This is a genomic window from Collinsella sp. OM06-18AC (genome assembly GCF_003438785.1).
Classification (GTDB): domain Bacteria; phylum Actinomycetota; class Coriobacteriia; order Coriobacteriales; family Coriobacteriaceae; genus Collinsella.
In genome coordinates this window covers 56,389-113,198 of record NZ_QSTX01000003.1, presented here as the reverse complement: position 1 = coordinate 113,198, position 56,810 = coordinate 56,389, and the positions used below count along the sequence as shown (strand labels likewise).

The window sequence follows — 56,810 nt, the reverse complement described above, 5'->3', positions numbered from 1 at the left end:
CGAGCTCAACTTTGAGGATCACGGCTATGCGCTCGTGCTTGTTAAGGTCGGCGCCGACCACGTGGCCGCCACCGACGACTACGCCGCCGTTCCGCGCGAGATGCAGGACGTCGCCGCCGAGTTTGGCAAGGCACGCCTGTGCGAGGTCGACGTTGCCGACTTTGACGCTAAACTCCCCGAGCTGCGCGCCAAGCTGGGCGACCGCGCCTGCCTGCGCGCCGTTCACTACTGGTACGAGAACGGCCTGGTCGACAAGCGCTGGGCAGCGCTCAACGCCGGCGACATTGACCAGTTCCTGGTCCTGACGCGCGAGTCCGGCGCCAGCTCTGCCATGTACCTGCAGAATGTTGTTGCCAAGCTGGGTTCCGAGCAGCCTTCCATGTATGCCCTGGCGCTGGCCGAGCACGTGCTCGACGGCCGCGGCGCCGTCCGTATCCACGGTGGCGGCTTTGGTGGCACCATCCAGGTCTTCGTGCCGCTCGATCTGGTCGACACCTTCATTGCCAAGATGAACGGCTGGCTGGGCGAGGGCTCTGCCCGTCACTACGCCATCTCTGACAAGGGGGCTTACGCGGCATGGCTGTAATGACTGACGTGAGCGAAGCCGCGCAGAACCTGATCGAGTACGCCATTCATCGATCGATGATCGGCCAGGACGATCGCATCTGGGCATACAACACCATTCTGGAGTGCATCGGCGTTACGGGTCCCGCGCTCGATATGGCCTGGGCGCTCCAGGTTGAGAAACTCTCGCTCTTGCACCCCAATACCCTGCCCGACTTTGATCTTGAAGGCACGCTTGCCGCGCTTTCCGAGGCCGCCGTTACCAACGGTGCCGCCGAGGACACGGCGTCAGGCCGCGACCGCATCGCCATGCGCATCATGGGTGCGCTCATGCCGAGGCCTTCGGTTATAACCGAAGAGTTCAACGGACGTATGGGCGTCAACGAGCCCCGCGCCGCGACCGACTGGTTCTACGGCCTGTGCTGCGACGCCGGCTACGTGCGCCGCGCCGCCATCGCGCGCAACATCAAATGGAGCACCCCCACCAACTGGGGCGATCTTGAGATCACCATCAACCTCTCCAAGCCTGAGAAGGACCCACGCGATATCGCCGCGGCTGGTGCCGCAAAGAACACGGGCGAGAAGTATCCCGCCTGCCAGCTCTGCATCGAAAACGAGGGCTATCCCGGACGCTCCGCCGCAGCCGACGGCGGCGCTCACCCCGCTCGCCAGAACCTGCGCATTATCCCCATCCAGCTCAACGGCGAGCGCTGGGGTTTCCAGTACAGCCCGTACGCGTACTTTAACGAGCATTGCATTGCCATGAGCTCCGAGCATCGTCCGATGCACGTCGACCGCAAGGGCCTGACCTGCCTGCTCGACTTTGTGGACCTGTTCCCGCATTACTTCATCGGCTCCAACGCCGACCTGCCTATCGTGGGCGGCTCGATCTTGTCGCACGACCACTTCCAGGGCGGCGCGCACGAGTTCCCCATGATGCATGCCGCCGAGGTCTCGCAGTTTAGCGTGCCCGGTTTTGACCAGGTCACCGGCACTGTGCTGCAGTGGCCGCTCTCGGTGCTGCGCCTGCGCTCGCATGACCGCGCTCAGCTGCTCGACGCTGCCGAGAAGATTATCCTCGCCTGGCGCGAGTGGACCGACGAGTCTGTGGGCGTTATCGCGCACACGGCCGACGGCGTAGCGCACAACACCGTGACGCCCGTCATCCGCCGCGTCGACTCCCGCGGCAACGCCGGCGGCGAGATTTACGAGGCCTACCTGGCGCTTCGCTGCAACATCACGACCGACGAGCATCCGCTGGGCGTTTTCCACCCGCATGCCGAGTACCATCACATTAAGAAGGAGAACATCGGCCTGATCGAGGTCATGGGCCTGGCCATTCTGCCGCCGCGCTTGGTTCCCGAGCTCGGCGCTGTCCGCGAGCACCTGCTAGCGGCCAAGGCCGATGCCAGCTACGATCTCGCCGGTGCGCTCGAGGGCGATGATCTTTGCCGCAGCCACGCTGCATGGGCCGAGGACGTTTTTGCCCGCCGCGCCGACGAGCTTACGGCCGACAACGCCATCGATATCCTGCACGAGGAGGTCGGCGTGGTGTTTGGCCACGTACTCGACAACGCCGGCGTCTTTAAGTGGGACGAAGCCGGCCGCGCCGCCCAGCAGCGCTTTATCGACTCGCTGTAGCATACGAGTTCGAGCCTCATCAGCGGCCACGACACAACCGCCCACACGACAACGGCGCCCGCCGGCAACATCGCCGACGGGCGCCGTTTTATTGGCTAATCATTGGGGACGTTCTTAAACGACTAGTCAAACAAGAACGTCCCCAATGACTACTTGCGACCAAGACATCGGCGTTGCCTTGGCATTGTCAGCGAAAACGCCCCTAAGCGAGCAAGGTGACGTGAAAGAGGAGGGCATTGACCTTCTGGTCATGCCCGACGATTGAACGTCAGATTGCCGCTTAGGGGCGTTTGCAGCGTCGAGCCGTTACGGTGTTTGGTAAAACGCCGTAACTCTACAGTTCAGTCACGACAACGTTGTTGTAGATCTCGTCCCAGCGGTCCATGACCAGGTGGCCGGTCTTGGGGTCCATGGCGTTGAGCTTGCCGCAGGTATTGGCAGTCTTGAGCACCGTGACGTCGTCGACACCAGCAGCAATGGCATGCGCAAAGCCGGCGATGGTCGAGTCGCCGGAACCCGTCGCGTTCACAGCCGCAATCGCGGGCGTCTTGGCGCGGAACGCGCGACCCTCATGGAAGCCCACCGAACCGGCGGCACCCATCGAAACGACAACCCAGGGAATACCGGCAAAGCGGCCATCGGAGGCAAGCGCCTCGCGCAGGGCATCGACATCATCGGTCGTAAAGGACGTACCCAGCAGGCCGTTAATCTCGGTCAGGTTGGGCTTTACGAGCTCAGGCTTAGCGTCGGACTCCAGCGCGGCCTCCAGCGATGCACCCGAGGTGTCGAGCAGCACCTTGGCGCCCGCCTCCTCGGCGATCTTGACGAGCTCAGCATAGTAGCCGGCATCGACGCCACGAGGCAGCGAGCCCGAAAGCGTCACAACGTCCGCCTTCGCTGCAAGCTCGGCGAACTTGGCCGTAAAGGCCTCGAGCTCGGCCGGGGCGATCTGCGGGCCGCTCTCCAGCAGCTCGGTCTGATTACCCTCGTGCAGGATATTCAGGCAAATGCGGGTCTCGCCGGCGATGGGCACAAAGTCGTTCTTGACGCCGTCGGCATCCATAAGCTCGGCCATATAGGCACCCATGTGGCCGCCGAGCAGGCCGGTCGCGAGCACGTCGTCGCCCAGCTGCAGCAGCACGCGGCTCACGTTGAGGCCCTTGCCGCCAGCGGTCTTTTCGGGCGTCACGCGGTTCACGTCGTCGATAATCAGCTTGTCGAGTTGATAGCGCGTATCAATCGACGGGTTCATGGTAACGGTCAGAATCATGTTGAACTCCTGTTCCGGGGCGGCATGACCCACCCCAAACATACGATAGCTCGTTAAAGGATCTCGATCTCAAAGCCGCGGGTGACGGTCTCCCCCGGCTTGGCCACCAGGCAGCCACGCTTGTGCTCCAGAATATCGTCCTCGTCGAAGCAGGTGGACAGACCACCCCACGGTTCCACGGCCACAAAGTCGCCCTCGGGCTTGCTCCACACAATCAGGTACGGCATATCGGGGAACGTCAGGCGCACGCCCTTGTCCTCGGTTTTCTTGGTCAGCGTAACCACGCGGCTCTCGAGCACGTCAAAGATAGTCTCCGCGAAGTCGAAGAGTTCGTGGGTCAGCGGCAGGCTCTGGTCGATCATAGGGTTCTTGCTGCGATGCTCAACATCAATCAAGCCCGTCGAGGGAACGGCAGTACAGAGCTCGGTGGCCTCACGCTGCTCAAAACGGAGCTCATAATCGTCATAGGACTCGCCCTCGTCGAGCGGGCACTTAAAGCCGGGGTGACCACCCACAAAGAATGGCATATCCTCGGTGCCCTCATTGGTCACCTCGTACGACACGGCCACCTTTTCCGAATCGATCGTGTAGCGAGCAACGATCTTAAACGGATACGGGTACTGCTCAAGCAACTCGGCATGGTCGGCAGAGCTTAGGCTCAGCGCAACCATGTTGTCGCTCTGTTCCTCGAGCTTCCACTCCTGCTTGCGGGCAAAGCCGTGGCGGGCAAGCTTGACCTCGCGGCCACCCATGGTCATCGCGCGGCCATCACGAAGGCCGCCGCAAATCGGAAAGCAAATGGGTGCCTGGCCCGACCACACCGCCGGATCGCCCTGCCACAGATACTCACGACCGTTGGCCGCAATAGAAGTGAACGATCCGCCAGCCGTGCTCAGTGCCACACGAATAGAACCGTTATCAAGAACAAACTCCATAGGAGCCTTCCCTTTCGTACGCCAGCCCGCCGAGTCAGTGGGGCTGATAGAAAACCGGCCCGCGCCCCCTCACAGAAACGCGAGCCGTCAATTGAAAAGCTACAGAATGCCGGATACCGCCAAAACGAAGCACTCAAGCCAAGCAAGCAAACGTGTTATCGGAGCAGCTTACCGAACCAGAAAGCTTCGCAACAACAGCGGTAACCCCACAGGTCACTCAGACATCAGCGAGAAGCCAGCTGGCGAGGCAAGGTGCCGTGAAGCGAGACGGCATTGACCTTCTGGTCATGCCGTCGAAGCTGAGCGGCAGATTGCCCGCCAGATGGCTTCGCAGCGTCGACCGGTCCGGCGTTTGTTAAAACGCCGGAACCCCCTTAGTCGTGGTATTCGCCGCGGTCCCACTTCTCGAGGAACTCGTCAAAGAAGTGCGGGTCAGCCTGAGCCTCGGCGTCGGCCTTGTTGCAGGCGTCGATCTTGGCAATCAGGGCATCGTGCTCGGGAGTCTTGTCGTAGGGCTCCTCCAGGAAAGCAAGCGTGATGTCGGCCATCAGGAACTCGCCGGTGATCTTGCCGCCAAAGCCCACGATGTTGGCGTTGAGCTCACGACGAGCATACAGGGCAGAGGTCATGTCGCGAACCAGGGCGCAGCGGGCGCCGGGAACCTTGTTGACAGCGTTGGTGATACCGATGCCGGTGCCGCACAGGGCCACGCCAAAGTCGGCCTTGCCGCTGGCAACGGCCTCGCCCACGGCCTTGCCGTAGATGGGGTAATGCGTACGGGTGTGGCTGTAGGTGCCGCAGTCGAGCACCTTGTAGCCAGCCTGCTCCAGGCGGTCGGCCAGATAGATCTTCTCGTCCGTAACGATATGGTCGCAACCGATTGCGATGGTCTTCTTCATCAGAACGTCCTTTCGTCTGAATTCACAAGTTGAGGTAGAAGTTCGAGTTCTCGGTGGCTCTCGTTAGGCCATCTTGTTGAGCATGTCGACACGGATCTGGTGACGGCCGCCGGCGTACTGGGCGCGCAGGAACTCGCGGGCGATCTTCTTGGCGACCTCGGTGCCCACAACGCCCGGGCCCATGGTGACCATGCGCGAGCCGTTGTGCTCGCGGGTCATGTAAGCGGAACGCTCGTCGGAAATGTTGGCGACGACCATGCCCTTGATCTTGACGGCGGCCATATAGGATCCGACGCCGTACTTATCGAATGCGAAGCCCTGGGAATCCTTGTGCTCCAGCAGGTCCTTGGCAACGGCGGTCGCGGAATCGACAAAGTCCGCGGCAGGGATCTCGGAATAGTCGACGACCTCGTGACCGTCGGCGATGAGCATCTCCTTGATGGACTCCTTCATCGACATACCGTCGGCATCGGAAGCGATTACAACCCTCATGACATCCTCCTTGAGAGATACGCAGGTGCGTAGTTTCTGTTTGGAAGTGTTGAATCGCGCTCAGGTCCGGGCATCTGAATGTGCGGTTCTTCACTGTTCATGTTAATTTGAACACATTCGAACATCGAGTGCAACCATTATTTGTTTAACTTTGTTCTTTTTTGAACAAATACCGTTCACTGTTGATTGCAGACCGTTTGGGCTCGGCGCAGACGTAGCGACCATGTGTTCAACAGACAAAAGGGCGGCCGAGAACGTGTCTCGGCCGCCCTTCTTACGGTTGATCTTCCAAAGATCGCTTTGCCGCCTACTCAGACTGCCCACTCTTCTTGGCATGTTTGGACGGAGCGCTCAAGAAACGATCCGTCAGATAGTTCGCGGGACCGGAGACATCGATCCCCAGCAGCACGTGTCCTAGCCATAGGAACGCCACGAGCACCAGTAGAGGAATCACACACGAGGTCACGATCATCACAATGACGCCTTCGATGAGGTCGGTCACCTGCTGCACGATCTTGTCGGTCATCTGCTTGGCACCGCTGGTCACCGACGTGACCAGGCTCGAGGCCCCGTCAGTCAACTGCTCGAGCACGTTTTTGGACTCTGTAGACTCGGTCTTTTTCTTGCTTGCTTTGGAGCTGTCGCTATCTGCCGCACTCGCAGCGTCGGCCGCCTTTTGCTCGGCCTGTTCAATGCTGACGCGATATGTCTCGTCGACCTTTTGCGATACCCACACGCTTGCAGGCACCAACGCCATGCCGATCATGGCGACTACCAGCACGCGGGTCGCCACGCGACGCAGGACGGCACTCGTGCTCCAGCGTCCGTGAATGCCAAGCGAGACCGCAAAGAGCACCAACGCAAACGGGATTAAGATGCCCAAGCCAACCGACCACAAAATCGTGAGCAAGTATTTCTCTAGGTATAGCACGGCAAGCACGATACCGAGGTTGCCTGAAAGCTGTGCGAGCTGCTCGGCAACCGGCGTTCCCGTATCTCCAGGCAGCGCCGTGATGCCCGCAGACAGGGCAACGCACGAGGTCGTGAGCGCCAAAACGTTGCCCTTCTTTTGATCGATAACCTCGATGGTGGAGTCCCAAGTCTTGGTATCGGCAAAATGCGGGCGCGCGACAAAGCCCGACAGGAGCGCCATAACCACAAGGGCGACGATGATGCCAATCTGCAGTTTTTTGTTTGCGCACACGACATCGGACAGGCTAGGCTGCAGCTCGGTTACTGTCGTGTGCTCGGTTATCTGGACAGAACGCCCATGAGCTACCTCGTGCGCGCCTCTCTTTTGAATCAATCCGTTGTCCGGCATTTGGATACCTCCTCATTCCGGCCTGTAATGCGGTGGAAAGTATACCCACCCATCGAAAAACCGAACGGGAGGGCGTGCAGAAGCTCCATAACGCTGCTAGTCGAATAGTGCCATTTCAAAACTATGCCGGTTTACTACGATAAAACCGATAGGACCGACCACATTTGCTATTAGTAGAAAATGACAAGCGTTCTACCTGCGGCTTTGATAACGCTGTTCTTTCCATAGTTGAAAGAATGCGATTCATCGTAGTAAACCGGCATAGTTTTGTAACCGACAGGCCGATTCGGCATCGCAGCAAACCTAATGACCCGTTTTCTTCCATCCTCAAAGGATCAAATGCATGGCAGGATCGTCCCTAACTGCCGGCAGATAAGGAACGTCCCCAAGTGCCGGGTAAAAAGAAAAAGCCCTGTCGCGGGTTTGCGGCAGAGCTTTTGGAAGGGGACTTGATTGTGAGGATTCGTTAGGCAAGCTTAGCCTCGAGTGCGGCGATGCGCTTATAGGCATCGATGGTAAAGCGGGTCTGCTTCTCCAGGATCATGGTGGTCATGAGAGTATCCTGAGCGTGAGCCATGATGAAGGTCATCTCCATCTCACCGCCGCCGGCCTCCTGCGAAAGCAGCTTGGTCTGCGTGTCGTGGGCGCCGATAAGTGCATCGCTGGCATCCTTGTGCAGCTGCTCGGCCTTCTCAAAATCACCCTCACGAGCAGCATCGAGCGCTGCAAGCAGATCGGTCTGGGCGTCGCCCGCGTATGCGACAATCTCGAATCCAACCATCGAGATTTCTTCTTTGGTTGCCATATTGCGTTCCTTTCACACATGAACCAACGGAGAGCATCGCGTCCGGGCATACGCGCTGCGCTGTGTATGGCAGGAACATTAACATTCAAACAAAAAAGAACAGCGCAAAACGTAATTTCGAGCTATGAACGGTTGCTTTTCACCCGTGAGCGGTTTTTAAACCAATCTGAACATTCTCGAACACAATTAGCGGCTACCCAAACAGGTCCGCACCCTAACGCACATCGCGCACCGTATCGCCCTCGACGAGCACACCCGGAAACAGCATGTGCTCCACACCGGGTGCAGCGCCCTCGGCGCCGGCAATCTTGTCGACCGCCCACATGCCGACGCGCTTGTTGTCAAAGCGCACCGTAGCCAGGCGACGATCGGGCACGATATCGCCCAAACTATCGTCAACACCCACCACGCTTACATCCTGGGGCACGTGCTTCCCGCGCGACTCGAGCCCGCGAATGCAGCCGTAGGCCATGGCATCGTTGGAAGCATAAATGGCTGTGCAGTTCGGATCGTCCGCAAGCACCTGGCCGGCGGCATATCCGCTCTGTGCCGTCCAATCGCCACGGACGAGTCGCGGCGGCTCAATACCATGCGCGCGCAATGTCTCGCGCCAGCCCTCCTCGCGACGCATGCCCGAAAGCGAGCGCTCGGGACACGAGATAAAGTGCACGGTCTTGTGCCCCTGCTCCAGCAAGTACTCGACCACCTGGCGCGAGCAATCGAACTGGTCGTTATCGACTGTTGAACAGAGCGGGTGCTCCAGCATGGTAACGAGCACCGTCTGCATACCGGGCAGCGGCTCGAAGGTGCCAAAGTCCGCCGGCATGCGATTCATGATCACAACCATGCCATCCACCGGCAGCGCGCTCATGCGCGACGATGCGCTCTCGAGGGTATACGGATGCCCGTCTACTTTAGTGAGGGTGATGGCATAGCCATGTTTGTCGGCCGCGGCGGCAAAGCCCTCCATACGGTCGAGGTTGCCGGTGCCGGTAATGTTGAACATGGCGACGCCGACAGTCTTAAACTTGCCGCGGCGCAGCGATCGACCGGCAAAATTGGGGCGATACCCCAGCTCGCGCATGGCGGCACGCACGCGCTCCTTGGTCTCGGGGCGCACGCTGGGCGAATCGTGCACCGTACGCGAGACTGTCTGCTCCGAGACGCCCGCGAGACGCGCCACGTCCTTAACGGAAACCGATTTTTTAACAGCGGCCATAGGTCGATCTTTCTATGTCAACGATGCCATTGGCGGCACCCTACGCAGTCAAATGAAACGTCTTTAAGTATATCTAACGCCTCCTCCGCCATACGCTCACCACCCAAAACCTACCGTTCACCGACATTTTTGCTTCCCCGAACGGCTTTTGTAGTCCAAATGTTAACGTTGCCATTGTGCAAACACAGAGCCACCGGGCGGCTCAAACGTTTACGCATAAGGAATCGACGGTTCGCAGGCACAGGAACCATCAGTTCGCGTCTTTTTTTGTGTCGCAAAATGGCAACGTCAACATTTTGGCAACCGAACGCCAAAAGTTACCATCGTTGCTAACCCACCGACTCTTAGGAGCATTGCATGGAGCAACTCATCGCCATCATCGAAAAGGGCCAACCCTTTTTCAACGCGATCGCCCGCAACAAGTACCTCAAGGCGATCCGCGACGGCTTTATCTCCGTCATCCCCATCATCATCTTCTCGTCCATCTTCTGCCTGGTAGCCTCGGTCCCCAACATCTGGGGTTTCTACTGGCCCGATGACATCAACAACGCCCTGTGGAAGTGTTACAACTACTCCATGGGCATCCTGGCCATCGCCTGCGCCGCCACCACGGCCAAGCACTTCGCCGACGCCCAGAACCGTGATCTGCCCAAGAACAACCAGATCAACTTTATCTCGTGCATGTGCGCGGCCATCATCGGCTTCTTGCTCCTTTCGAGCGACACGATCGCCACGGACGCCGCCAGCGGCTTCAACACCACCTACCTTGGTTCCAAGGGCTTGCTGACCGCCTTCATCGCTGCGTTTGTGACCGGCATCATCTACAAGTTCTTCATTAAGCGCAACATCACCGTCAAGATGCCCGAGCAGGTTCCGCCCAACATTTCGCAGACCTTTAAGGACATCATCCCCTTCTCCGTCTGCATCACCGCCTTTTGGGTCTTTGACATCGTCTTCCGCGCCGCCTTTGGCTTCTGCTTTGCCCAGGGCGTCATCCAGGTGTTCCAGCCCCTGTTCACCGCTGCCGACGGCTACATCGGCCTCGCTGTAATCTACGGCGCCATGAGCCTCTTCTGGTTCGTGGGCGTCCACGGCCCCTCGATCGTCGAGCCCGCCATCGCCGCCGCCCTCGTTGCCAACATGACCGACAACCTGGCTGCGTTCCAGGCCGGTCAGCACGCTTCCGCTGTCCTGACCCAGGGTGCCCAGTACTTCGTCGTCTGCATGGGCGGCACCGGTGCCACGCTCGTCCTGGTCTTCATGTTCTGCTTCCTGGCCAAGTCTCAGGAGATGCGCGCCGTCGGTAAGGCCGCCATCGTCCCGGTCTGCTTTGCTGTCAACGAGCCGCTGCTGTTCGCCGCACCCATCGTGCTCAACCCCGTCTTCTTTGTCCCGTTTGTCTTTGCCCCGATCGCCAACATCTGGATCCTCAAGATCTTTATCGACTTCTTGGGCATGAACGGCTTTATGTACACCCTGCCTTGGACTGTCCCCGGCCCCATCGGCACCATCATGGGCTTGGGCTTCCAGCCGCTCGCCTTTGTGATGCTCGCCCTCATCTTGGTCGTCGACTTTGTCCTGTACTATCCGTTCTTCCGTGCCTATGACGCCCAGAAGTGCGCCGAGGAGGCCGAGATCTCCCAGGAGGAGCTCGCCGCCAAGAACGCCGAGAAGGCCGCCAAGCTCAACGACGCCTTCCAGGGCAAGGCCGATGCCAAGAGCGTTGCCGCCGGCGCTGCCGCCGAGACCGTGAAGGCTGACGCCCCCGCCGCTTCCGCAGCACCCGCTGCCGAGGCTACGACCGCCAGCGACCTCAACGGCAAGCGCGTGCTCGTGCTCTGCCAGGGTGGCGGAACCTCGGGCCTGCTCGCCAACGCGCTGGCCAAGGCTGCCAAGGAGCGCGGCATCAATCTGGAGACCGCTGCCGAGGCCTATGGCAACCACGTGGATATGCTCCCCGACTTTGACCTGGTCGTCCTGGCCCCGCAGGCCGCAAGCTACCTGGCAGACCTGCAGAAGGACTGCGAGCGCGTGGGCAACAAGTGCGTCGCCTGCCGCGGTAAGCAATACATCGAGCTCTCCCAGAACGGCGACAAGTCTCTCGCCTTCGTCTCCGAGCAGCTTTCGAAGTAAGTAACGCCTAGGGCCAGCCGACCATCCAAGACCGGCTGGCCCTTCGATTTAGACGATTGGATCATCATGTCCGTTAACCCTGCTAGCGTCACCAACCCGCCTGCGCAGTTTCCCGAGGACTTTGTCTTTGGCGGCGCCACTGCTGCCTACCAGGTAGAGGGCGAGACCCGCACTCACGGTAAGGGCAAGGTTGCCTGGGACGACTTTCTGGAAGCCCAAGGCCGTTTCTCCCCCGATCCCGCTTCGGACTTCTACAACCAGTACCCTGTCGACTTGGAGCTGTGCGAGGAGTTCGGTATCAACGGCATTCGCCTCTCCATTGCCTGGAGCCGCATCTTCCCCAACGGCACCGGCGAAATCAACCCCGAGGGCGTCCAGTTCTACCACGATCTCTTCGCCGAGTGCCATAAGCACCATGTTGAGCCGTTCGTCACGCTGCATCACTTTGACACGCCGCTTCCCCTCTTTGAGAAGGGCGACTTCCTCAACCGCGAGACCATCGATGCCTTTGTGGACTTTGCCACCTTCTGCTTTAAGGAGTACGCCGACCAGGTGACCTACTGGTTCACCTTTAACGAGATCTGGGCCGACGCCTCCAACACCTACATCGAGGGCACCTTCCCCGGCGGCGTCAAAGCTCATCTGGCCGAGGCCTTCCAGTGCGAGCACAACATGATGCTCGCCCACGCCAAGGCCGTGCTGGCCTTCCACAACGGCGGTTTTAAGGGCAAGATCGGCGTCATTCAATCGCTGGAGTTTAAGTATCCGCTCAACGAGAACGACCCCGCCGACATCAAGGCCGCCAACAACGAGCACGTGCTGCAGAACCAGTTTTTGCTCGACGCCACCTTCCGCGGCGACTATGCCCCCGACACCCTCGAGTGCGCCGACCGCCTGGCCGCCATCTCGGGCGGCACCATCGAGATCATGGACAAGGACCTCGAGATTATGCGCGAGGCCGCGCTCTACAACGACTACCTGGGTGTCAACAACTACCAGTGCCGTTTCCTCAAGGCTTACGACGGCGAGAACGACCTGCACCACAACGGTACGGGCGAGAAGGGCACCGGCCGCTGGCGCGTTAAGGGTATTGGTGAGCATGTGAACAAGCCCGGCATCCCCACCACCGACTGGGACTGGATCATCTATCCCGAGGGTCTGTTCGATCTGCTCGTCTACATTAAGCAGCGCTACCCCAACTACAAGCAGATTTTCATTACCGAAAACGGTATGGGCTACAAGGACCCCTACAAGAACGGCTTTGTGGACGACCAGCCGCGCATCGACTACATCGAGCAGCACCTGCGCTGGCTGCTTAAGGCCATGGAGGTGGGCGTCAACGTGGGCGGCTACTTCCTGTGGAGCCTGCAGGATCAGTTCTCCTGGACCAATGGCTACAACAAGCGCTACGGCTTCTTCTACGTAGACTTTGAAACCCAGAAGCGCACGCCCAAGGCAAGCGCCTACTGGTACAAGCACGTGGCGCAGACCCGTCGTCTGGACTAGTGGCTTGCAGTTGGCGTAATTGCCCTGCTCACATAACTTGTCCCCATTTCTCAGCCGGGGGCGGCACGTCACACGGCGCGCCGCCCCCGGCCTTTTTGTTTTTGAGCGGGTCGGGGTCCGTTTGTCTCAATCTGTAACATCTAGCCGAGTTTTTCGGTCCCACCTGTCACAGATTGAGACAAACGTGGAGGCCGGGCCGAAATATCTAAATCTGTAACACTTAACCCGGTTTTGGACGTCTAGTTGTTACAGATTTAGATAAACGTGCGAGCCAATCCCTTCAATCTAAATCTGTAACAACTAGCTTGTGTTTTCGCCCCTAGCTGTTACAGATCGAGACAAATAAAATAGACCGGGCTGACAATCTCAGCCGCATGCCCCCCTTTTTGGCCGCATTCCACCGATCAGATAAAGATCGTCATATACAGAGGTAGATATATCCTATGCCCTTCAGCCCTGAGCTGTTTTGGGTGAAGAACTATCTCTTCTCCGACTCGTCGTTCGAATCGTCTGCCGAAATCGTCAAGCGAGATTGTTGAATACGATTTGGAAGATTTAACTTCAACAGGAGTGACCCGCGGTTTTCCAGCCGCGTCTTCAAAGCCGCGCGAAACAAGAAAATCAATTTCACGCGTTCTGGGCCGACTCCCCTCTGTTTTGGAAGGCTCCTGCCAGCTGTAATAAAAAAGCGAATGCCCCAGACTCTTAAGCTGCTGCGCCACGATGTTCTCGATTAGCATTCCTTTATTAATTGAAATTCTTCCAAATTGAATGTCTCTATGAACATCCATAAGGTCCGGACCATCATCAAACGCCAAGCTCACGAGCAATCCCGTGTCCGCCATATAGCATTTAAGCGAAGACGCGTCCTCGTGCAGGCGGTAACCCACGCTCGGATCACTGCATAAATAGCAACGGTTAATCAGTCGCGCATCCTCAAGCCAGATTAACGCCGACTCATATGTCTCAAAACGGGACCCCTTCTCCAAGCTGTCAAATTTGAACCGTTTATTTGCCGCAGATAATTGACCCGGAATATCGTCATAAACCGCCCGCGCACGTCTAGCGTCCGAACCTCCAAACTTGGCAATGTCCTCCCTGTACAGTGCGATAATCTGCCGTTTAACCCTGTCGCATCCTCTAAAATCATTCTCTGCCACAAAGGAGTCGACCGACTGAGGCATACCACCGACAAGCATATACTCATCAAATAATCTCATGCACGTCGCATGAACGCCGTCCGGAAGCGCGGTCCGAGATTCGCGCGCTTTACGGATCTCTTCTGCATAAAGATCTTTTCCGGTCGCCCAAAGATACTCCTCAAAATCGAGGGGCTCGAGAGGGATTCTTTCTTCCTCTGACGGTATGACAATGCTATCGACATTCTTTTTGATGGAGACAAGAGAGCCTGTCTCGATGTAATCAAATCTGCCGTCTTCTACAAGATGCTTTATGTATTCGCGCGCGATGGGAAACCGCTGCACTTCATCAAAAATGACCAGCGACTCTCTCGGTTCGAGGGCCTTACCATACTGCAGCTGAAGCATGCGTAAAAAAAGATCGACATCTTCACGATGGTTCAGAAATATATCGAGCGTGGCTTTGCTAGCAGCCGAAAAGTCAATGTACAGATAATCCTTGTATTCATTTTGCGCGAAGCACTTGACGAGCGTCGTTTTGCCAACGCGTCTTGCACCCTCAATAAGCACCGCAGTGCGCCCTTGCGAGCGTTCTTTCCACTCCTGCAGACGATCATATGCCTTCCGTTTAAACATAATCTCACCTCAGCATAATTTACGTGCTAGTTTACAAAAATACCGACCTTCAGATACATCTAATAATACAAAAATACCGAGCTTTAAATGAGCTTATAGCTACAAAAATACCGACCATTGCAATGGCCGAAACACACAATATCTCCCGCGGCATCAGCTAGCAGATGACCTGCGTGTGCTCCTCGATGGCGGCTCGATCTCCATCAGCAATACCCGGCTCGCACACCACGGCGTCCAAATTGTCCAGGCGACAGAAGGTATAGAAATCGCGCTTGCCGATCTTGCTGGAGTCGGCGATCAGATAGCGCGAGTCGGCCTTGCTAAAGGCGAGCTGCTGGATACGGCCCTCATCCATATTGGACGTAGACACGTCGCCATCCAGAATGCCGTTGGCGCCGATAAACGCTGCATCGATACCCAGCGCACGCAAGGTGTCCTCGGCCGTGGGGCCCACAAAGGCGGCAGTGCGGCGGCGGTACACGCCGCCCACGAGACACAGCTCGCAGTCCTCGCGTGCCTCGAGCAGGTTAAACACCGAAAGCGAATTGGTCACGATACGCAGGCGAAACGCCGGCAGCATCGAGGCCATCTGTTCAGCCGTGGTGCCCGTACCCAAAAAGATGGTCGAGCCTTCCTCGATAAGCTCCACAGCACGGCGTGCGATCTGCAGCTTTTCCTCGGCATGCTTTGTACGCTTTTCGCTGTGCGAATACTCATGGCGCAACATAGCGTGGGGACGATTCTGCGCACTGCGGGCTCCGCCGTGAACGCGCTCGATCTCGCCAAGGCTCGCAAGCTCCTCAAGGTCGCGGCGGATTGTCATGTCAGATACGCCCAGCGCATCCGAAATCTCCTTAACCGAGACCGTGCCCTGCTCCTCGAGCAGCTGACGAACCTTATCCTGTCGCTCTGCCTTAATCACGATGAATCCTCGCCGTTCTTTGCGCGCATATCATTCAAACAGTAACGAACAAATTGTATCAGACTCGTACGCGTCAAAAATGAACGCCCGCACAGCTCCAATCATCACTTTTTTGAGAAAAATACCCCCAGCTTTAGTGGGGTGTAGTGATAATCTCGCCTGTTCGCGCTACAGTTTGTCAGAAATACCTCGATGTTAGGAACCAAATGATCACTTCCGAGCTTTTCGGCACCGCGCCGTGCGGTACCCCCGTTCATCGTTACACCCTCGACGGGCCCGAGATCTGCGTTCGCATTATGGACTATGGCGCCACCGTGCTGGCCATCGATGTGCCCGACATTCCCGGCAACGTGCGCGATGTGGTGCTGGGCTTCGATAAGCTCGAGGATTACTTTGACAACCCCGCCTGCTTTGGCTCGACCATCGGCCCCGTGGCAAACCGCACCGCGGGCGCCACGATCACCATCGACGGCACGGACTGGCATATGCCTGCCAACGAGGGCACCAACAACCTGCACAGCGATCTTGAGCACGGCCTGCATAAACGCGTGTGGGATGTTGAGCTCGACGAGGTCCATAACACCGTGCGCATGACCACCTCGCTTAAGGATGGCGAGCTGGGCCTGCCCGGCAACCGAACCTTTACAGCCGTGTTTACCGTTACGCGCACCGGCGTCTTCCGCATCGAGTACGGTTGCGAGAGCGACCGCGCCACCTACGTGTCCATGACCAACCACACGTACTTTAACCTTGCCGGTCATAACGCCGGCATGGACTGTGAGCACTTCTTTGTTGCTAACGCTGCTCACTACCTGCCCATTAACGAGCAGAACATCCCCACCGGCGAGATTGCTCCAGTCGAGGGAACACCGTTTGACTTCCGCGAGCTGCGCCCCGTCGCACCCGGCATGGAGGCCGACGACCCGCAGATCAAGCAAGCCCGTGGCTACGATCACTGCCTGTGCATCGATGGCTATCAGTACGGGCGCAACCTGCGTCGCGCCCTTCATGTCGAGGAGATGTGGACTGGCCGCGAGCTTGACTACTACACCACTGCCCCGGGCGTGCAGCTCTACACCGGCAACTGGCTGGGCGACGAGCACGCCAAGGACGACGCCAACTATGGCTGGGGCGCCGGCTTTGCCCTCGAGGCAGAGATGTACCCCGACACGCCGCACCAGCCGCTGTTCCCGCAGGGCATTGTGGGCCCGGGTCACCCCTACAGCAATGTGATCGAATACCACTTTATGAGACACTAAGCCCATAACGCTGCATATCGCACACCAGCGCCCGCCGGCACCACCGCCAGCGAGCGCTTTTTCATCTTTTAGGCTCGTTTTTTCTGTGACTGTATGAGTGACATATCAAAACTATGCCCATTTACTACGTTTAGCCCGGGATGCTCGACCATGCACCGGTTTTTGTTACATTTGTGAGCCGTCTACCTGCGGTTTTGTTTTTCTCAAATTCGACATGCTCGGCGATAGCCGACCAAACGCAGTAAATGGGCATAGTTTTTGACAGGCGGCATCGCGCGCATCCCTCGCAAGGGCAAAATGATCCGTTTTCCTCCGTCCCCAAGGGATCAGTTGAACAGATTGCCAATGGGGTCGGGGGCGGAACTGGGGAGATAACGGATTTCTAGCTCTATGCCGTGTTCTTGCAGCTCTTTGAAGGCGGCGACGTCTGTGTCGTCTACGGCAACTGTGGGCGTCACGGGACGCTTGCCCTCCCCTGCTTGCATGTGACCGATACTGATCTTGGTAATGGGCACACCGCCCTTGACCAGCGCGAGCGTATCCGCGGGCGACGCCACCATGATGAGAATCCATTGGCGCGGCGTTGCGGTATGAATGATGTCGATGGTCCTTTGCACCGAGAAAAACCGCGTCCACACGCCCTCGGGCGCCGCGACCCTCATAGGCGCCCACTTGCGCGAATCCGCCGCAATCTCGTCGTTGACGATTAGGACGAGGTTGGAACCCATAGCCTCGTTCCACAGCTCAACGTCTTGCCCGTAAATAAACCGGTCATCGATACGCGTGAGAAGGATCTTGGGTTGAGCCATGGCAGTCCCATTCTGTTTGAGACTCGTAAGAGCGAGACATCACGTCTCCAATATTAGTGCATTTAAAGTGAGAAAAGCCGTCAGAACACTTGCGCGGATGTGTGATGTCCCGTATCATAGACAGCCGTTGACGCCTCAGTTGCGTCATCACATGGCCGCCAGCGTAGCTCAGTTGGTAGAGCACCGCTCTCGTAAAGCGGGGGTCACCGGTTCGAGCCCGGTCGCTGGCTCCATTGCACAAGATAGCCGCCTTCGGGCGGCTTTTTTGTTGCCGATTTTGAGTGCGCGTGTGCCAATCCAAGCATCGCCACGTCAACAGCGGCCCACTCGGTGGACTTCGGGTTTAATGCTTAGGGGCGGGGATTTACCAAAGTGAAATCTTAATGAAAAGAAACCCAGCTGCAACAATTGCCATGGTGAGGGCTCGAATTGGCCATATAGATCTAAAATAGTCACAATATACAAATGTCGAGAGACGTTGGGGATAGAGATGAAAAGAACTAAGGGTTTTCTTTTGTTGGTAATGATGCTGCTCGGACTGTTCTGCCTGAGTGGCCCTTCTTGGGCCGAGGCTGCCTGTCCTGAAGGTGAGCCTCAGCAGTCTTATACGGGCAGCCTGCTGATAACTGCTAAGGAGGGCGATGCCGACTCTCAGTCTGGGGTAAATCCCCTTGCCACTTTTGAGGGGGACGGCGGAACGGTCAAGCTTGACCATATTGGTAGCGGGATTTTGAGGTGGCAAGTTCTTCCGGACAAAATTGCGAACGATCCCTTCTCTTTTGCTGGAACGATATATCTATACAAGGTTGTGAGCGGAAAACAAAAATACGTCGATTGCTATCCGACAAACGGGTCTGGAATTGCATTCACCGGCATTTCGGGGCAGATTGATACACATGTACGAAAGGGAACCTATGTGGTGCGTTGGGTTGGAGCTGCTGCAGGCCCGATATGGATTGCGGTCTTGCGCCCCGATGTCCAAATAGGTTTCTCTCTCTAGACGGGAAGTTGCTCATGGACGCCATATATGACGGGGATGACTGGGTCGATCATTATACTTGGCGCCTGGTCGGCTCGAACGACAATGGGGATGTGGTGTTTGATGGACTATGTCCAAAGCATCTCCATCCTTTTGTCTCGTCGTTAATTGAGAGTTCCGCTCGTGTTGCCCCCTACAGCTCGGCATCGCTTCATGATACGGACGTTTTGAAGACCATAAGGGAGTCAATTGACGAGGGCACGATGAGCGGCCCGCTGTTTTCTCGGCTTGTGGGGCTAGATGAGATTGGCTCGAAACGACTGCTTGCGGGCGAAAAAGTGGAACTCACTTATCGGTCGATGATTTCAATCCTGCGGCTAGCCGATGTTCTTCGCAAATAAATGAGGCTTCCCTATTCAAAAACCGAAACCCCGCCAAACGTGATTCCCCTAGGGAAAGCACGTTTGGCGGGGTCCTAGCGTGATTTCCCTAGGGGAATCACGCCATCAGACGAACAGTTCAGCCGAGCAGCTCGCTACTCCTCCCAGTAAGCATCTGCAAGCAGCTTAAAGCAGATCTTCTTGACCGGCTGCGCGCCATCGCCCGGGAACTCGAGCGTGGGCATGTGAGGCTCGCCGGCAACGAACAGCGCAAACTTGTCGTCAGCAAGATCGCCGGCGATCGAAGCGTCGGAGTCAACCAGATCGTAGTCGTCCTTCTCGTCAAACTCCTGAACCAGCGTCAGGCTGCCCGTGGCGACCTTAAAGGCCTCGCGACCCTCGACATCGATCTGCAGGTCGTGATAGCGCTGATGCGTCTCATAGTGAGCCTCGGCCTCGGGACGCGTCGTGGGAGCCATGACGTTCGCAAAGACCTTCTCACCCAGAATCGGATGGCTGCCGACCTCGAGCTGTGCCGGGTCGTTCTCCTCGAGCCAGTCGATCAGCACGTCGAGGCCCTTGAGCATTCCGCGGTACTCCTCGATATCGCCCAATGCACCGTAAATCATCTAAATCCCCTCTCGGATCGCTTCTTTGGCGGCTACTCGGCAAACGCGTTACCGACGCTGTTGCCACCCACATACGCCTCGACCAGGGTAAGGTCGGGATTGAACACGACAAACTCGGCGTCGCGCCCCAGCATAATGCTACCGCACTTGTCGTCGACATGAGCTAGCAAGCAATGCCGGGGCCGACGCCCAGGCTTTTACAGCTCGGTCACGACAACGCCGTTGTAGACCTCGTCCCAACGGTCCATGACCAGATGGCCGGTCATGGGATCCATGGCATTGAGCTTGCCGCAGGTGTTGGCGGTACGCAGCACCGTCTCGTCGTCCGCGCCAGCAGCAATGGCATGCGCGAAGCCAGCGATAGTGGAGTCACCAGAGCCCGTGGCGTTAACGGCAGGGATATCGGGCGTCTTTGCGCGGAACGCACGGCCATTGTGGAAGCCAACGGAGCCGGCAGCGCCCATGGACACGACGACCCAGGGGATATCGGAGAAGCGGGCATCAGAGGCGAGCGCGGCGCGGAGCTCGTCCACATCGTCGGTGGTAAAGTTCGTACCCAAAAGGCCGTTGATCTCGGTCAGGTTAGGCTTGACCAGCTCGGGCTTAATTTCGGACTTAAGGGCGGCCTCGAGCGAAGCACCCGAGGTATCGAGCAACACCTTGGCACCGGCGTTCTCGGCAATGCCCGTGATCTTGGCATAGTAGTCTGCCTCGACACCGCGGGGCAGCGAACCCGAGATGGTGACGACGTCGGCCTTGCTCGCAAGCTCGGTAAACTTGGCGGTAAAGGCATCGAGCTCCTCGGGGGCAATTGTCGGGCCGCTCTCGAGCAGCTCGGTCTGGTTGCCGGCATGAAGGATATTGAGGCAGATGCGGGTCTCGCCCTTGATGGGCACAAAGTCGTTGTTAATACCGTTGGCGTCCATGAGCTCAGCCATGTAAGCACCCATGTGGCCGCCGAGCAGACCGGTTGCCACGACGTCGTCGCCCAGCTGACCCAGCACACGGGCCACGTTGAGGCCCTTGCCGCCGGCGGTCTTTTCGGGCGTCACACGGTTGACGTCGTCGATAACGAGCTCATCGAGCTGATAGCGCGTATCGACAGACGGGTTCATCGTAACGGTGAGGATCATTTTTAGCTCCTTATCTCGCAGGCTCCTAGTGCCTCGCGATACGAGTCGACAAAACGGAATTACAGAATTTCAATCGTGAACGAGCGAACGACGGTCTCCTTGGGCTTGGCGACAAGGCAGCCGCGCTTATGCTCAAGCACGTCATCCTCATCGGAGCAGGTCGAAAGGCCGCCCCAGGGCTCAACTGCCACAAAATCGCCCTCGGGCTTACTCCACACGATGAGGTACGGAAAGCCCTCGAAGCTCAGGCGAACGCCCTTGTCCTCGCCCTTTTTGGAAAGCGTGACCTGACGACTCTCGAGTACGTCAAAGATGGTCTCCGCAAAATCGAAGAGCTCGTGCGACAGGGGCAACGTCTTCCCCACCATGGGGTTCTTGGAGCGGTTTGCCACATCAATCAAGCCAGTCGAAGGAACGGCGGTGCAGAGCTCCGCAGCCTCGTCCTTCTCAAAGCGCAGCTCGTAGTCCGTATAGGCCTCGCCCTCGTCGAGCGGGCACCTAAAGCCGGGGTGTCCACCGATAAAGAACGGCATGTCCTCGGTGCCCTCGTTGGTCACCTCATAGGAGACGCGCACGGTATCCCCCTCAAGCGCATAACGAGCGACAAGCTTAAACGGGTACGGATAATCGCTCAGCAGCGCGGCGTTATCCTCCGAAGCCAGGCACATCGCCAGCTCGTTCTCGCTCTGGCTCAGCAGCTTCCACTCCTGTTTGCGCGCAAACCCGTGGCGAGCGAGCTTCACATGATGCCCGGCAAACGTCATGGCGCTACCATCACGCAGGCCTCCGCAAATCGGGAAGCAAATCGGTGCCTGGCCGGACCACACGGCGGGATCACCCTGCCACAGGTACTCGCGACCTCCAGCCTCAATCGAGGTAAACGAGCCGCCGGCCGTGGAGACCTTGATAGAAATCGAATCGTTGGAGAGAGCGTATTCCATTGTCCATCCTTTCGAACAACTGCTTTTTGCTCGCAAGAACCCGTCTCGGCCCTGACCAAAGGACAAACCCGCACGTTCATCGATGCGTCCGGTATCCCAGCCATGCAACGGGGTACCATACAGACATTGATGCAATTACAGCTGAAAGGCCTTCTTATGCGAACCATCATCCTTTATGCCTCACGCCACCACGGCAATACGAAAAAGCTCGTGGACGCCATCGTCGAGGCGCACCCCGAAATCGATACCCTCGACGTCAAGGCGCTCGGCAAAAACGAGTATCCCAACCTGCACGAATATCATCTGATCGGTGTCGCCACGGGCATCTATTACTCCGAGATCGACAAGGACATGGCACGCGTGCTCACGAACGTGCTGCAGCCGCAGGACAAGGTGTTTGGCCTTATGACCTACGGTGGCAAAAACAAGTGGTACGGCAAGGATATCGATGGCATCTGCCGCATGAGGCAGGCCATCTTTATGGGCGTCTACGGCTGCCCCGGCTTTGATACGTGGGGGCCGTTCAAACTCACCGGCGGTGTCCAAAAGGGGCACCCGAACGCTGAGGAAATTAAGGGCGCCGTCGACTTCTTCGACAAGATCGAAGACGAGTATGGCGACATCATCGTCGAAGAGTATGCCAAGCGCGAGAAGCGTCTAGCCTACGAAAAGGAGCATCCTGCAGGAGGCCTGGTGGCCGGCGTTAAGCGCACGGCAAAGAAGATCGCCAACAAGCTGTAACTGTAAAGGTGCTTTTGAGCGTTTAACCCATACGGCGGGTCCGAGCAGATTCGGGCCCGCCGTCTTTTTCTATCGTTACTCGGTAAAGGCGTTACCGACGCTCTGACCGCCAACATACGTCTCGACGAGGGTGAGCTCGTGGTCGAACACGACAAAGTCGGCGTCGCGACCCGGCATGATGCTGCCGCACTTATCCTCGATGTGCGCGGAGCGTGCCGGCACCTCGGTTGCCATGCGAATGGCGATATCGGCGCTGGCGATGCCCCAGTCGACGATGTTCTTGACACCCTGGGCAAGCGTGAGCACCGAGCCGGCAATGCTCTTGCCGTCGGCGAGCCAGCACAGGTTGTCTTTCATGATGACGTCCATGCCACCACTGGTGTAGCTGCCCTCGGGCATGCCGCCGCAACCCAGGCAGTCGGTGATAAGCACCGTGTGCTGCCAGCCCTTTGCCTGCAGCAGTGCCTTGATGGCGGCAGGGTTTACGTGCTTGCCGTCACAGATGATCTCGGCGTAGGTCTCGGGCGTGGACATGGCAGCACCCACGACACCGGGCTCACGGTGATGCAGCCCGCGCTGGCCGTTATAGGTATGCGTAAAGCAGCTGGCACCGGCGTTGATGGCGGCGATGCACTCATCGTAGGTGGCGTCGGAGTGACCGATGCTGGTCACGACGCCCTTCGCGTTGAGGGCGGCTGCATAGGCGGCAGCGCCATCGCGCTCAGCGGCCATGGCACTCTTGACGATACGTCCGCCGGCAGCCTCCTGCCACTGATCGAAGACCTCCTCGGAGGGATCGATAAGATAAGCGGGGTTCTGCGCGCCCACGTGCTTCATGGTAAAGAAGGGGCCCTCCAGGTAGATGCCCTGAATGCGAGCACCACAGAAGTCGGGGCCGCGGCCCTCGTCAGCCTGGGCGATGGCGGCGCAGGCGTCCTTGATCTGCTCGACGCCATCGGTGAACGTCGTGGGCAGCCAGCTGGTGGTACCGCGACGGGCGAGCTCGGTCGAGCTGATATCGATGCCCTCGGGATCGTTATCGGTAGTTGAGTGGTTATAGAAGCCATGGATGTGAGTATCGACCATACCCGGTGCGATCCACGATCCCGTGTAGTCCTTAATCTCGCAAGAGGGCTCGTCGGCCTGCCAGACGCCAAAGACGCCGTCTTCGACCATGAGATAGCCGCCCAGCTGCGGGCCTGCCGGCAAGAAGAACTTGTCAGCCTTAATTGCGTACGTGCTCATATGCACTCCTTGCTTCTAAAGCAATTGACTGTGGTGATGCTTATACCCGGTCCATGTAAAAACAAAAAGCGCCCGCCCGCCGTTATGAGCGGACGGGCGCCCTTACAGGGGGACGCGATTAAGCGGTGAAGGGGTGAATCGTCACGCCCTTGACCACGCGGTTGACCGTGCCGGTGGGGCTCGGCGTGTCGGGCGTATTGCCCACGCGCACGGAGTTGAGCAGGCTGATAGCCTGGGCAAACATCACGAACGGCAGAGCAAGGTAGCCCTCGGGAAGCGCCTCGTAGCCCTTAAAGGTGAAGGACTCACCCTCATAGACGGTGGCACCTTCCTGCTGAACGGCGACGGTGTGCTGAGCGATCTTGTCGCCACCGATCTCGTTGAGGATGTCGATGTCGTACTGACGGGTGTAGGCGTCGTTGTTGACGAACACGAAGACGAGCGTCTTATCGTCGACGAAGGACTTAGGTCCGTGACGATAGCCCATGGAGGTGTCGTAGGAAGTAGCGACCAAACCGTGAGCGAGCTCGAGGATCTTGAGCTGGCTCTCCTGGGCAAGGCCACCGAAGGAGCCAGAACCCAAGTAGGTCACGCGGTTGAAGTCGCCAGCGAGGTAATCGGCAACCTCGGACTCGCGAGCGATAACCTCCTCGCCCATCTTGGCGATGGTCTCGACCCACTCGGCCTTCTGCTCGTCAGAGGCAGTGTCGAAAATAAGGGTGGAGAGCAGGGTCATGCAGGTGTAGGAACCGGTCATGGCGAAGCCCTTGTCGTTGGCGCGCGGGATGAGCAGCGTCAGCGCATTGGGATCATCGGCGGACTCGACGGCAAGCTTGCCCTCGGGAGCGCAGGTGATGTTGAGGAACTTGACGTTGTGGACGAGCTCCTTGGCGACGGCAACGGCGGCAAGGCTCTCGGGGCTGTTGCCAGAGCGGGCAAAGGAAACCACGAGCGTGGGATCCTCGGCGCGCAGGAAGTCGCGCGGAGCGCTCACGATGTCGGTCGTGGCGATGGGCTTAAAGTCGTAGAGATCAGTGTTGCCAGCGTGACGCAGGTACGGGGCGCAGGTATCGCCAACGTAGTCGGACGTACCGGCACCGGTGAAGACAACGGACAGACGGCCCTCGCCCATAGCGCGAGCCTCGGCCAGAAAGGCCTCGATGGCCTCCTTGTTCTCGCGATAGATGTTGAGCGTATCACGCCAAAGCTCGGGCTGCTGAGCAATCTCGGCCGTGGTAATCTGGGCGCCGAGCTCGGTGAGCTCCTCGACACTCTTCTCGAACATTTCTAATACCTCTCTCTAGAAGTAATCCTCTGACGTGCAATTATACACTTCGGTTGGTTATCTGGTAGTAACCAGTTAAATGCAAAGAATCACCATATGGAAACGATGTGGACACTAGTTGCTACGCTGGTGGTAAACCTTGTATTTAAACTGATCGGCACGAGCAACCGAGAGTGTATACTCCACAACCTCGTTTGACTCGTTATACGTAGTCCTGACCAAATCGAGCACAGGCGAGCCCTCGACAATTCCCAAAAGGTGGGCGTCGGTGGGACGGGCTATGCTCGCATAGAACTCCTCTTCAGCCACGCGTATCTTTTGCTGAAAGTCTTGCTCAATCACATCGTAAAGCGGCTTGCGCTCCAGCAGCGGTCGCTTTAGGGACAGAAATTGACGAACCGGTAGATAGCTGCGTTCGACCATCATGGGCATGTTGTCGGCAGAACGAAGGCGCTTAAGCTTAAAAATGCGATCACCGATACGCAATCCCATATGCTCGGCCAGATTCTTATCGGCCTCCATCTCGCAAAACTCGAGAATCGTGGTCTCGGGGTCGCGACCCATCGCGCGCATCTGCTCGGTAAAGCTGTAGGACTGCATAAGATTGGTTGCCTTTGCCGAACGGTCGGTCACAAAGGTACCGCGACCGTGCTGCCGAACCACCAGTCCTAAACGTTCCAGTTCCTGCAGAGCCAGGCGTACCGTAGTGCGCGAGAGACCATAGCGCTCCGAAAGTTCGCGCTCGGAAGGAATCATGTCACCGTCGCGATATTCATGGTCAATCTTTTCGGTCAGAATATCGACCAGCTGATCGTACAGCGGTTGCTTACGCGCTCCGATCGCCATCCTATCCTCCCTTTTGCTCGAATTCGGCTAACTACCTAGGGTGTTAAGCATTATCAGTCCGCAACACCCGAATCATCAAGAAAACAAAAGCCGCGCGCTCTTTCGAGCACGCGGCTTTTAACATACACATGGCTTAAGGGGTCGGGGTGTGAGCCGCGTAGGGACACACCCCTCAAGCTAGAGCCTTACCAGATGCTCGGCCAGAGACCAAGCGGGCCAGCGCCCAGGATGCCCAGGACGAAGAGCAGCAGAATGCCCTTGGTCGGGGTCCAGCTGTGCTTAGCGAACATGTAGTAAAGCAGCAGCGTAAGCATAAGCGGGACGAGCTTCGGGACGATGGTGTTGAGGGTGTCGGCAACGGAGAAGTTGACCGGATCCTCGGTGACGGTGCCGTAGGTAACGGACTCCATGCCGTTGCCCAGATCGGTGACGCCGCACTCGACAGCGTTGCCGTCGGCATCGGAAGCGGTGAGGGCGTTGCCGTCCTCATCGGTCATGGCGATGGTACCGGCCTCAGCGGTCTCGGTATCGATGCCCTCCATACCGGTGAAGTTCTCGGCCTCCTTCTCGGAGACGATCACGGTAGTAGCGGAGAGGCCACGGGTGGTGCCGTTGGGGATCTGGAGGTTGATCTGGGTGCCACCCATGGTGACGACCAGGCAACCGACGACGAAGACGCCCATGATGGAAGCGGCACGCGTGAAGGCCTGCATGTTGGCAGTCAGAGCGTCAATAGCGCTGGTGCCAAGCTTGTAGGACCAGTTCATGAGCCAGAAGCGCAGAGCGAACTGGACGACGTTGAAGATCACCAGGAAGATGATCGGCGCAGCGGCGTTGCCGTTAATGGCCATGTTGGAGGTGATGCCGGCCGTGATAGGCACGAGCGTCAGCCAGAACAGGGCGTCACCGATACCACCGAGCGGGCCCATTGCGGCGACGCGGACGGCGCGGATCGTGGGGATGTCAACCTTGTTCTGCTCGAGCGAAAGCACGATGCCCATAACAAAGGTGACAAGGAACGGATGGGTGTTGAAGAACTCCAGGTTGTGGCTCATGGAAGCCGCGAGGTCGTTCTTGTTGGTGTGGATCTTCTCCAGACCGGGGATGATGGAGTAGAGCCAACCGGCGGCCTGCATACGCTCGTAGTTGAACGAGGCCTGCAGGAAGCAGGAGCGCCAAGCCATCTTGTTGAGGGTCTTCTGGTCGAGCTGCGGAGCAGGAGTGAGATCCTCGTAGTGCTCCGGGATCACATACTCATTAGATGCCATCTTCGAAGTCACCTCCGTCAGAAACAGCTGCACCCTTCAGCTCGGTCTGCTGCTGGAAGTCCCAGAAGGCGATGCCGAAGCCGATGAGAGCGAGGATGAGCAGAGCAGGGGTTGCCAGAGAATCGTTGGCAACGGTGATGAGCGCGAGGCCAAAGCCCATGAGGAAGAAGCCCCACATATCGCGGTTCATCATAACCTTGAGCAGGACGGCGAAGCCGACGAAGCGCATCATGCCGCCTGCAGCGGAAAGACCGGTCTGCAGCCAAGTCGGGATGGCGGAAGCGATGGTCTGACCGATGGTGGCGCCAGCGATGAAGAACAGGGTGACGACGACGGCGAAGATCAGGCCGAGCAGAGCCATGGCGAAGTAGTTCAGACGCTCGATACCCTTGGTGTCAGCGTTGTGAGCCATGTTGTCCGCGGAGGACATGAGCGGCGACATAAGCGTGAAGACCAGGGTAACGCCGAGCTGACCAAGCAGAGCGAACGGAATGGCAAGGCCGACTGCCGCGTTGGGCTCGAGGCCCGTAGCAATAGCGAGAATGGCTGCCATGATGCCGCCGATGACGGCGTTAGGCGGCTGAGCGCCTCCGATCGGCATGTTGCCGATCGTCATGAGCTGATAAGTACCACCCACGAGAAGACCGGTGTTGAGGTCGCCAAGGATAAGACCGATGACGGCGCCGGTGACGATGGGCTGATAGAGAGACTCGAGGAAGTTGAACTGGTCGATTGCCGCGACGAACGTGACGATGAAGACCAGAGCGACCTGGATGATCGAGTATTCCATCTTGCTCCTCCTTTCAAAATGTATGTACGCACTTTGGATTTCACGTACAGAATGTCAGGGTTTCATTCCTGACAACGTGGATCATGAGGATTACGAGAAGAGCTTGCTCGTGTCCTCAACAGGCGTGCTCGGAACGCGCCTGATCTCCAACTCCACCCCCAATTCCTGCAGCTCTTTAAACGCAGCGACATCCTCGTCGTTAACTGCGACGGAGGTGGCGACTTGGCGCTTTCCTTCCGACATGTGCATGTTGCCGATGTTTACCTTCTTTATAGGCACACCGCCCTTGACGAGCGTAAGCACGTCTTCCGGTGTTTCGGCCACGATGAAGATCTTCTGGCGCGGGCTCGCCTTGCCAATGACGTCGATGGTCTTCTGCAGGGAGAAGAAACGCGTAGCGACGCCGGCGGGAGCGGCCATCTTCATGAGGTTCTGACGCATGGTGTTGGTCGACACATCGTCGTTGGCGACGAGGATGAGGTTGGAGCCCAAGGTGGAGTTCCACTGGGTCGCGACCTGACCATGAACCAGTCGGTTATCGATGCGGGTAAGAAGAATGTTGGGTTCTGCCATGTTGATCAGCTTCCTTTCGTTGATTGCTGACGACAGTTACTTAATCTCCTGAATCGCGTAACGCGAAACATCTACGACGGCACCGGATCGGACTTTGATCTGGACCTTTTCGCCTTCGATGCCTTTGACGGTTCCGTAGATACCGCCGGCGAAAAGAACCTCCTGACCCGGCTTGAGCTCCGTGTGCAGCTCCTTGAAGTACTTCTGCTTCTTCTTCATGTTGATTTGCGACCAGATGGTGTAAATCAAGCCCATGATGACAAGCAGGCCCAAAAGAGCGACCGAGGAACTCAGAACACTGGCTCCGAAATCGGCCATTAGATGCCGTCCTCGTCGCCGAAGATATCCTCTTCCTCGGCACCAGCGACGGAAGCGACCGTCTGGGCGGTGATGCCCGTCTGGCCAACGGTCACGGCCTGCTCGCCAAGCTCGGCGAGCGTGGCGTTGCCGCGGAGGAACAGAAGCTCAATAACCATGGGAAGGTTAGTTCCAGTCAGAATCTCGACGTTGTCGACATCCTGGGCAATCATCATTGCCTGGTTGAACGGGGTACCACCAAGCAGGTCGGTAAAGACGAGCACGCCATCGCACTCCTCGCGCATGGCGGTAATAGCGGCGCGGAGATCCTCACCGTAGGAAGCAGCCTGGTCGCCCTCAAAAGGAACGACGGTAAAAGCGGGCTGGTCGCCAGCGACCATAGCGATAGCGCTTGCGAGGCCGGGTGCGAACTGTCCATGACCGGTAAGAATAAAGCCAACCATTCAAATTTCCCTTCCGAAGGTGTGTACGATCTGAGTCCGATGATGTTCGGAAGCCAACGGGCAATCGCCCTTAAAGCTTCTTGGAAAGCGTTCTTTGAGAACCAGTGGTCTCTCAACTGGTAGTAACCACGTGACGTGTTGTTGTCACTATATCACCACAGAAGAGGTTGCTTTCGTTGATTCAAACAGTAAAACGTTTTTGCACCGTTCACGGTAAAAAATCGACCGTTTACCGCTCGTTAACACTTCTACCTGCGGTTTTGAAACCGTATCGAAATACTTTGACGAAAGATCGGAACCTTTTCTGTGTCTAAACAACGCAGGGTGGCTAAAAATGGCGTGTAGAAAAATTGCAGGTCATTGTGAAGATTTGTGAATTGGTCTTTTTGACTTAATACCAGTAAGAACCAGTTTCGATATTATCGGTGAACGGTAGTTTTCGACCGTTCACCGGTTATTTGCAATCGTTTACGGCCGTTTTCCCGAATGAATTGAGGATACCCGATGAAGCACTTGCACGGGCGCAAGTCCTATCCTAGTGGTTTCGGTAACAAAATGCCCGCTAGAACGTTGTCGTTCTAGCGGGCTTAATCAGATATATCAGCTTCGCGCTCGGTAGCTCGGGCAAATCTTACGCAAACAGGCCGTAGATGCTGATGTTGGCCTTGGCGTACAGGGCGTTGGCATACTCGGTCCACTTGGAGCTGGCGCTCGAAGCCTGCGAAGAATACTGCTGGTAAGCAGTGTAATAGGCGGTCATGGCCTGCTTATAGGTGGCGCTATCGGCGGTAAAGGCATCATCGGCGAAGGCCTTAGCATAGGTGCCGTTCTCGTCCTTCCAGGTGCCCTTCGAGCTATCCCACTCGTCGCCGGCAAGGTTGATGATGTAGTCGGCGTAGTCCTTGCTCGCGGTCTCCTCGTTGCCGTCAGCAGGCTCGGTCGGAGCGGTCGGCATGCTTGCGGAGCTGTCGCCGACCTTCTTCTTGTAGAGCTTCTGCAGCGTCGCGGACTGGCGGACGATCTGCTTGGCCTGGTCCTTGGAGACGCCATACTGCTTGGCCATAGTATCGTAGTCCGAAGTGCCGATAGAATCCTCGGCGTACTTCTTCATCTCCTTAGAAGAGACGGTAATGCCCTCGTCCTCGGCAGCATCGAGCAGGATCTTGTTGCGCACGTAGGACAGGATGACGTCGGCGGAAGGAGCCGTGTAGTTACCATCGCTATCCTTGACGGTATCCAAGCTGTACTGGCTCTCGATGGCCTCGCGCGCGGTGATGTCGCTCTTCTTGCCGTTGTAGCTATAGCTTGCCACGGTCGAATCGAGCTGGTCCTCGGTCAGGGTCGACGAACCGACACCCTTGCCGCCAAAGCCGCCATTGCCAATAAAGAAGCCGACCACGGCAGCGATCACGACTGCGACCACAAAGGCGGCAATCATCGTCTTCTTGTGCTTGGATGCATGGTCGTCCGCGTCGGAGTCGTCCTCGTCTTGCTCCTCGGGCATGAGGTTCTCGTCGGCGGCGTCCGCGGCGATCTTTGCCTCCAGGCGAGCGTCCTCCTCCTCGGCGGTCGTGCCGGCAGCAATGTGCTCGGCAGACGTGCCGGCGACCAGGTCGATCTTCTCGTCCTCATCACCGTCGGGGCCTTCGCCGCGCTCGATGATCTGGATGCCGTCGATCTCGTCCTTCTCGTCCTTCTTTTGAATCAGACCCATATCAGTTACTCCTTGTTAGGAAACATAGTCCGCAATAGAATACGCCCGACAGAGCGCCGGGCGTATTGATTCTCAGGTTATACGCAAACACTTAAGTACTATTTAGGCGTTTGCAGCGTGCATACCTTAGACCAGGTGCGCGATAACGGCATCGGCAAAGGCCTGCGTGCCCACGGCGCCCTCAACGGAGCCGGTCTGGGCACGACGCACGTCGCCGGTAACCTGCTCGCCCTCGTCGAGCGTGGCAGAGACGGCGGCGCGAATGCGGTTGGCCGCATCGTTCTCGCCCAGGTGGTCGAGCATCATCGCAGCAGAGAGGATCTCGGCCGTGGGGTTGGCGATATCCTGGCCAGCGATATCAGGCGCAGAGCCGTGCGTTGCCTCAAAAATGGCGCAGTCGGCACCGATGTTGGAGCCGGGGGCCATCCCTAAGCCGCCCACCAGGCCGGCGCACAGGTCGCTCACGATGTCGCCGTACAGGTTGGGCAGCACCAGGACATCGAAGTCGTTGGGGTTCTGAACCAGGCCCATGCAGGTAGCGTCGACGATCTTGTCGTTGAACTCGATATCGGGATAGTTGGCGGCCACCTCGCGCGCCACGCGCAGGAACAGGCCGTCGGTCGCCTTCATGATGTTGGCCTTATGCACGGCCGTCACCTTTTTGCGGCCGCAGCGGCGGGCGTACTCAAAGGCGTACTCCACAATACGGCGGCTCTTGGCGATGGAGATGGGCTTAATTGAAATGGCGGAATCGGCGGCAAAGGTCTTCTGGCCCGAGCGCTCAACGAGCTGCGAGAGCTCCTCGACCTCGGCAGTGCCCTCATCGAACTCGATGCCGGCGTAGAGGTCCTCGGTGTTCTCGCGCACGATGACCAGGTCGACGTCGCGGAAGCGCGAGCCGTCGCCCGGCTGCGACAGGCAGGGGCGCACGCAGGCGTACAGGTCAAAATGCTTGCGCAGGGCGACGTTAACGCTGCGGAAACCCGTGCCGACCGGCGTGGTGATGGGACCCTTGATGGCAACCTTGGTCTCGGCGACCGCATCGAGCACGTGCTGGGGCAGCGGCGTGCCAAACTCGTCCATGACGCCGGCACCGGCCTCCTGGACGTTCCAATTGATCTGGACACCGGCGGCCTCGACCACGCGGCGCATGGCCCGCGTAATCTCGGGACCGATACCGTCACCGGGAATCAGGACTACATCGTGCGCCATAATCTGTTACTCCTCGTTTTCGGCGTCGTCAGATTTTTTAACGCTAGCACGCTTCTTCTTTTTGGAGAGATCCAAGTCAAAGCGTTTAACAAGCATTTCGCAAATCTCGCTCGAACGGGCTTTGAGATAGCTACCCTTGCCGTTCTCGGCATCGAACTTAAGGCGCAGCGCAAGCTTCTCGGCAACCTCGGCGTCGATCTCGCCCTGGCAAAACTCGTACAGGCAACCGAGCATGTCGCGATACTCAAGGTCGCCGTGGTAGCACTGGATGGCCTCGTCCAGGATGGGCCAAGCTTCGCGCGAACGCTCGACGCTCGTGGCACCCCACACGCACAGCAGGCGGAAGGCGGCATAGCGCAGCGTGGAAGAGATCTCGTCGAACAGTGCGGTCTCGGCGCCCTCAAAGGCATCGCCCAGCTGCTCGGGGCAGGTGGTGGCGAGCGCCGTCAGGGCATCGAGGGCCTCCCAGCGGGTCTGCGCCTCGGGGCGGTCGAGCGCCTCGATCAACGCGGGCACGCAGGGCACGACGCGCTGCGGATCGCGCTCGGCAAGCAGGTGCAGCACGCGGGCGGCAAACTGGCGGATGCGGCGCGTGGGGCAGCCGAGCTCCTGGACCAGTCGATCGACGGCGTTCTCGTTCTCCTCTGCCAGCTGGAGCTGTGCCAGCTCCTCGTCGGTGAGCTGTTCGTCTTTGTTTTCTGCCATAGTTACCTCTTCTTTTTATTTCTTGGCGTGCTTGCCAGCACCCTTGCTGTCATCGGTGACCGAGATGAGCTGTCGGTCGGCCGCGCCATTGCGACGTGCACGGCGGCGTTCCTCGGCATCGCCCGCGTCGGCGGCGGCTCGATGGGCCTTGTTGACGTTAAAAACCTCGTCGTGCTTGCGCCACGGGCCGACGGACTCGCCAAAGCTCATCTTAAGACCGGCGATAAAGCCGCCGAGCCAGCCGATCGGCGCAAACTGCACCAGCGGGAACAGCGAGAACACCCAGGTCAGCAGGACGACTGCCGCCGCTCCTGCAAAGTTGGCGATCCAGTAGTCGCGCTTGGTGATGACGCGCTTTTCGCACGCCCACTGGCCGCACAAAAAGCCGATGTAGATCGCAAAGAGAAAGAGCACCAGCGCAAGCACCACGAACGTCCAGCTCATGGGCGCTACTCCTCGTGATGGTGGCCGCAGCAGCACTCGTGGCCGTCATCATGGCCGTGGCCGCCGCAGCACTCGTGGTCCTCGCCGTGATGGTGGCCGCAACCGCACTCATGCTCGTCGCCGTGCTCGCCGCAACCGCAGCCGTCCTCGTGGGCACCGTGCTCCTCGGGGCGATACTGCGACCAGTCCAGACCGGCGGCGATGGCGTCGGCCTCCTCCTTGTAGAGGACCGTGATGGCCTGGGTACCCAGCTTGGCACCACCGATGGCGTCGAGCATGTCGTAGAGCGTAAAGGCCACGTCGGCGCCGGGCAGCGCGAGCTCGCGGTCATCGGCGTAGGCGAGCGCCAGACGCAGGTCCTTAATGAAGTGCTCGACCATAAAGCCGGGCTTGTAGTCGCCGTCGAGCGCCTTGGGGGCCAGGCTCTCCATGGCGCCGGACTTGCCGGTGCCGCCCAGGATCATCTGGCGGGTCTTCTCCAGGTCAAGGCCGCTCAGCTCGGCAAATGCCATGGCGTCGGCCATGCCGACCATGCAGGCGCCCAGCGACACCTGGTTGGCGAGCTTGGCAGCCTGGCCCTTGCCGGCGCCATCGAAGCAGCAGATGTTGGCCGCAAAGGTGGCAAGGATATCGCGGACCGGCGCGATGTCGTTCTCGGTGGCGCCCACGATAGCCGTGAGCGTGCCGGCGATAGCGCCCGACTCGCCGCCGGTGACGGGGCAGTCAAACGCCATGCGGCCGGAAACCTGGGCGGCCTCGGCAATGTCACGCGCCAGCTCGGGCGAGCTCGTGGTGAGGTCGATCAGCACCGCGCCGGGCTTGGTGCACGCGAGCAGGCCGTCGCCCGCCAGGTAGAGCTCCTCGACCTCGGAGGGATAGCCCACCATGGTAAAGACGACGTCGGCGTTCGCCGCGGCATCTGCCGGCGTATCGGCCCAGACGGCGCCGCGCTCAACGAGCGCTGCGGCCTTGGACTTGGTGCGGTTGTTGACCGTGACGGGATAGCCGGCGTCCAGGATGTGGCCGGCGATGGGGGCACCCATGATTCCGGTGCCGATAAATGCGACGGAGAGCTTGTTTGCCATGAAACCTTTCCTTTTGGGTTGGGTGTTGTTACCAGGTTGAATACTCAGCGCCAGCGCTTGAGCTGCGAGGCGCCCGTGGTCGTAGCGCCTGTCTACTCGCCGCGCACACGGCGCGCGATGCGGTCGGAAAGCGAGGCTTTCTCGGCGCGGTTCTTGCCCCAAAACGCAAGTGCCACCATGCCGGGCCCCACGTGCGAGCCGATGGTAGGACCGACGGAACTACGGATAATCGTGACGTCGGCGCAGCCCTCCTCCTTGCGAACGGCAGCCTCGAGCCAGTCGCCGTCCTTTTCGGCATCGGCCGTCATGATGGCGATGGGCATAGTGCGATCGGGCACGTAGTTCTCACGGAACGACTTGAGGATGGACTTGAGCGCCTTCTTGCGGCCGCGGGTGACGCCGATCAGCGACAGCGAGCCGGCCAGGTCGTAGGAGAGCTCGGGCTTGACATCGAGCTTAGCCGTGAGTTGCGCCGCCGCGGGCGGAATGCGACCGCCGGCAGCCAGCGCGTCAAAGCTCTCGAGCGTAAAGTAACCGTGGACATAGGTCTTGGCCTCGTTTGCCCAGTCGACCAGCTGCTTGGCGGTCAGTCCCGCCGAACGCTGGCGCACGGCCTCGAGCGCCAAGAGCTCGCCGGTCGCACAGGGCAGGGCGTTGTCGACCACGTACAGCTCAAAATCGGGATACTCGGCGCGCACGGCGTCCGCCGCCTGGCACGCGGAGTTGTAGCTCGACGACAGCGCCGAGGTAAAGCACAGGTAGACCGTAGGCGTGCCCTCTTTGGCGCACTCGGTAAAGAACTCGATATAGCGACCGAGCGACACGGCAGAGGTAGACACGCGAGCGCCGGCGCGCATGCGGTCGTAGAACTCCTTAGGGCTGATGCTCGACCAGATATCGTCCGTGCGTTCCTCGCCATCGATGATAAAGGGGAAGCCCAAGATATCGACATCGAGGTTCGCGGCAACCTCGGGGCTAAAGTCGCAGCAGGTATCGACGACGATGCGGCAGCGGTCAGAATGGCCGGTAGATGCAGCCTTGTCCATCAAAGCGACTCCTTACGTAAAAAAGGCGGCCATCCGCATGGGATGACCGCCGGCCGTTAACTCATGCAAGTTAACGTATTTTACTCGTCAAGTGTTTCGATACGGGGCTTGATGATGCCATATCCACCATTCTTACGGTGATACACCACATTGATGAGGCCAGTCGTCGCGTTCTCGAACACGTAGAAGTCGTGACCGAGCAAATCGGTCTGCACCAGCGCCTGCTCCTCAGTCATCGGGGTGACATCGATGACCTTCTCGCGGACGAGCAGGTCGTCCTCCTCCTCGGGCAGCAGCAGGTCGGCCAGATCCTCGACGCGCTCGACCGGCGCGACATCCGCTGCGCTGGCACCGCCCTGGCGGTTGTCCACGACCTTGGTCTTGAACTTGCGCAGCTGGCGGGTGACCTTATCGGCGGAGAGGTCGATGGCAGCGTACATATCTGCACCGTGCTCGGCAACGCGAATCACCGAACCGCGGGCACGAACCGTAACCTCGACGATTGCCGGGTTGGGGTTCGAGGGGTTCTTCTCATAGCGAAGCACGACGTCGACTGTCATGGGCTCGATATCGAAAACCTTGAGCGCCTCGCCGATCTTCTCGTCCACATGCGCACGCAGAGCATCGGTTACCGTCGTCTTGCGTCCAGAAACCTTGATATCCATACGTGGCTCCAATCTGCCTCGGGGACTTACTGTACTGGCTATGTACCCATTGCCGTGCATTTAATCACGCGGATTCCCAAAGACCCGAATAACGATTGCTTGATACCGCATACCGAAGTCTCGCACTTTTCCGTGGCAAAGTGCGCTATAGGAGGGAGCCGGCGACTTTGTATTTGGTCCCGAAAATTGGCTTTGACCTGCTGGTTTTATAGAGATGAAAAAGCCGGGCTCCCCTATTGGGGACGCCCGGCAGTGCGTGTTGAAACCGTGAAGAGGCATCTCTCCTAGCGCATAGGAGACGCCACCCCTAGCAATAACTAGCTATTAAGCTTGTTAATGTCGTCGTCGGTGATGGTGTCTTCCTGGCTGGACGATTTGTCTTCGGAGGATGCGGTCTCATTGTTGGAATCGGAGGATTCGCTGCCGGAGGATGTGGTCTCGCTGGACTCAGAGTCGCCCGGCTGCACGTTAGCGCCCGAAACCGTCTTAGTGGTGAGGTCGTAGGGCATCGTGCCGTACCAGACGCAGTGGACCGCCTCGAGCGTGCCGTCGGCCGTAATACCGTCGAGGGCATCGCTCACGGCACGACACAGTTCGTCATTGGACGAAAGGCCTGCAACACCAAGCGTCGAGGGCGCCTCGAGCGCACCGACATAGGAGATCTCGCTCATCAGGCGCGCAAGGTAACCGCCAGCCGTGGAGTCGCAGATCACATAGTCGACCTCGCCGGACTCGAGCGCCTCAAAGCACTCGTTGATGTTGGAGTAAGTCTTTTGGTTGGCGGTGATGCTCTGCTTAGCAAGCGCCTCCTGCGAGGCCGAGGACATCTGGATACCCAGAGTAGACGTGTTAAGGGTATCGGTGGAAACGCTCAGCGACCCACCATCGCTGGTTTTACCGAACACGGAAGCGGCATCGTACAGGCACGTGCCGAGCGAGCTAACGTCCCCATCCGTGGAGTTGATCTCGCCGATAAAGATATCAGCCTTTTTGTCACCGAGCGCGGAACCTGCCGAGGACGCATCGACAAAGGCGACCTTAAGGCCCATGCGGCTTGCGAGGGCGCGGGCAGCGTCGACTGCATACCCCGTGAGCTCGCCGTCAGCGCCCTGCATGGCCTGCGGCGCATCGGAGGTATCGAGGGCGACCGTCAGGGTTCCGGGAGTGACCAGGGCATCGTCCGACACCGCCGGCGTGACAGTCTCGTACTCGATCTGGTCGATCGTGGGAGTTGTGAACGTAGACAGCGGGTTGAACGCGCATCCGCTCAGGCCCAAAACGGCGATGACCGCTGCGGTCCCAGCACCTAACCGAGCCGCGTGCATCAAGCTGCCCCTCACCATGTCCACTACCCTGCCTTCTGTGTCGTATACGATCCGTGCGTTGCGCGGAATATCAGATTGTTCCCACCAGCTGACCTGGTATTTGACCCCACACTTGCGCACCGGGGTGTTTGCTCGGGAGGCCGCAGCCACCTTCACGACTGGCCCGCTCGCCCGCGAGGCGGTATTGCCCCAAAGAAAGTAGAACGGACGGTGCGGCTTACATCTAGGACGCGCCATGATCGCGCCGCGCGCACGCGGTCGCTTACGTGGATCCCTTTGACCGCGTCTGTCTTGGACTAGGACGGGCATTTCGTCCGTCCGCAACCACAGCCTGGTAGGAACGTAGCGCATTATAGCTAAGTTCAAGCTATAGTTTAAGGTTAGGGGCGTCATTCGCATCGCGAGTACAGATTTCGCAGGTCGGAGTGGGCTATTCGTGCCCCTGTGAAGCCCGGAGCTCCCCCTATGGGGAGCTCCGGGGCACCCTTCCTAGGGTGCTGTGGCCAAAAAATGGCAAATATGAGTACTGTCACCAATTTAGTAACAGGCATTTTTGGCCTCTCGGACAGATTATGCGCTCAGTGTCGCCAACCTGATGCTTAGTTATTCTACATTTGTTTATTATCTTCTTACTTTATGACGCCTCCGAGTCCTATATTCCTTGATTTTGCTGTTACTGATTTAGTGACAGTACTCATATTTGCCATATTTTGGCCAGGGCATATGATTAACCCCCTATTTTCGACGTGAATTAGACCGGCTTAAGCCCAAAACACGCCCGCAGCGCGTTAAGCAACGCCTCTTGCTTCTTCCTGCGGGCATCGACACGATTCCGGTACCGCTTTCGCATGCGCTGGTGGATGCGCCATGCGAGCACTTCCATCGCTTCCATGTCACAGAGCATTTCGTTGTTGACCGTCGCGACCTCGATTCCCATAGTAATCAAGCCCGTGTTGCGTTTTTCATCATGGATACGTCCCTTCCGGGAGGAATGGCCCAGCTCACCGTTGTATTCAAGGTCAAACCGGGCTGTTTCCTGATACGCATCGCAAATTGCATGCGGCATCCTTGAGATTGCCTGCGCGCGGTCATCGAACTCGATCTTGTAGTCGGTCTTAAAAGGACCGCAGGCAAATCCGCCATAGGAAAACGGTAGTGAAAACAGGGCGAGCATGATGCACTCCATGGGCGAGCGCAGGTTTTCTGACAGATAGGGACACAGACGCTGCAATTGTTTGGCCACATTCCCCTTGCATGCCGCAAGGTAATCTGCCAGGCGATCGGGTGTCAGCACCGGCGAGACTTCAAAGTAGCCCACGTCTGCCGGTTGGTCCTTGTCCTTTGCAAGTCTATTCGCAACAGACGAGGTGTAGGGAGGCAGATACTTCCCGCGATCGCTCAGTGAAATCTTAGAACACAGTTCCTGGGCCAGGGCAAACGCCTGGATACAGCCGACCTCGCGGGCGACGGCAACACAAAGGGCCTCGGGAGATAGGCTGTACACCCCCGGTTCCACCTCTAGAATCGAGCCGGCAGGCAACCCGGAACACACGGACCAGCCCACGCCAGGAATGCGGCGGCGCTGCGCCGCAGATCCCACCAGCAAGCACAGATCTTCTTGCACCTCGCCGCTTTTGGCTCCAATTCGCACCAGGTCGGGAAGATAGATATCCTCGGTCGAAGGCGATGACGCACACAGCACGCGGCGCTCCTCATCGGGCTCAAGGTCCTTCCAGCCGATGCAGCCCATCTGCCGGCGCTCGGCTCGAATCATACGCAACGCCGAGGCACCCGTCAGGATCACGGAAGCGGCTAGCTGCTCTTTTGTCGGCTTGTTGCATTGCCTGATTGTTACCGCCACATGAATCACCCCTACCAAACGCGTGCGAGAGCGAGGCCATCAACGGCCGCGGCACCGGCGCGCTTGAGTTCCGCCGAAGCTGCCGCCATCGTCGCACCCGTGGTGATAACGTCGTCGATAAGCAGCAGGCGGCGGCCCCGCACGTCCTCAACGGTCTCGTACATGCCTCGGGCGCGTTCACGGCGTTCTTCACGGCCGAGTTCACGCTGGTCGCCATGGCCGTACTTAACGAGGGCATCGAGCAACGGAACACCCGACAGCTCGCAAAATGGGCGCGCGATGGCCTCCATATGATCGAAGCCGCGTCGCCGAAACGCCGCCGCCGTCGCGGGCACAAACACCACTGCATCGGCGCCGGACAACACACCGCCTAAGCGTTCGGGCGCCGCGACCTGGGCATGTAAGGCGGTGTCGTATAGCAGCTCTGCCAGATACGGCGCCAGGCGTCGCTCGCCCGCGTCTTTGTACGCTTTAATGATCCGCGGCAGCGGATGCGCGTAAACGGCACATGCCAGGCACCGGTCGAGTGCTTCGGCCATCGCCGAGGACGAACCCTCGACCGAGCACTCGGTGCACAGCAAGTCTCCAAACGGGGCGCCGCATCGAGTGCAGCTATGCCGCGGGTCGATGAGCGCAAGCGCCGCCAAGCAGTCTTGGCAAATAAGCGCGCCGGAGCGCTCGCAGCCGGCGCATCGCGTGGGCGACAACGCCTCAAGCGCCTCGTGCGCCGCCCGCTCGGCAAACGGTAGCAATTCGTCCGCAAACGGCAGAATGCCGGCACCTTGCAGGCATCCCAACACATTCAAATGTCTCTTCACGACACAACCCTCCCTACGCTCGGTCGCAGGGAGGGTTGTTGATTCAGCGCTATGGTACCCCGACGCGTTTGGGGTCAGGCAGGTTAAATCCGCTCGCGGGCGTTATTCGCCGGTAGGCGGTTGTGGTGCAGACGAAGACGGGGTCGAACCCTCGCCACCATCTTGACGCGGCTTGCGGGAACGACGACGGCGACGGCGCTTCTGGCCCTGGTCGGCCGAACCCTCGCCACCACGATCTTCGCGCGACTCGCGTTCGTCGCGAGCAGCGCCGCGCGCGGCCTTGGCAGCCGCCCCTCCGCCATCTCCAGGGCGACGACGTGTGACCTTGACCTCGCCATCCGAGACCTGATCGGCCACGGAGGGCACTGAAGGCTTCTGCTGCGCGCCCGAGGAATGGCGACGGCGCGGACGCGGCGCGCGCTCCTCCTCGCCACGTGACTTGCCGCCCTTGTCGACAGGCGCATCGGAGGCCGAGGGACCCTTGGAAGCGGCACCGGCCTCGCGAGCAGCTGCGGCGCGGAAGGCGTCCTCGCGCTCCTCGCTCGACAGATGACGGCGGCGGCGACGTGTGGGGTTCATGCCACCGCCGCGATTCTGCTGCTGGGGTTGCTGAACCTCGCGCTCGCGAGAGGCGTTCTTGCCCGCGGCTGCAGCCTCGGTAGCATCACCCGAGCCCGCGCGCTTGCGACGACGACGGCCACCGGCGGCCTCCTCGGCCTCAGGCGTTGCGGCATTGCCACGGCCCTTTCCGCGGCCACGACCCTCGCCCTGACCCTGACCGGCACGGGTATCGGCGTCCGCATCGCGACGGCGGCGCTTGGGCATCGTCGTCCCCGCCAGACGGTCGGCGCTCGACAGGCCATCGCCCACGTCGACGCCGTTCTCGCGGTCGAGCTCCATAAGCGCCAGGCGCATCTCGGGCGACTCGATGCGCTCGAGCACGTCACGCGTCACGCAGTCGGGGCGGCAGTTACAGCCCTGCTCGGCGGCCTTCTTTTTGCAGCCCTCAGAGCACGTCATATCGGCCAAGTTGACCTTAAAGACCTTGCCGTTCTCCAGACGCAACACCAGCTGCTCGCGCGGCGTGTCATATTCCTGGATACGCGCCTTGCCGAGCGGCGTATCGATGAGCGTCTTCTTTTTGGGCGCACGGCTCTTAAAGTCCTTGTAGGCCTCGAACTCATAGCGCAGGCAGCACATCAGGCGGCCGCACACGCCGCTGATTTTGGACGAGTTGAGCGGCAGGTCCTGCTCTTTTGCCATGCGGATCGAGACGGGCTCAAACTGTCCGCCAAAGCGCGTGCAGCAGAGCTCCTGTCCGCATTGGGCATAGCCGCCCACCAGGCGGGTCTCGTCACGCACGCCGATCTGGCGCATGTCGACGCGAATGTGCAGCGTCGAGGACAGGTCCTTGACGAGCTGACGAAAATCGACGCGCTCCTCGGCCGCAAAGTAGAACACGGCCTTCTCGCCGCCAAACAGGTACTCGACGCCGACCGGCTTCATCTCGAGGTCGAGCTCCTTGACCAGGCGGCGGAAGTCGACCATGGCCTCGTCGCCCTGGATGGCCAGGTCGTCGGCAAGCTGCAGGTCGATGTCGCTCGCCACGCGCAGCACGGGCTTGAGCGGCTGACCGATCTCGTCTTGCGGCACCTCGAAGGGATCGGCCGTGACCAGGCCGATCTCGGTTCCGCGCTCGGTGGAGCAAATGGCATAATCGGCCTCGAGGATATCCAAATCCTGCGGATCGAACCACAGGTCGCGCGAGGCGTAGGTAAACTTAACGGGTACGACTAACGGCATTTCAGTGCCTTCCTGATATCGAACAGCATGACCTCGATGGCCAGCTGAGGAGTAACGTTTCTGGCAATGTTGCGCTCGGCGGTCGCGACTGCCTCGAGCGCCCGCGTGGCACCCGCAACATTGGTCGCGGCGGCAAGCCGCCCGATCGTGTCGCGCACGTCCTCGTTCACTACGTCGGCTGCCTCGTCCTGAAGCGTCAGCAGCACGTCGCGCATAAGCGTCCGCGCGCTCGCCAGCGCTTCCATGATACCCGAACGCTCGCGCGCGTTGAGTTCGCGCTTGTTGCGGTCCTCAAGCTGCTTCAATGCTCCACGCGACAGGTAATCGGCGTTTTGCTCGAGCACCTTTTCCTGCGTGGACTTGACCTCGGCGAGCGGCGCCTTAACGGCGACGATGAGCGACTTGGCGCGGCTGAGCACGTCGGCCTCGTCGGCGGCGATGAGCGAATCGATGGCACGGACCATCTGGCGGCGAGCATCCTGGCGCTCGGCGCTCTTGAGGAACTCGATGCCACGCGTGGGGCTTCCCGCTACGGCGACGGCTATGCGGCAACGCGCAGGGTCCTGGCCGGTGGCGCGACTCACGGCACGCGCGGCCACGGCGGGCGACACCAGCCGAAACGGCACGCACTGGCAGCGGCTCACGATGGTGGGCAACATCACGTCTGCCGAGGTGCCCAGCAAGATGAACATGACGCCCTCAGGCGGCTCCTCGAGTGTTTTGAGCAGCGCGTTGGCGGTGTTGGCGCGCAGCTGCTCGGCACGGTCGATGATGTAGACCTTGGCCTTGGCACGGATGGACGCCAGGGGCACGTCGTCGAGTAGTTCGCGGGTCTGGGCGATGAGGTAGCCCGTGGCGCTCTCGGGCGTGTAATAGTGCACGTCGGGATGCGTATGGCGCGCGACGCGCACGCAGCTGTCGCATGCGCCGCAGCCGTCCTGCTCGCACAGGAAGGCTTGGGCGAGCGCCCACGCGGCGTCGAGCTTGCCCGCGCCGGGCGCGCCCAAAAACAGGTAGGCGTGCGATGCGCGACCGCTGGCGACGGCGTTGGTCAAAAAGTCGCGCACGCGCTCTTGGGTATCGAGCTTGGCGAGCAAGCTTGTCTGCGCGGGGGCCATGCTACTCGGCCTCCTGGGCAAGCGCGGCGGCGACGGCGTCCTGGGAAATATCGAGGCCGTAGGCACGAACCTGCTCGACCGTCTTCTCGAAGACTTCCTCGATGGTCGCGGTGGCGTCGATGAGCTTTACGCGGTTTGGCTCCTCGGCGGCAATTGCGCAAAAGCCCTGGTAGACACGCTCTTGGAATGCCATGCCCTTTGCCTCCATGCGATCTGCCGCACCACGGGCCGCCATGCGCAGCGCCGCCTGCTCGGGCGTGATGTGGTAGACGAGTGTGAGCGCCGGGTGCGTACCCGCGACGGCCAGGTTGTTGGCATCTCGCACCATCTGGCGATCAAGGCCGTCGGCAAATGCCTGATAGCAGGTTGTGGAATCGTAGAAGCGGTCGCACAGGACCACCCTGCCGGCAGCAAGGGCGGGCGCGATGACCTCGTGCACCAACTGAGCGCGTGCCGCCTCGTAGAGCAACAACTCGCAGGTGTCGCCCATCGCTGTATTGGCGGGGTCGAGCAGCAGAGCACGGATCTTTTCGCTGATGGCGGTACCGCCCGGCTCGCGCAGGCTCACAACCTGGTGGCCAGCGAGTTCGAGCGCGCGGGCAAGCAAGCGCGCCTGCGTGGACTTGCCGGCGCCATCGACGCCCTCGAGCGTGATAAAGCTATGTTGAGCGGGCTCAAAAGCCATGGGCGCAGCCCCTTCCTACAAGGCGCGTAAATGCGAGTTATAGCAACCAAGCCATGATACCCCAGTGCTCGGCGCGTCCCCAATGGCTAAAGGCGCCTTTCCAAAGTTGCGGTGAAATAGGGACTGATTGAAGCTCTGAGACCGCCAAACAGTCCCTATTTCACCGCAACTTATGATGGGGAATTTTGGATGCTGGGTATAATCGTCGTATTGCATTGAAATGTGGCGAAAGGAGTGGCAATGTCTCGGTATTGCGCCTCGTGCGGCAAGCTTCTTGCAGATGATGCCAAGTTCTGCACCTCATGCGGTGCACCCGTTGAGCAAACAGCCGCAAGCGATAGCCAGCCCGCTTTTGAGCAGACCGGCTCCCTTGATACGCCGCAAGCCAAGGCGGATGACTCCCTCGCCTATAGCCCCGACCCTGCCGCAAGGACCGAGGCCGTCGAGACCACGCAGCGCATACCCGTCGCGAGCGGCTCGCCCCAACAGCAGCCGGCTCCCGCATACGCGCCCGCTTCGCCACAGACCCCCGCTCCCAAAAAGAGCGGCACCGGGCCGCTTATCGCCGTTATTGTTGTGCTGGTGGCGATCATCATCGCCCTGGTCGTTTTCTTTGTGATCAAGCCTTTCGACAACGCCGCCACGCAGACGACTGCCGCGGTAGCTAAGCTGCACCATGACGTCGACGACGATGACCTAAAGCCTCTCGGCGATCCCAACAGCCTGTACGACGATGATGACGATGACGACGAGGATGGCGGCGAAGCAACGCTCTCCGAGCAGAACCTCTACCGTCGCCTGAGCGAATACTACGACCTGCTCGAAGATCTCGACAGCCAGGTCCGTGGCTGCGCGCAGAACTTCAACGGCAACTATCTGGAAGAGGATCGAACCACCCGTCAAAATCTCGCCGACGTCGCCGAGCGCACGGAGGACACCATCGAGCAGTATTACGACATCGTCGAGGACCTGGACGTCCCGACGAGCTCCAAGAACTACAGCTCCTGGAAGGACATCATCGCCCTGTACGACGACCTGGATCACCGCATTGACGCAATCTGTGATGCCTGGGAGATCAGCCTGAAATACGCCAAGCCTGCGGACCACAAGAATGAGATCGTGGCGCCGCTGTCGCGCGACAACGTGGCGGGCACCAATGACAATAAGTACCGCCTAGACTTTGAGGAGCGCTATCCCGGCGCCAAGCCTGTCGAGGTGAACTAGCGCTTTGTCGTTCCCGAGCCTGCAGTTAGGGACGTTCCTAAACTGCCGGCAGAAAAGGAACGTCCCTAACTGCCGGTCAAAAAAACGAGCGAGGATCGCGGGGTCCTTGCTCGTTTTTTAGGGCAATGTTTCGACTGCGCCGCTACTTGTCGGTGGCCGCTTTCTTGGCAGTCGATTTCTTCGCGGTCGTCTTCTTGGCGGCAGTGGCTTTCTTAGCCGTCGTCTTTTTGGCCGCCGTTGTCTTCTTCGCCGTGCTCGCCTTGGTTGTGGTCTTGCGGCCGCGGGCCGGCTTTTTCTCCTTGGTCGGGCAGTCCATGTTGACGCAAATGCGCCACGGGCCGCGCGCCGTGTTGACCACCACGATGGGGGCACCGCACTCGGGGCAGGTCTCACCCGTCGCCTCGAGCTTACCGCGCGCCGGCAGCGGATAGCTCACGCCGCAGTCATCGTAGTTGGTGCAGCGGATAAAGCGCTTGCCGCTCTTTTCGCTCTTGTGCGCGATCAGATCGCCATGGCGTCCGGCTTCGGCGCACACCTTGCACTCGCCCACCTTAAGGTCGGGCTCGTAGTTGGTGGGGCACGTCGGGTTCACGCAGACCTCGAAGGCTTTCTGGCGGAACGGCTGGCACTTAATGCGCGGCGCGCCGCATTCGGGGCACACGGCGGCCTCGCCCTCGAGCGGGCTCACCTTGACACCGCTCGGCACCGGATAGGTCACGTCGCAGTCGGGCCAGCCCATGCAGCCAATGAAGCTGCCGCGGGTCTTGGCACTCGTCTTCATAACCAGATCCTTGCCGCACTTGGGGCAGGCGCCCACGCGTGCATCGGCCGTGACGGCGTCGCTGATAGCGTCGCCCAGCTCCTGCGTATGCTTGAGCAGCTCGTCGAGCACGCCGGCCAGCAGCGCGCGCGAGTGCGTCACGACATGCTCTTCGGTGTCCTCGCCGCGCTCGACGCGAGTCATGTCGCCGTCGAGCTCGCTGGTCATATCGGGGCTCGTGATGCGCGGGGCAAACTGCGACAGCGCGTCGATGATGGCGATGCCCAGCTGGCTCGGCTCAACGGGATCATTTTTGAGATAGCGCACGGCATACAGGCGCTCGATGATGCTCGCGCGCGTGGACTTGGTGCCCAGGCCGCGCTTTTCCATCTCCTGCACGAGCTTGCCCTGGCTGTAGCGCGCGGGCGGCTCGGTCTGCTTGGCCTCGAGCTTAATGTCGAACACGTCGACCGTGTCGCCCTGCTCAAGCGGCGGCATCTGCTCGTCGCGCTTGAGACCGTACGGGTAGGCCTCGCGGAAGCCCGGGGTCACGAGCACGTCGCCCGAAGCCACGAACGGCTCACCGTTCACGTCGAGCTCGAGCTTGGTGTTCTCGATGGTCGCGGGACCCATGAGCGTCGCCAGGAAGCGACGGGCGATGAGGTCGTAGAGCTTGCGCTGGCCGCCATCGAGCGTGGACGGATCGCCCTCGCCCGTGGGGTAGATAGGCGGGTGGTCGGTGGTCTCGACTTTACCGCGCGTGGGCTTCATGGGGCCGGCGAGTACCTTTTTGCACACGGGCGCCAGCGCCGGGTTGATCTTTGCCAGGTCGCTCACCACGGCGCCCAGATCGAGCGTCGCGGGGTACACGGTGTTGTCGACACGCGGATAGCTGATGAGGCCCGCCATGTAGAGGGACTCGGCGATGCGCATCGTACGCGCAGGCGAGATGCCCTCGGCCGCGGCGGCAGCCTGCAGCGAGGTCGTCGCAAACGGCGTGGGCGGCTGCTGCTTGCGGGAGCGCTTGGTCACCGCGGCGACGGTTGCCGTCGTAGCGCCGTCGACGTGGCCGTACGCCGTCTCGGCAGCATCTTTGTCGGTAAAACGTGTCGTCTTGTGCGCAATCTTAAAGCGGTCATCCTCGGCAGCACCCTGAGCGGCACCCATGCCGCGAATCTGCCAATAGTCCTCGGGCACAAACGCCATGCGTTCGCGTTCGCGCTCGACCACCAGGGCGAGCGTCGGAGTCTGCACGCGGCCGGCGGAGCGCACGTTGCCAAAGCCGCCAAACTTGGCGAGCGTCAGGTAGCGCGTGAGCACCGCGCCCCAAATGAGGTCGATGTGCTGGCGGCTCTCGCCGGCGTCGGCCAGATTCTGGTCGAGCGAGACAAGATTATCGAAGGCCTGCGTAATCTCGGCCTTGGTAAACGAAGAATACTGGGCGCGGGCGACCGGCAAGTCGGGCGCAACCTCGCGCACCTTGTTGAGGGCGTCCGAACCGATCAGTTCGCCCTCGCGGTCGAAGTCCGTGGCGATAATGACGCTGTCGGACTTCTTGGCAAGGTTCTTGAGCGAGCGGATGAGCTCCTTCTCGGCCGGAAGCTTAATGACGGGCGCCCAGGTGAGATAGGGCAGGCTCTCGAGCTTCCAGCCCTTGATGGAAATGCCATCGGCAAGGAACGGCTTGCGCTTGGTGTCGTACGGCGGGCGGGCCAGGCCATCGGGCATATCGGCCGGCAGCATTTCGCCGTCCTCCGTGACCGAATACCAGCCCAACTTTTTATCGAACAGCACACTGTCGCAAAAATCGGGTGCCAGGATGTGACCGGCAAGGCCGATCGTCACGCACTCCTCGCCCTTCCACTCAAAACGGTAGATGGCGGTGTTGTACACCTTGTCCTTTTTGGGCTTGCCCGTGGACAGACGCTCGGCGATCTGACGCGCGGCGTCGTTTTTCTCAGCGATGATGAGCTTCAAAAGAGGCTCCTATCTCGTGTGTCTGCGGCTGCGCCCGCCCTCTTGGCGGCCGACTTACGCCCTTGCTTGCTCAATCTGCCCGATGAGCCAATCGCACCAGGCATCCATGCCCTCGCCCTTGCGCGCGCTCACGGCAAACCGCGGCGCCTGCGGATTGAGGTCATCGAGTGTCTTAGTATACCTATCCATGTCAAAATCGAAAGCCGGGGCCACGTCGACCTTATTGAGCAGCTGCGCGCCGGCGTGCTGGAAGATGCCCGGGTACTTGATGGGCTTGTCGTCGCCCTCGGGCACCGAGAGGATCATGATGGACAGGTTCTCGCCCAGGTCAAAGTCGACCGGGCAGACCAGGTTACCCACATTTTCGATAAAGATGACGTCGATGTTCTCCAGACCGACGGCCTGGTCGAAGGCGTCGACGGCCTCCATGATCATGTTGCCCTCGAGGTGGCACAGGCCGCCCGTGTTGATCTGGATGGCGGGCATGCCGGCTTCCTTCATGGTGATGGCGTCGACGTCCGAGGCGATATCGCCCTCGATAACGGCACAGCGCAGGCTGGCTTTGTCACGCAGGCGCTCGTTGGTGCCCAGAATCGTGGTGGTCTTACCCGAGCCAGGGCTCGACAGCACATTGATCACGTAGGTGTTCGTCTGCTCAAACCGCTGACGCAGCTGATCTGCCAGGCGCTCGTTGCGCGACAGAATCGGCGACGCGATATCAATCGTTTTCTCGGCCATACTTAGCGCTCCTTACTTTGGCCCTTTTATACCCCATCGCTAGATGGCGAGCGTGCTAATCGTCGTGGGTCTCGATCTCGATACTTGCGATGTCGAGTTCGCGGCCATGCAGCAGACGCACGTTGGCACCGCCACATTGGGGACAACGGCAATGGAAACGGTCGTGCTCAAAGACCTCACCGCAGTCCAGACACTCGCTTTGTGGATGGACTTCCTCCACGGCAAGCTCGCAGCCGCGCGTGAGCGGGTCCTCATCGCGAAACGTCTCCCACGCAAAGTCAAGCGCCTCGCGCACAACCTCGGTCATATCCCCGATACGCAGCGTTACCAAAACGGCGCGCGAGGCCCCCGCCCCACGCGCCGCGCGAATCACTGTATCGAGTATGCCGTTGACAATGCCAACCTCGTGCATACCGATTTACTCCTCGTCGTCCTCGTCGTCCGAGAACAGGTCCAGACGGCTCACGAACAGGCCCTCCTTGCCCTCGCGCGCGGTAATGACCACGCGAGCGATGGCGAGCGAAATCTCGTAGAGCGAGAGCAGGGCGCCATACATGAGACCCAGCGTAACGGGCGAGCCGTCGGGCGTAATCACAGCCGAGCCCACAAGCAGGCCTACGTACACGTAGCGCCAGGCGCTGCGGAAGGCCGCATAGGACACGATGTGAAAGACGGACAGATAGAAGATGATGAGCGGCAGCTCAAACGCCACACCAAAGCCGATCATAAAGAGCAGCTCCATGTTGACGTAGTTCTCCAGGTCGGGCAGCGCGGTTGCGACGGCCGAGGTCTCGCCGATGAGCCACTCAAAGCCCGCCGGAATAATGACGAAGTAGCAGAAGATGGCGCCCAGGAAGAACAGCACCGTCGAGGCGAGCACCGTGGGTACGACCCATTTGCGCTCGTTGGGGCGCAGTGCCGGCAGGAAAAATGCCAGGATCTGCCAGATGATCATGGGCGTGCACATGACCACGGCCATCTTGATGGCCAGCGAGAAGCGCAGTCCAAAGCCGCCGAGCGTGGTGGTGATGTAGAACTTACCGTCCGGCACAAACGAGCGGATGGGATCCTCGAGGATATCGAGCACCACGGGCGTGGCAAAGTACAGCACGATGGCGGCGGCAAACACCGACACGACCACGATGGTCAGGCGGCGACGGAGCTCTCCCAGGTGATCGAAGAGCGGCATACGCGCAGGTCCGATCGGCATTACTCATCGCCTCCCTTCGGGGCATCGGCGGCAGCAGTCTCGGCAGCGTCCTCGGCCTCGAGCTCGCGAGCGAGCTGGTCGACGACAGCCTTGCGCTTGCGGGGACGGCGGGCGTAGAGGTCAGCCGTCGTGGGCTCTGCCGGCTCGGGCTCGGGCTCTGCAGCAGGCTCGGGCTCGACGGCAGTAGCAGGCTCTGTACCCTCGGCCTCATCAACAGCGCCTTCGCCCTCAGCAGCACCCTCGCTTGCGGCCTTCTCGGCAGCAAGACGGGCGCGACGCTCGGCAAAGGTCTCCTTCTTGGCGGGCGCTGCCGTCTCGGCGGCATCCTCGTCCGCATCGGAATCGTCGTCGGTCGCAGCAGTCTTCTTGGGCTTGACCGGGGCCGACGCGGCCTCGCTCACCGGATCGATAATCTCGGACTGAACAACGGCCGTCATCTTTTCCTGCGTCTCGCGGAACTGACGGATGGCACGGCCGATCGTGCGGCCCATCTGCGGGAGCTTATCCGGGCCAAACAGCAAAAAGCCGAAGACCACGATGATCGCGAGCTCACCCTCTCCAATACCAAACACACATACCTCCAAGGCTCGATGTGAGTCGAGCCCGCACCGCGCCATTCGGCCGGAACTCGTCTATTCATTCGGTCAAGTATAGCGCCCGGACGCCAAAACGTCCGAGCGCATCACAAACATATGCCAAACGGCACGCCCTTTTGGGGGCAAAGATTATGCAGCGGTGATCGAAATCTCCTGGTCGACACCCAACAGCTGAACCACGCGCATCACCGGGGGCTGCACGTTGACGCAGCTAAAACGCTTACCATGATCAGCTGCGTGGTGTGCGGCGCCCACAAGCACGCCAATGCCTGTCGAATCGATGTAGCTCACCTGGGCAAAATCGAGCTCAACGGCCTCAGTGGGCTGCTCGAGCGCCAGGTCGATGGCATTGCGCAGGCTATCGGCGTTAGAGATATCGATCTCACCGGTCACCTTAATGGTGTAGAGCTCTGGCGTGGGGTTGGTGGAAATACCCAAATCCATGTATACGCTCCTTTACGTATCGAAAGTGCGGATAGTACTAGGCGCGGACTTGCGGGGCCCTACGCGTTAGGCGCGCTCGGTACGCGCAAGCTCGGCAGCGACGAGCTTGACAGCCAGCACCAGCACATCGAGCGCAGCCTCCAGGTCCTCGACCGTGGGATAGCTCGGCGCGATGCGGATGTTGGTGTCGCGCGGATCCTTGCCATAAGGCCAGGTGGCACCAGCCGGCGTGAGCTTGACGCCCAGGTCGGCACAAAGCGCGGCGACCTTCTGGGCCGAGCCCTCGGGGCCATCGAAACTCACAAAGTAGCCGCCATGGGGATGAGTCCAAGTGGCGCAACCCGTGTTGCCCAAGCCCTCGGTGAGTTTACGCTCAACGGCCTCAAAGCGCGGGCGCAGGAACTCGGCATGCTTTTTCATGTGCTCCTTGACCGCCTCGATGGTGGGAAGGAAACGCACGTGACGCAGCTGGTTGAGCTTGTCGGCGCTGATGAGGCCGGCCTTCAGGCGCTTGGAGAACTCGGCGACAACCGCGGGGCTCGCACCAATAAAGCCGATGCCGGCGCCCGGGAAGGTGATCTTGGACGTCGAGGCAAAGGCCACCACGCGATCCTCGGTGCCCGCCGCGCGAGCGAGGTCAAAGATATTTGCGAGCTCGTCGGTCTCGTCGTACAGGTCGTGCACGCAGTAAGCGTTGTCCCAAAAGATGCGGAAATCGGGCGCGGCCGTGGGCATCTCGACCAGGCGGCGCACAGTGTCCTCGCTAAAGGTGATGCCCGTGGGGTTGGAATACTTGGGCACGCACCAGATGCCCTTGATGGAATCGTCGGCGGCAACCAGGCGCTCAACCTCGTCCATGTCGGGGCCGTTGTCGGTCATCGCGACGGGGACATTCTCGATGCCCAAGTCGGCGGTGATGCCAAAGTGGCGATCGTAGCCGGGAACAGGGCACAGGAACTTGACCTTCTTGCCGTCGTGCGCGGCCTCGTAGGCGTCCCAAGGGTCGCTGCCGCACGAGCCGCAACGCCAGAACATACCGGCGATATCGTGCTCGATCAGCAGGCTCGATGAGCCCAGTACGAGCGTCTGCTCGGCAGGGCAACCCAGGAACTCCCCCGCCAGCTTGCGTGCCGAGGGAATGCCCTCGAAGCAACCGTAGTTGGAGCAGTCGACATTGCCGTCGTGCAGATCGGCATCGGCATTGAGGATATCGAGCATGGGGCGAGAAATGTTCACCTGGGAGGGCGACGGCTTGCCGCGCGCCATGTCGAGCGCCAGGCCCTTGGCCTTGACCTCGGCAACCTCGGCTTTAAGCGCCTCGATGGCGGCATCGAGTTCGGTGGTTTCCATCTTCTGGTAGATCGTCTGCATGGGGTGCGACCTTTCGCGAAGCGGTACGTTGCAGTTCGTCTAAGTATAGACCGCCATCGTCGCAACGTTATGAAGCCGTGATAGATTAAGTTCATCGCAATCAATTACGAATCGCCGCGCATGCCGGCGTGGGGCGCCCAAGGAGGCACTATGGAGTACGGATCGTTTCAGGCCGAGGAATTCGGCGACTTGCAGCGCCTGGTCGACGGACTGTTTTACGACCGCCACGCCATCGACCGCCTGGATCTGATCGTACAGGCCGAAATCTTGGACCTGGCGCCCGACCTTATGGAGATCGTGAACCTTTTGCCGCCCGGCTATTACGACCGCCAGTCACTTTGCGACCAGCTCAACTCCGCCTTGGCCGCCCACGGCTGGGGCGCCGTCTACGGAACGGTGGAATAAGCCTCGAGGCCGGCAATTTGGCCCGCTTCCCGACCTTGGCGAGGCTTGTTTTAGGGCTTGTGGCCAAAAAAGGGCAAATATGAGTACTGTTACCTTTTTAGTAGCAGCGATTTTTGGTCGAAATCGGCAAAACTCGACTTGAAACTTCCTAATCACCGTCAGCTAGCGCCAAATTGGAAGTCGATGGTCACTCATTAACGTACAGTTCTTATAACTTTGTTCATTATTTTCCGCACCTAAAATGATACGCCGTTTGTGACAGTACTCACAAACGGCGTTTTTTGACCACTGGCGTGTCTGGCAGGCGGCAAGCACCGCCAGAATCCGCATTTTGGACGCGCCCGAATCGGTTCTGGAGCCGGTTTTCGCGCTCTTACTCGTCTTTGGGCGAGGGATGCTTGCAGACCACGCTCATGTAGATCATGCCGATCACGGCAGCGGTGACCGAACCGGCAAGGATGGCGGCCTTGGCAGCCAGAACCTCAAACTGGGCCGTCGGGAAGGCAAGGCCGCTGATGAGAATCGACATGGTAAAGCCGATGCCGCCCAGAATGCCCACACCGGCAATCATGTGCCAGTTGACATTGCGCGGCAGCTCGCAGGCCTTGAGCTTGACCAAGGCGAACGTCATGCCAAAGATGCCGATCGGCTTGCCCAGCAGCATGCCAAAGTACACGCCGAGCGTCACCGGGTCGGTGAGCAACGTGCTCATATCCACGCCCACCAGGCGAACCTGTGCGTTCACGAACGCAAAGATCGGCAGGATCACAAAGTTGACCGGCGTGGAGATCAGACGCTCCATGCGGATGAGCGGCGGGGTCACGCGGTGCATGACGCGCTCGACCTTGGTGGTCGAGACGGTAAAGTCATGCTGGCCCAGGATGTGTGCCTCGTCGTCGTAGCGGTCATCGAGCAGCGGCAGGCACTCGCCCAGCCAATCGGTGAGACTATCGAGCTTGACGCCGCACTTGGCCGGAATGGTGAAGGCCAGGATGACACCAGCAAGCGTGGCATGTACGCCGCTCTTGAACATGCAGAACCACAACAGCAGACCCAGTACCGAATACGGGGCAAGGCGGTAATGCTGCGTCTTGTTGAGCCACACGAGTGCGCAGGTCACAAGCGCGGCGGCGCCCAACCAAAACGGATTGGGGCTCTGACCGTAGAAGATGGCGATAGCGGCGATGGAGATGAGGTCGTCGGCGATGGCGAGCGTCGAGAAGAACACGCGCACGCCGTTGGGCACGCGATTGCCCAAAAGCGACAGCACGCCCAGCGCAAAGGCAATATCGGTTGCCATGGGGATGGCCCAACCGTTGCGGGCGCCGGCATGGTTAAAGATCAGGTAGATGCAGGCGGGAACGACGACGCCGCCCACGGCCGCCAGCATGGGAAGCATGGCCTGACGTGGATTCTTGAGCTCTCCGACCGTCATCTCGTACTTAAGCTCAATGCCCACCAACAAAAAGAAAATCGCCATGAGGAAGTCGTTGACGAAAAGCTCAACGGTGAGGCCAGCCGTCAAATGCCCCAGACCCACATACAGCGGGGCCTCCAAAAAGTGATGGATGGCCTCGTAGGCATCGGTATTGGCGCAGATGACGGCGGCGATGGCGGCGAAGACCATGACGGCGGCGGAAATCGTGCCGTTCTCGGCGATGCGCTCCCAGATATCGTGACGCTCAAAGCGCTTGCGCTCACGAACGTTGAACAGCTGCTCAGTTGCTGCCATGGGCGGCTCCTTTCACGGGATGGCTCCCGTCTTAAAAAAGCACGGCCCGCCCAAGTGGCGGCGCCGCGCTCTAACGTATTACGCTTGCATCTAGCCTACCCTGCACGACAAGCACGCAGGCGTGGCCGAAAAGCGGAACCACAGGTTGAACATTATTTGCTCAACGGCGCGGGCACGCCTGTCCAAGAGACGACGCAGCGCCGTGCACAAAAAAACGACCGGAGCGCGGGGCGTCCGCGATCCGGTCGTCGGTGTTAGGTCAAAAGAACCTAGCAGGAGGCCATGATGGGGGCAGCGACCTGCTTCTTACGGGAGAGGACGCCCGGCATCCAGACGCCGTCGTGCTCGTCGGCAATGCCCAAGCCCTTCTGAGCAGCCTCGGTCTCGCCCTCGAGCAGGACCTGCGAGCCCTCCTCCATGATGTCGGTGATGCACAGGACGATGCCATCGGCACCCTTCTCGGCGGCGTAGGCGCGCATGGCCTCACGGATCTCGTCGATCATGCCGAGAGCGCGGCTCTTGTCGACAGTCTCGTACTGGCCGATGAGCAGCTTCTTGCCAGCGGGCTCGAACATCTTGATGTCGTTGCCGACCATCTCGGCTGCGGTGAAGGAGCCGGACGGACGGGTGAGGAAGACCTCCATGCCAAACTTGACCGGGTCGACGCCTACCTGCTCGCCGAGCTTGGCAGCGACGGCGCGGTCGACATCGGTGGTGGTGGGGCTCTTGAGCATGAGCGTGTCGGTCATCATGGCCGAGAGCAGCAGCTTGGCCTGGACGTCGGAAAGCTCAACGCCGAGCACGCCGGCGAGCTTGGTGACGATGGTGCAGCTGGAACCCCAGGGCAGGCAGATGTAGTGCAGCGGGCCGGCGGTCTCGAAGTCGCCGATGCGGTGATGGTCGACGACGCCAAAGACCGTGGCGTCCTTAAGGCCGGCGATGGACTGGGCAGACTCGTTGTGGTCGGTGAGGACAACGAGCTGACCGGCCTCGACGGACTCGATCACGCGGGGCTCGGCGATGTCGGCGTCGGCGAGCAGCTTGGCGGACTCGGCCGGAAGCTGACCAAGGGCGCAGGCCTCGTAGGTGTTGCCGGCATACTCAACCTGGTTGAGCAGCTGGGACAGGACGACGGCGCTCATGATGGCGTCGTTATCGGGATTCTGGTGACCAAAGACAAGAACGTTTGCCATGGGTTTCCTCCACTTGATATGTGTACTTGGACGCAGCTATAGTAGCACGCTGACGCCGAACCCTAGGGGACGGAAGGGCCGCGGCGCAATTTGGGGCAAGTGTTGGGGCGAGGTCAAGGGCGAAGCCTGTCCCCCTCACTACCTGCCCCTTGCACCAGCTATTTACCGGCGGCGCGCAGGGCTACGTAGGCGGCACCGATGATGCCGGCGTCGTTGCCGAGCGATGCGACCTTAATGGGCGTCTCGCGCGAGGCGGAAAGCGCGTAGCGCTGGAAGTGCTCGCGAACTGCGTCGAGGTAGACATCGGCCGAAGCGGACGCGCCGCCACCGATCAGGAACATCTCGGGGTCGACCACGTTGGCAATAAGCGCCAGGGCGCGGCCGAGGTAGTCGGCCATGGTATCGGCAGCTGCTAACGCGAGCTTGTCACCCTCGCGGCAGGCCTGGAACACGTCCTTGGAATCGGAGGGGCCGGTGAGCTCGATGGGCTCGACGCCCGCCTTCTTGCACTCGGCCAGGTAGTTGCTCACCACACCGGTGGCGCTGGAATACTGCTCCAGGTGACCATGGCCGCCACAGCCGCAGGTGCGCTCCTCGTCGGGATTCAGGCACATATGGCCGATCTCGCCGCCGGCACCCACAACGCCCGACACCACGTCGCCGTTGACGATAACGCCGCCGCCCACGCCGGTACCGATGGTGACCATCACCACGTTTTGCACGCCCTTGGCAGAACCGAGCCAGGCCTCGCCCATGGCAGCGGCGTTGGCATCGTTCTCGTACTTAACGACCGCGTCGGGGCAGTGCTCCTGAATGGCGATCCTAAGCTCGGGCAGGTTAATGGCAATGTTGGCCTTAACCTTGGCATCGCCCGACGCCGGGATGGGGCACGGAACGGCCAGGCCAATGCCCGCCACAAAGGCGCGCGGAATCTGGGCCTTGGCGACCACCTGGTCGATAGCCTCGGTCACCGCGGCAAAGCCCGCAGCGTCAACGATGGGAGGCGTGGGCACACTGGCCTTGGCCAGCAGGTTTCCGTCCTCGTCGAACAGGCCCTCCTTAACCGAAGTGCCGCCGACGTCGATGCCGATGTAGTACTGCTTAGGTTCCATGGGAGCCCGCCTTTCTCGTTTAAACATTGCCTGTATGGTACCGCTCCCAAGGCAAAAACCTGCCAAAAAGGGACAGGTTTGTTTTGGCAGGTTTTATCTGGGAAAACGCAAGGCATGAGATTCGGTTCGCTGGGCGGCAAAACGGCCCAACCCCATCTTCGTGCCGATCAATTTGCTCAATACCACATTATTCGAATGCATATTCATTTAGAGCGCTCTAGATAATAAAGAGAAGCGTTTTTTAATTATATCTTTCTCGAACTTTTCAAAAACGCAATAGGGATGCTTAGGCGTGGACTATACTTTTTTTATACTCAATCAAGCTGGAAAGGAGGTTCCATGATTCCCAAATATGAGGCGATAGCTGCGGATATCCGCCGAAGCATCGAGGACGGCGTTCTTAAACCGGGCGACAAGCTACCCACCGTCGTTGAGTTCTGCGAGAT

The 56,810-nt window shown here is 59.7% G+C and carries 55 protein-coding genes and 1 tRNA gene (2 of these 56 only partly in view); 12 read left to right on the top strand and 44 right to left on the bottom strand.

The genetic code is table 11. The annotated features are described in order from the left end of the window. Together DXB86_RS02970 and DXB86_RS02965 are read left to right on the top strand one after the other, a co-directional pair. Nucleotides 1–586, top strand: partial view of a galactokinase family protein gene (locus tag DXB86_RS02970; RefSeq protein ID WP_117736096.1) — the end only. The gene continues 620 nt to the left of window position 1, outside the view; only the last 586 of its 1,206 coding nucleotides appear in the window; its start codon lies off the left edge, out of view; it ends in the stop codon at nt 584–586. Next, nucleotides 577–2,205 carry a UDP-glucose--hexose-1-phosphate uridylyltransferase gene (locus DXB86_RS02965; protein ID WP_369831475.1) on the top strand — a complete coding sequence of 543 codons (1,629 nt, stop codon included), beginning with the start codon at nt 577–579 and terminating at the stop codon, nt 2,203–2,205. Before DXB86_RS02970 ends, DXB86_RS02965 begins: the two co-directional genes overlap by 10 nt. 334 nt (nt 2,206–2,539) lie before the next feature. Here the strand turns inward: DXB86_RS02965 and DXB86_RS02960 are convergent, their stop codons facing one another. The 7 genes from DXB86_RS02960 to DXB86_RS02930 form a co-directional block, all read right to left on the bottom strand. Further along, nucleotides 2,540–3,475 (bottom strand): hexose kinase, encoded by a 936-nt coding sequence (locus DXB86_RS02960; RefSeq protein WP_117736145.1) that lies wholly within the window; start codon nt 3,473–3,475, stop codon nt 2,540–2,542. Between the two features lie 53 nt (nt 3,476–3,528). Further along, a complete protein-coding gene (locus DXB86_RS02955; RefSeq protein WP_117736094.1) occupies nt 3,529–4,410 on the bottom strand; it encodes an aldose 1-epimerase family protein in 882 nt (293 codons plus the stop codon). A gap of 374 nt (nt 4,411–4,784) precedes the next feature. Continuing rightward, nucleotides 4,785–5,309 carry a galactose-6-phosphate isomerase subunit LacB gene (gene lacB / locus DXB86_RS02950; RefSeq protein ID WP_117736093.1) on the bottom strand — a complete coding sequence of 175 codons (525 nt, stop codon included), beginning with the start codon at nt 5,307–5,309 and terminating at the stop codon, nt 4,785–4,787. Nucleotides 5,310–5,372: 63 nt separating this feature from the next. Next, nucleotides 5,373–5,801 carry a galactose-6-phosphate isomerase subunit LacA gene (lacA, locus tag DXB86_RS02945; protein WP_117635790.1) on the bottom strand — a complete coding sequence of 143 codons (429 nt, stop codon included), beginning with the start codon at nt 5,799–5,801 and terminating at the stop codon, nt 5,373–5,375. 307 nt (nt 5,802–6,108) lie between these two features. Beyond that, on the bottom strand, nt 6,109–7,122 hold the full coding sequence (locus tag DXB86_RS02940; protein ID WP_117736092.1) for a hypothetical protein: 1,014 nt from the start codon (nt 7,120–7,122) through the stop codon (nt 6,109–6,111). Between the two features lie 466 nt (nt 7,123–7,588). Next, nucleotides 7,589–7,927, bottom strand: coding sequence for a PTS lactose/cellobiose transporter subunit IIA (locus DXB86_RS02935; RefSeq protein ID WP_089572387.1), 339 nt, complete (start codon nt 7,925–7,927; stop codon nt 7,589–7,591). A 214-nt stretch (nt 7,928–8,141) separates the two neighbouring features. Next, nucleotides 8,142–9,146, bottom strand: a complete 1,005-nt coding sequence (locus DXB86_RS02930) for a LacI family DNA-binding transcriptional regulator (protein ID WP_117736091.1) — start codon at nt 9,144–9,146, stop codon at nt 8,142–8,144. A gap of 357 nt (nt 9,147–9,503) precedes the next feature. On the opposite strand from DXB86_RS02930, the gene DXB86_RS02925 reads away from it, so the two are divergent. Beyond that, the gene (locus DXB86_RS02925; protein WP_117736090.1) at nt 9,504–11,279 is read left to right on the top strand and encodes a lactose/cellobiose PTS transporter subunit IIB; all 1,776 of its coding nucleotides are present in this window, start codon (nt 9,504–9,506) and stop codon (nt 11,277–11,279) included. A 66-nt stretch (nt 11,280–11,345) separates the two neighbouring features. Then, complete coding sequence (gene lacG / locus DXB86_RS02920) at nt 11,346–12,785, top strand: 6-phospho-beta-galactosidase (RefSeq protein ID WP_117736089.1); 1,440 nt, start codon at nt 11,346–11,348, stop codon at nt 12,783–12,785. Between the two features lie 404 nt (nt 12,786–13,189). Here the strand turns inward: lacG and DXB86_RS02915 are convergent, their stop codons facing one another. Both DXB86_RS02915 and DXB86_RS02910 read right to left on the bottom strand, forming a co-directional pair. After that, nucleotides 13,190–14,560 (bottom strand): ATP-binding protein, encoded by a 1,371-nt coding sequence (locus DXB86_RS02915; RefSeq protein WP_117629883.1) that lies wholly within the window; start codon nt 14,558–14,560, stop codon nt 13,190–13,192. Nucleotides 14,561–14,717: 157 nt separating this feature from the next. Further along, nucleotides 14,718–15,482, bottom strand: coding sequence for a DeoR/GlpR family DNA-binding transcription regulator (locus DXB86_RS02910; protein WP_233504126.1), 765 nt, complete (start codon nt 15,480–15,482; stop codon nt 14,718–14,720). A gap of 206 nt (nt 15,483–15,688) precedes the next feature. Here DXB86_RS02910 and DXB86_RS02905 point away from each other — a divergent pair, with 206 nt between their 5' ends. Further along, nucleotides 15,689–16,741, top strand: coding sequence for an aldose epimerase family protein (locus DXB86_RS02905; RefSeq protein WP_117736088.1), 1,053 nt, complete (start codon nt 15,689–15,691; stop codon nt 16,739–16,741). 326 nt (nt 16,742–17,067) lie between these two features. Here DXB86_RS02905 and DXB86_RS02900 read toward each other — a convergent pair whose 3' ends face one another. Further along, nucleotides 17,068–17,550, bottom strand: a complete 483-nt coding sequence (locus DXB86_RS02900) for a PTS sugar transporter subunit IIB (RefSeq protein WP_117736087.1) — start codon at nt 17,548–17,550, stop codon at nt 17,068–17,070. A 157-nt stretch (nt 17,551–17,707) separates the two neighbouring features. On the opposite strand from DXB86_RS02900, the gene DXB86_RS02895 reads away from it, so the two are divergent. The 3 genes from DXB86_RS02895 (at nt 17,708) to DXB86_RS02885 (ending at nt 18,930) form a co-directional block, all read left to right on the top strand. Next, nucleotides 17,708–17,783 (top strand) — tRNA-Thr (locus DXB86_RS02895). Between the two features lie 257 nt (nt 17,784–18,040). After that, nucleotides 18,041–18,550: a hypothetical protein gene (locus tag DXB86_RS02890; protein WP_117736086.1), complete on the top strand. Its 510-nt coding sequence runs from the start codon at nt 18,041–18,043 to the stop codon at nt 18,548–18,550. A 14-nt stretch (nt 18,551–18,564) separates the two neighbouring features. Then, nucleotides 18,565–18,930, top strand: a complete 366-nt coding sequence (locus DXB86_RS02885; protein ID WP_117736085.1) for a hypothetical protein — start codon at nt 18,565–18,567, stop codon at nt 18,928–18,930. Nucleotides 18,931–19,064: 134 nt separating this feature from the next. Here DXB86_RS02885 and DXB86_RS02880 read toward each other — a convergent pair whose 3' ends face one another. From DXB86_RS02880 to DXB86_RS02865, 3 genes are all read right to left on the bottom strand, one after another. Next, nucleotides 19,065–19,538, bottom strand: a complete 474-nt coding sequence (locus DXB86_RS02880) for a YhcH/YjgK/YiaL family protein (protein WP_117736084.1) — start codon at nt 19,536–19,538, stop codon at nt 19,065–19,067. 197 nt (nt 19,539–19,735) lie between these two features. Continuing rightward, on the bottom strand, nt 19,736–20,671 hold the full coding sequence (locus DXB86_RS02870; protein WP_117736083.1) for a hexose kinase: 936 nt from the start codon (nt 20,669–20,671) through the stop codon (nt 19,736–19,738). 59 nt (nt 20,672–20,730) lie between these two features. After that, nucleotides 20,731–21,612: an aldose 1-epimerase family protein gene (locus DXB86_RS02865; RefSeq protein WP_117736082.1), complete on the bottom strand. Its 882-nt coding sequence runs from the start codon at nt 21,610–21,612 to the stop codon at nt 20,731–20,733. A 156-nt stretch (nt 21,613–21,768) separates the two neighbouring features. Between DXB86_RS02865 and DXB86_RS02860 the strand changes: the two genes are divergently transcribed. Continuing rightward, the gene (locus tag DXB86_RS02860) at nt 21,769–22,353 is read left to right on the top strand and encodes a flavodoxin domain-containing protein (protein WP_233503118.1); all 585 of its coding nucleotides are present in this window, start codon (nt 21,769–21,771) and stop codon (nt 22,351–22,353) included. A 75-nt stretch (nt 22,354–22,428) separates the two neighbouring features. Here DXB86_RS02860 and nagA read toward each other — a convergent pair whose 3' ends face one another. The 21 genes from nagA to tmk form a co-directional block, all read right to left on the bottom strand. Next, nucleotides 22,429–23,598 (bottom strand): N-acetylglucosamine-6-phosphate deacetylase, encoded by a 1,170-nt coding sequence (gene nagA, locus DXB86_RS02855; protein ID WP_117736081.1) that lies wholly within the window; start codon nt 23,596–23,598, stop codon nt 22,429–22,431. A gap of 118 nt (nt 23,599–23,716) precedes the next feature. Beyond that, nucleotides 23,717–24,883, bottom strand: coding sequence for an SIS domain-containing protein (locus tag DXB86_RS02850; protein ID WP_117736080.1), 1,167 nt, complete (start codon nt 24,881–24,883; stop codon nt 23,717–23,719). Nucleotides 24,884–24,997: 114 nt separating this feature from the next. Beyond that, on the bottom strand, nt 24,998–25,729 hold the full coding sequence (locus DXB86_RS02845; protein ID WP_117736079.1) for a GntR family transcriptional regulator: 732 nt from the start codon (nt 25,727–25,729) through the stop codon (nt 24,998–25,000). Between the two features lie 185 nt (nt 25,730–25,914). Next, a complete protein-coding gene (locus DXB86_RS02840) occupies nt 25,915–26,997 on the bottom strand; it encodes a PTS system mannose/fructose/sorbose family transporter subunit IID (protein ID WP_022094609.1) in 1,083 nt (360 codons plus the stop codon). After that, complete coding sequence (locus DXB86_RS02835) at nt 26,987–27,787, bottom strand: PTS sugar transporter subunit IIC (RefSeq protein ID WP_089572403.1); 801 nt, start codon at nt 27,785–27,787, stop codon at nt 26,987–26,989. Before DXB86_RS02835 ends, DXB86_RS02840 begins: the two co-directional genes overlap by 11 nt. 90 nt (nt 27,788–27,877) lie before the next feature. Beyond that, nucleotides 27,878–28,360, bottom strand: a complete 483-nt coding sequence (gene agaV / locus DXB86_RS02830) for a PTS N-acetylgalactosamine transporter subunit IIB (protein ID WP_089572404.1) — start codon at nt 28,358–28,360, stop codon at nt 27,878–27,880. Between the two features lie 36 nt (nt 28,361–28,396). Further along, nucleotides 28,397–28,678: a preprotein translocase subunit YajC gene (yajC, locus tag DXB86_RS02825; protein ID WP_117583566.1), complete on the bottom strand. Its 282-nt coding sequence runs from the start codon at nt 28,676–28,678 to the stop codon at nt 28,397–28,399. Then, nucleotides 28,678–29,121, bottom strand: coding sequence for a PTS fructose transporter subunit IIA (locus DXB86_RS02820; protein ID WP_117564748.1), 444 nt, complete (start codon nt 29,119–29,121; stop codon nt 28,678–28,680). Before DXB86_RS02820 ends, yajC begins: the two co-directional genes overlap by 1 nt. Before the next feature lie 631 nt (nt 29,122–29,752). Beyond that, nucleotides 29,753–30,835 (bottom strand): hypothetical protein, encoded by a 1,083-nt coding sequence (locus DXB86_RS02815; protein ID WP_117736078.1) that lies wholly within the window; start codon nt 30,833–30,835, stop codon nt 29,753–29,755. Between the two features lie 126 nt (nt 30,836–30,961). Further along, nucleotides 30,962–32,047: an isocitrate/isopropylmalate dehydrogenase family protein gene (locus tag DXB86_RS02810; protein WP_117736077.1), complete on the bottom strand. Its 1,086-nt coding sequence runs from the start codon at nt 32,045–32,047 to the stop codon at nt 30,962–30,964. Nucleotides 32,048–32,053: 6 nt separating this feature from the next. Next, nucleotides 32,054–32,752: a HEAT repeat domain-containing protein gene (locus DXB86_RS02805; protein WP_117736076.1), complete on the bottom strand. Its 699-nt coding sequence runs from the start codon at nt 32,750–32,752 to the stop codon at nt 32,054–32,056. A 15-nt stretch (nt 32,753–32,767) separates the two neighbouring features. Next, complete coding sequence (locus DXB86_RS02800; protein WP_055310425.1) at nt 32,768–33,196, bottom strand: hypothetical protein; 429 nt, start codon at nt 33,194–33,196, stop codon at nt 32,768–32,770. Between the two features lie 5 nt (nt 33,197–33,201). Then, nucleotides 33,202–34,281 carry an NAD(P)-dependent oxidoreductase gene (locus DXB86_RS02795; protein WP_117736075.1) on the bottom strand — a complete coding sequence of 360 codons (1,080 nt, stop codon included), beginning with the start codon at nt 34,279–34,281 and terminating at the stop codon, nt 33,202–33,204. Between the two features lie 92 nt (nt 34,282–34,373). After that, nucleotides 34,374–35,327, bottom strand: coding sequence for a DegV family protein (locus tag DXB86_RS02790; protein ID WP_117736074.1), 954 nt, complete (start codon nt 35,325–35,327; stop codon nt 34,374–34,376). An 80-nt stretch (nt 35,328–35,407) separates the two neighbouring features. Further along, nucleotides 35,408–35,992, bottom strand: coding sequence for a ribosome hibernation-promoting factor, HPF/YfiA family (gene hpf, locus DXB86_RS02785; protein WP_035137685.1), 585 nt, complete (start codon nt 35,990–35,992; stop codon nt 35,408–35,410). A 317-nt stretch (nt 35,993–36,309) separates the two neighbouring features. After that, a complete protein-coding gene (locus tag DXB86_RS02780; RefSeq protein WP_233504131.1) occupies nt 36,310–37,335 on the bottom strand; it encodes an ABC transporter substrate-binding protein in 1,026 nt (341 codons plus the stop codon). A 733-nt stretch (nt 37,336–38,068) separates the two neighbouring features. Next, a complete protein-coding gene (locus DXB86_RS02775) occupies nt 38,069–39,178 on the bottom strand; it encodes a hypothetical protein (RefSeq protein WP_117736072.1) in 1,110 nt (369 codons plus the stop codon). Nucleotides 39,179–39,189: 11 nt separating this feature from the next. Then, nucleotides 39,190–39,996, bottom strand: a complete 807-nt coding sequence (locus DXB86_RS02770) for a ComF family protein (RefSeq protein ID WP_233504125.1) — start codon at nt 39,994–39,996, stop codon at nt 39,190–39,192. Nucleotides 39,997–40,098: 102 nt separating this feature from the next. Next, entirely contained in the window at nt 40,099–41,799 is a 1,701-nt protein-coding gene (locus tag DXB86_RS02765; RefSeq protein WP_117736070.1) for a regulatory iron-sulfur-containing complex subunit RicT, read from the bottom strand. Beyond that, nucleotides 41,790–42,917 (bottom strand): ATP-binding protein, encoded by a 1,128-nt coding sequence (locus DXB86_RS02760; protein WP_117736069.1) that lies wholly within the window; start codon nt 42,915–42,917, stop codon nt 41,790–41,792. Before DXB86_RS02760 ends, DXB86_RS02765 begins: the two co-directional genes overlap by 10 nt. 1 nt (nt 42,918) lies before the next feature. Next, nucleotides 42,919–43,602: a dTMP kinase gene (tmk, locus tag DXB86_RS02755; protein WP_117736068.1), complete on the bottom strand. Its 684-nt coding sequence runs from the start codon at nt 43,600–43,602 to the stop codon at nt 42,919–42,921. A gap of 240 nt (nt 43,603–43,842) precedes the next feature. Between tmk and DXB86_RS02750 the strand changes: the two genes are divergently transcribed. Then, on the top strand, nt 43,843–44,826 hold the full coding sequence (locus DXB86_RS02750) for a zinc-ribbon domain-containing protein (protein ID WP_117635606.1): 984 nt from the start codon (nt 43,843–43,845) through the stop codon (nt 44,824–44,826). 142 nt (nt 44,827–44,968) lie between these two features. Here DXB86_RS02750 and DXB86_RS02745 read toward each other — a convergent pair whose 3' ends face one another. The 7 genes from DXB86_RS02745 to DXB86_RS02715 all read right to left on the bottom strand — a co-directional run bounded on the left by DXB86_RS02745 (nt 44,969) and on the right by DXB86_RS02715 (nt 51,922). Beyond that, nucleotides 44,969–47,563, bottom strand: coding sequence for a DNA topoisomerase I (locus DXB86_RS02745; protein WP_117736067.1), 2,595 nt, complete (start codon nt 47,561–47,563; stop codon nt 44,969–44,971). A 54-nt stretch (nt 47,564–47,617) separates the two neighbouring features. Then, complete coding sequence (hypB, locus tag DXB86_RS02740; protein WP_117736066.1) at nt 47,618–48,301, bottom strand: hydrogenase nickel incorporation protein HypB; 684 nt, start codon at nt 48,299–48,301, stop codon at nt 47,618–47,620. Between the two features lie 55 nt (nt 48,302–48,356). Beyond that, nucleotides 48,357–48,713 carry a hydrogenase maturation nickel metallochaperone HypA gene (gene hypA, locus DXB86_RS02735; protein WP_117736065.1) on the bottom strand — a complete coding sequence of 119 codons (357 nt, stop codon included), beginning with the start codon at nt 48,711–48,713 and terminating at the stop codon, nt 48,357–48,359. Between the two features lie 6 nt (nt 48,714–48,719). Beyond that, entirely contained in the window at nt 48,720–49,511 is a 792-nt protein-coding gene (gene tatC, locus DXB86_RS02730) for a twin-arginine translocase subunit TatC (RefSeq protein ID WP_199410968.1), read from the bottom strand. Beyond that, on the bottom strand, nt 49,511–50,083 hold the full coding sequence (locus DXB86_RS02725; RefSeq protein WP_158555265.1) for a twin-arginine translocase TatA/TatE family subunit: 573 nt from the start codon (nt 50,081–50,083) through the stop codon (nt 49,511–49,513). The genes tatC and DXB86_RS02725 overlap by 1 nt, the downstream gene beginning before the upstream one ends. A gap of 153 nt (nt 50,084–50,236) precedes the next feature. Next, the gene (locus tag DXB86_RS02720) at nt 50,237–50,551 is read right to left on the bottom strand and encodes an STAS domain-containing protein (protein ID WP_089572422.1); all 315 of its coding nucleotides are present in this window, start codon (nt 50,549–50,551) and stop codon (nt 50,237–50,239) included. Between the two features lie 66 nt (nt 50,552–50,617). Continuing rightward, entirely contained in the window at nt 50,618–51,922 is a 1,305-nt protein-coding gene (locus DXB86_RS02715; RefSeq protein WP_117736063.1) for an aminotransferase class I/II-fold pyridoxal phosphate-dependent enzyme, read from the bottom strand. Nucleotides 51,923–52,072: 150 nt separating this feature from the next. Between DXB86_RS02715 and DXB86_RS02710 the strand changes: the two genes are divergently transcribed. Continuing rightward, nucleotides 52,073–52,327, top strand: a complete 255-nt coding sequence (locus tag DXB86_RS02710) for a hypothetical protein (RefSeq protein WP_022093864.1) — start codon at nt 52,073–52,075, stop codon at nt 52,325–52,327. Between the two features lie 373 nt (nt 52,328–52,700). Here DXB86_RS02710 and nhaA read toward each other — a convergent pair whose 3' ends face one another. The 3 genes from nhaA to DXB86_RS02695 form a co-directional block, all read right to left on the bottom strand. Next, nucleotides 52,701–54,059, bottom strand: coding sequence for a Na+/H+ antiporter NhaA (gene nhaA / locus DXB86_RS02705; protein WP_117736062.1), 1,359 nt, complete (start codon nt 54,057–54,059; stop codon nt 52,701–52,703). Between the two features lie 269 nt (nt 54,060–54,328). Continuing rightward, complete coding sequence (locus DXB86_RS02700; RefSeq protein WP_117736061.1) at nt 54,329–55,252, bottom strand: manganese-dependent inorganic pyrophosphatase; 924 nt, start codon at nt 55,250–55,252, stop codon at nt 54,329–54,331. Nucleotides 55,253–55,410: 158 nt separating this feature from the next. Beyond that, entirely contained in the window at nt 55,411–56,364 is a 954-nt protein-coding gene (locus tag DXB86_RS02695) for an ROK family protein (protein ID WP_233504124.1), read from the bottom strand. 339 nt (nt 56,365–56,703) lie between these two features. On the opposite strand from DXB86_RS02695, the gene DXB86_RS02690 reads away from it, so the two are divergent. Then, on the top strand, nt 56,704–56,810 hold the 5' portion of the coding sequence (locus tag DXB86_RS02690) for a GntR family transcriptional regulator (protein WP_158555264.1). Its footprint extends 613 nt past the window's final position; the window shows 107 of its 720 coding nt (coding positions 1–107); it begins with the start codon at nt 56,704–56,706; its stop codon lies beyond the right edge, outside the window.

Excerpts from the sequence above, each read along its gene's own strand:
- DXB86_RS02965 (WP_369831475.1), top strand. The coding sequence starts at position 577 with ATGGCTGTAATGACTGACGTGAGCGAAGCCGCGCAGAACCTGATCGAG.
- DXB86_RS02960 (WP_117736145.1), bottom strand. The coding sequence starts at position 3,475 with ATGATTCTGACCGTTACCATGAACCCGTCGATTGATACGCGCTATCAA.
- DXB86_RS02955 (WP_117736094.1), bottom strand. The coding sequence starts at position 4,410 with ATGGAGTTTGTTCTTGATAACGGTTCTATTCGTGTGGCACTGAGCACG.
- lacB (WP_117736093.1), bottom strand. The coding sequence starts at position 5,309 with ATGAAGAAGACCATCGCAATCGGTTGCGACCATATCGTTACGGACGAG.
- lacA (WP_117635790.1), bottom strand. The coding sequence starts at position 5,801 with ATGAGGGTTGTAATCGCTTCCGATGCCGACGGTATGTCGATGAAGGAG.
- DXB86_RS02940 (WP_117736092.1), bottom strand. The coding sequence starts at position 7,122 with ATGCCGGACAACGGATTGATTCAAAAGAGAGGCGCGCACGAGGTAGCT.
- DXB86_RS02935 (WP_089572387.1), bottom strand. The coding sequence starts at position 7,927 with ATGGCAACCAAAGAAGAAATCTCGATGGTTGGATTCGAGATTGTCGCA.
- DXB86_RS02930 (WP_117736091.1), bottom strand. The coding sequence starts at position 9,146 with ATGGCCGCTGTTAAAAAATCGGTTTCCGTTAAGGACGTGGCGCGTCTC.
- DXB86_RS02925 (WP_117736090.1), top strand. The coding sequence starts at position 9,504 with ATGGAGCAACTCATCGCCATCATCGAAAAGGGCCAACCCTTTTTCAAC.
- lacG (WP_117736089.1), top strand. The coding sequence starts at position 11,346 with ATGTCCGTTAACCCTGCTAGCGTCACCAACCCGCCTGCGCAGTTTCCC.
- DXB86_RS02915 (WP_117629883.1), bottom strand. The coding sequence starts at position 14,560 with ATGTTTAAACGGAAGGCATATGATCGTCTGCAGGAGTGGAAAGAACGC.
- DXB86_RS02905 (WP_117736088.1), top strand. The coding sequence starts at position 15,689 with ATGATCACTTCCGAGCTTTTCGGCACCGCGCCGTGCGGTACCCCCGTT.
- DXB86_RS02900 (WP_117736087.1), bottom strand. The coding sequence starts at position 17,550 with ATGGCTCAACCCAAGATCCTTCTCACGCGTATCGATGACCGGTTTATT.
- DXB86_RS02890 (WP_117736086.1), top strand. The coding sequence starts at position 18,041 with ATGAAAAGAACTAAGGGTTTTCTTTTGTTGGTAATGATGCTGCTCGGA.
- DXB86_RS02885 (WP_117736085.1), top strand. The coding sequence starts at position 18,565 with ATGGACGCCATATATGACGGGGATGACTGGGTCGATCATTATACTTGG.
- DXB86_RS02880 (WP_117736084.1), bottom strand. The coding sequence starts at position 19,538 with ATGATTTACGGTGCATTGGGCGATATCGAGGAGTACCGCGGAATGCTC.
- DXB86_RS02870 (WP_117736083.1), bottom strand. The coding sequence starts at position 20,671 with ATGATCCTCACCGTTACGATGAACCCGTCTGTCGATACGCGCTATCAG.
- DXB86_RS02865 (WP_117736082.1), bottom strand. The coding sequence starts at position 21,612 with ATGGAATACGCTCTCTCCAACGATTCGATTTCTATCAAGGTCTCCACG.
- DXB86_RS02860 (WP_233503118.1), top strand. The coding sequence starts at position 21,769 with ATGCGAACCATCATCCTTTATGCCTCACGCCACCACGGCAATACGAAA.
- nagA (WP_117736081.1), bottom strand. The coding sequence starts at position 23,598 with ATGAGCACGTACGCAATTAAGGCTGACAAGTTCTTCTTGCCGGCAGGC.
- DXB86_RS02850 (WP_117736080.1), bottom strand. The coding sequence starts at position 24,883 with ATGTTCGAGAAGAGTGTCGAGGAGCTCACCGAGCTCGGCGCCCAGATT.
- DXB86_RS02845 (WP_117736079.1), bottom strand. The coding sequence starts at position 25,729 with ATGGCGATCGGAGCGCGTAAGCAACCGCTGTACGATCAGCTGGTCGAT.
- DXB86_RS02840 (WP_022094609.1), bottom strand. The coding sequence starts at position 26,997 with ATGGCATCTAATGAGTATGTGATCCCGGAGCACTACGAGGATCTCACT.
- DXB86_RS02835 (WP_089572403.1), bottom strand. The coding sequence starts at position 27,787 with ATGGAATACTCGATCATCCAGGTCGCTCTGGTCTTCATCGTCACGTTC.
- agaV (WP_089572404.1), bottom strand. The coding sequence starts at position 28,360 with ATGGCAGAACCCAACATTCTTCTTACCCGCATCGATAACCGACTGGTT.
- yajC (WP_117583566.1), bottom strand. The coding sequence starts at position 28,678 with ATGGCCGATTTCGGAGCCAGTGTTCTGAGTTCCTCGGTCGCTCTTTTG.
- DXB86_RS02820 (WP_117564748.1), bottom strand. The coding sequence starts at position 29,121 with ATGGTTGGCTTTATTCTTACCGGTCATGGACAGTTCGCACCCGGCCTC.
- DXB86_RS02815 (WP_117736078.1), bottom strand. The coding sequence starts at position 30,835 with ATGGGTCTGATTCAAAAGAAGGACGAGAAGGACGAGATCGACGGCATC.
- DXB86_RS02810 (WP_117736077.1), bottom strand. The coding sequence starts at position 32,047 with ATGGCGCACGATGTAGTCCTGATTCCCGGTGACGGTATCGGTCCCGAG.
- DXB86_RS02805 (WP_117736076.1), bottom strand. The coding sequence starts at position 32,752 with ATGGCAGAAAACAAAGACGAACAGCTCACCGACGAGGAGCTGGCACAG.
- DXB86_RS02800 (WP_055310425.1), bottom strand. The coding sequence starts at position 33,196 with ATGAGCTGGACGTTCGTGGTGCTTGCGCTGGTGCTCTTTCTCTTTGCG.
- DXB86_RS02795 (WP_117736075.1), bottom strand. The coding sequence starts at position 34,281 with ATGGCAAACAAGCTCTCCGTCGCATTTATCGGCACCGGAATCATGGGT.
- DXB86_RS02790 (WP_117736074.1), bottom strand. The coding sequence starts at position 35,327 with ATGGACAAGGCTGCATCTACCGGCCATTCTGACCGCTGCCGCATCGTC.
- hpf (WP_035137685.1), bottom strand. The coding sequence starts at position 35,992 with ATGGATATCAAGGTTTCTGGACGCAAGACGACGGTAACCGATGCTCTG.
- DXB86_RS02780 (WP_233504131.1), bottom strand. The coding sequence starts at position 37,335 with ATGGTGAGGGGCAGCTTGATGCACGCGGCTCGGTTAGGTGCTGGGACC.
- DXB86_RS02765 (WP_117736070.1), bottom strand. The coding sequence starts at position 41,799 with ATGCCGTTAGTCGTACCCGTTAAGTTTACCTACGCCTCGCGCGACCTG.
- DXB86_RS02760 (WP_117736069.1), bottom strand. The coding sequence starts at position 42,917 with ATGGCCCCCGCGCAGACAAGCTTGCTCGCCAAGCTCGATACCCAAGAG.
- tmk (WP_117736068.1), bottom strand. The coding sequence starts at position 43,602 with ATGGCTTTTGAGCCCGCTCAACATAGCTTTATCACGCTCGAGGGCGTC.
- DXB86_RS02750 (WP_117635606.1), top strand. The coding sequence starts at position 43,843 with ATGTCTCGGTATTGCGCCTCGTGCGGCAAGCTTCTTGCAGATGATGCC.
- hypB (WP_117736066.1), bottom strand. The coding sequence starts at position 48,301 with ATGGCCGAGAAAACGATTGATATCGCGTCGCCGATTCTGTCGCGCAAC.
- hypA (WP_117736065.1), bottom strand. The coding sequence starts at position 48,713 with ATGCACGAGGTTGGCATTGTCAACGGCATACTCGATACAGTGATTCGC.
- tatC (WP_199410968.1), bottom strand. The coding sequence starts at position 49,511 with ATGCCGATCGGACCTGCGCGTATGCCGCTCTTCGATCACCTGGGAGAG.
- DXB86_RS02720 (WP_089572422.1), bottom strand. The coding sequence starts at position 50,551 with ATGGATTTGGGTATTTCCACCAACCCCACGCCAGAGCTCTACACCATT.
- DXB86_RS02715 (WP_117736063.1), bottom strand. The coding sequence starts at position 51,922 with ATGCAGACGATCTACCAGAAGATGGAAACCACCGAACTCGATGCCGCC.
- DXB86_RS02710 (WP_022093864.1), top strand. The coding sequence starts at position 52,073 with ATGGAGTACGGATCGTTTCAGGCCGAGGAATTCGGCGACTTGCAGCGC.
- nhaA (WP_117736062.1), bottom strand. The coding sequence starts at position 54,059 with ATGGCAGCAACTGAGCAGCTGTTCAACGTTCGTGAGCGCAAGCGCTTT.
- DXB86_RS02700 (WP_117736061.1), bottom strand. The coding sequence starts at position 55,252 with ATGGCAAACGTTCTTGTCTTTGGTCACCAGAATCCCGATAACGACGCC.
- DXB86_RS02695 (WP_233504124.1), bottom strand. The coding sequence starts at position 56,364 with ATGGAACCTAAGCAGTACTACATCGGCATCGACGTCGGCGGCACTTCG.